Raw genomic sequence first — 57,111 nt, forward strand, 5'->3', positions numbered from 1 at the left:
CTGGTCCCCGCGGCCGCCCGGACCATCGCCACGGTCGCCGACATGTTCGCTGAGCACTGGCCGACGTCGGCGGCCACGTACCTGACGGGCGGCCGCGTCCCCGAGGCAGGGGCACGGTTCCGCAACCCGCAGCTCGCCGACACGTTCGACCGGCTGCTGGCCGCCGGCGGGCGCCGACCGCGCGAGGAGCAGATCGAGGCCGCCCGGCGCGCCTTCTACGAGGGCTTCGTCGCCGAGGCGGTGGACGCCTTCCAGTCCGGCGTCGCGGTCCAGGACTCCTCGGGACGGCCGCACACCGGGCTCCTGCGCGGCGACGACCTCGCGGCCTGGCGGGCGACCGAGGAGCCGACGACGGCCCTGCGGTTCGCCGGCCGGACGGTGCACAAGACCGGTGCCTGGGGGCAGGGACCCGTGCTCCTGCAGCAGCTGGCGGTGCTCGAGTCGCTCGGCGTCGAGGCCCTCCTCGACGACCCCGTCGAGCTCGTGCACACCGTGGTCGAGGTCGCCAGGCTCGCATTCGCCGACCGGGAGGCCTGGTACGGCGACGTGCCCGACGTCCCGCTGGACACCCTGCTGTCGGCCGATTACGCCGCGTCGCGCGCCCGGCTGGTCGGGCCCGACGCCGCCGAAGGGCTTCGGCCGGGCTCCCCGGACGGTCGGGTGCCGCGGCTCGCTTCGGCGCTGCGGGAGGCGCGGGGATCGACCGCCCTCGACGAGCAGACGGGCGTCGGGGAACCGACCGTCTCGCCGATCGGGCTCAGCCCCGGGGACACCTGCCACGTCGACGTCGTCGACCGCTGGGGCAACCGCGTCTCGGCGACGCCGTCGGGGGGCTGGCTGCAGTCCAGCCCCGTGGTGCCGGGCCTCGGGTTCGCCCTGCCGACGCGCGCCCAGATGTTCTGGCTCGAGCCGGGGCTGCCCAACAGCCTCGCGCCGGGCAAGCGACCGCGCACGACCCTGAGCCCCGCCATGGTGCTCGACGACGACGGCTCGGGCATCGCGTTCGGCACGCCGGGCGGGGACCAGCAGGACCAGTGGACCGTGCCGTTCCTGCTGCGGCACCTGGTGGGCGGGGCCGGCCTGCAGGCGGCGATCGACGCCCCGATGTGGCACTCGACGGACGTGCCCGGCTCGTTCTACCCCCGCACCCGCACCCCCCGCGGACTCGTTGCGGAGTCGCGCCTGGGGCCCGACGTCCTCGCCGCCCTCGCGGCCCGCGGGCACCGGGTGGAGACCGTCGGTCCGTGGGAGCTCGGGCGGCTGAGCGCGGCCGGCCAGCGGTCCGACGGGCTGCTGGTCGCGGCCGCCAACGCACGCGGGATGCAGGGCTACGCAGTCGGCCGCTGACGGCAAGTCCTCCGATGACTTTCCGGCCGGATGAGGGTTCGATGAGGATGAACCGCCTCGCACGCCCCACTCATCGGACCACTGCTAGCGTCGAAGAATGCCCAATGTCGTGGACGCCCACCTTCAGGTGTGGAACCCGGAGGCGGTGCACTACCCCTGGATGACGCCGCAGAACGCGGCCCTGCACCGTCCGTTCCGGCTGGCCGACATCCGGGAACAGCTCGTCGACGAGGGCGTCGACTGGGTGGTCCTGGTGCAGGCCGCCGACAACCGTGCGGACACCGAGCTCATGCTGTTCCAGGCGCTCTCCTCGCCCCGGGTCGCCGGCGTGGTGGCGTGGGTCCCCCTCGACGCACCGGACGACGCCGCGGCGCTGCTCGACCGGTGGCGGCGTGAGCCCATCGTCGGGATCGGCCACGACGGACGCAACGGGAGCGGCGAGCCGGACACGTCGTGGCTCCTGGACACCGCCGTCGACGACGGCCTGGCGCTCCTGACCGAGCGCCGGCTCACCCTCGACGTCACGGCGCACACCCCGGCGGCGCTCGCGCACGTCGCGACGCTCGCCGAGCGCCACCCGAAGCTGACCATCGTCCTCGACCACCTCGGCGGTCCCCCGCTCGCGGCACTGCGCTCGGGCGACCGGGACGGCTGGGGCCGGTGGTCGGGGCTGCTCGGTGCGGCCGCCGAGCAGCCCAACGTCGTCGCCAAGCTGTCCGGGCTGACCACCGCGGCCGGGCCGGGCTGGCGGCCCGACGACCTGCGTCCCGCCGTCGACCGTGCGCTCGAGGTGTTCGGACCCGGCCGGCTCATGATGGGCAGCGACTGGCCCTCCGCGCTGCTCGAGGGCGACTCGTACGCCCAGGTGTGGCACGGGCTGCGCTCGACCGTGGACGGGCTGCCCGAGGACGCGCGCGCGGCGCTGCTCGGGGGGACGGCGACGCAGGTGTACCGGCTCCCGTTCGACTCGTTCTGAGCAGCTTCTGAGCAGCTTCTGAGCAGTACCGGTCCACGCAGGCACTAGGTTCGCACCGTGTCACGATCCGACGACGTGGTCGACGGGGTCAAGCAGATGATCCTCGACGGCCGCCTGCACGCAGGCCAGCGCCTCCCCGCGGAGAAGGAGCTCGCCGCGACGCTCGGCGTCTCCCGCGGCTCGCTGCGTGAGGGGGTGCACGCGCTGAGCACGCTCGGCATCCTCGAGTCACGGCACGGCGACGGCACCTACGTCACGACCCTCGACGCCGCGTCGCTGCTCGCGCCGGTCGCCTTCGTCGCCGACCTCCAGGACGACGCCTCGGGCTGCCACGGGGTCCGTCGGCTGCTGGAGACCGAGGCCGCCGGTCTCGCCGCGCTGCACATCGACGACGCCTCGCTCGCCCGCCTGCGCGCCGCACTCGACGAGACCGCGCGCGCCCTGGTGGAGGTCCCCCGCGACCACGAGCGGCTCGTCGACGCCGACCTGGCCTTCCACGAGGAGGTCGCCCGCGCGTCGGGCAACCCCGTCCTGGCAGCCCTGGTGGTGGGGCTCGCCGGCCGGGCGTCCCGGACGCGGATCTGGCGCGGGCTCCAGGACGAGCCGTCGGAGCGCCGCGCGTTCGTCGAGCACGAGGCGATCCTCGCGGCCGTGGCCGCCGGGGACCCGGACCGCGCCCGGCTGCGGATGGCGACGCACCTGCTGGCGCTGGAGGACGCGGCGACGGGCGCCTGGGCGGCCGCGCCGGCCTAGCGGACCGGCGTCGAGTCGCGAAGGACGACCTGCGTCGGCACGTGCGTCAGGCGCGGCTCGTCGGACGGGTCGGCCAGCGCGAGCTCGGTCGCGGCGATGCCCACCTCGACCAGCGGCACCCGCACCGTGGTCAGCGCGGGGACGACGTCGCGCAGCGTCGAGATGTCGTCGAACCCCGCGAGCGCGATGTCGTCCGGCACCCGGACCCCGCTCTCCCGGCAGGCCGCGAGCGCGCCGAGCGCCATGACGTCGTTGACCGCGAACACGAGCTCGGGCAGGTCCCCGCGGCGCAGCAGGTGGTGCATGGCGTCCTCACCACCCGCGTGCGTGAAGGCGCTGGGGACCACCGCGTCGTCCGGGACGGGGTCGCCCAGCTCGGCGAGCGCCCCGCGGAACGCGTCGCTGCGCTCGCGCGCCGTCAGGTGGTGCGCCGGGCCCGCCAGGATCGCGAACCGGCGGTACCCGCGCCCGTGCAGCGCGCGGGCCAGGTCCGCGGCGCCCTGGGCGTTGGCGACGACCACGGCGTCGACGCCGAGGATCGGCTGGCCGATCAGCGCAACCGACCCGCCCCCCGCGCGGTAGTCGGCCAGCGCCGCGCGCAGCTCGTCGTTGATCGACTCGTCGTCGAGCCGGCCGCCCGCGATGACGATGGCGCGGGCCCGCTGCCGCTTGAGCAGGTCGACCAGCACGCTCTCGCGGGCCGGGTCGTGCTGCGTGCTGGTGAGCGTCACCTGCAGGCCCTCCCGGTCCGCCGCGCGGGTGACTCCCGCGGCGATCGAGGAGAAGTAGGGGTCGGCGATGTCGTGCACGACGAGGCCGACGGAGGTCGTGCGGCCACGGGCCATCGCCTGCGCGTTGGCGTCCGGCGTGTACCGCAGCCGGGCCGCGGCCTCCAGCACGCGCTCGCGCAGGTCGGCGCGGACGGTGCGGTTGGCGCTGCCGTTGATGGCGCGGGAGGCGGTGGCGAGCGAGACGCCGGCCTCGCGGGCGACGTCGCTGAGCGTCACGGAAGCAGGCATGTTCAGGAGGGTAGGCGCTGGTCCGCGGTCGATGGGGAGTTCGGCGCGATCACGCGGGTCCGCGCGGCGGGAAAGCGGTATCCTGGCGCCGTGACGCTGAGCCTCGCCGACTGCGTTCTCGTGCTGCGCCCCGACGACGACGTCGGGGTGGCCACCCGCGACCTGCAGTCCGGGACGGTGCTCGACGCGCTCCTGGTGAGCCAGAGCGTGCCCCGGGGGCACAAGCTCGCGGTGCGCGCGGTCCCCGCGGGGGCGCCCGTGCGCAAGTACGGGCAGTCCATCGGCCGAGCCACCCGGGACATCGCCGTGGGTGAGCACGTGCACTCCCACAACCTCGGCATGGACGACGACGAGCGCGCGTACGAGTTCGGCACCGCGCGCGTCAGCCTGCCGGTGCCGGACGGCCCGGCCCGGACCTTCGACGGGTACGCCCGCGGCGACGGTCGGTGGGGCACCCGCAACTACGTCGGGATCGTCACGTCGGTGAACTGCTCGGCGTCGACCGCCCGGCTCATCGCCGACCAGTTCCGCGGCTCCGTGCTGGACGCGTACCCGAACGTCGACGGCGTCGTCGCGCTCACGCACGACACCGGCTGCGGGCTCGTCCCCACGAGCGAGGGTGCGCAGATCACGCTGCGGACGCTGCGCGGCTACGCGCGCCACCCCAACATCGCCGGGCTGCTGGTGCTCGGTCTGGGGTGCGAGATGCTGCCCGCGCAGTCGCTGCTGGACGGTCTGGACCTGCCGGCCGACAAGCCCGTCAGCACCCTGGTCATCCAGGAGACCGGCGGCATCCGCGCCACCGTGCGCGCCGGGGTGTCCGCGGTCCAGGCGATGCTGCCGGCCATCGACGCGCTCCGGCGCTCGCCCGCGCCCGTCTCCGAGCTGGTGCTCGGGCTGAACTGCGGCGGTTCCGACGGGTACTCCGGCATCACCGCCAACCCCGCGCTCGGCCACGCGTCCGACCTGCTGGTCGCCCGCGGCGGCACCTCGGTGCTCGCGGAGACGCCCGAGGTGTTCGGGGCCGAGCACCTGCTGCTGCGCCGCGCCGTGACGCGCGAGGTCGGGCAGAAGCTGCTCGACCGCCTCGACTGGTGGAAGGGCTACACCGCCGCCGGCGGCGGCACCCTGGACAACAACCCGTCCCCCGGCAACAAGGCCGGCGGGCTGACGACGATCCTCGAGAAGTCGCTCGGCGCCGTCGCCAAGGGCGGCACCGCGGAGCTCGTCGACGTCTACGAGTACGCCGAGCCCGTGACCGCCCGCGGCTTCACGTTCATGGACACCCCCGGGTACGACCCCGTCTCGGTCACCGGCCTCGTCGCCGGCGGCGCGACGGTGGTGGTGTTCACCACGGGGCGCGGCTCGGTGCTCGGCAGCAAGCCCGCGCCGTCGATCAAGGTCGCGACGAACACGGCCACCTACCTGCGGATGACCGAGGACATGGATCTCAACGCGGGGCGGATCGTCGACGGCACCGCGACCGTGACGTCCGTGGGCGAGGAGCTGTTCGAGCTCATCGTCGCGGTCGCGTCCGGGAGGCAGACCGTGTCCGAGGAGCTCGACCTGGGGGCCGACGAGTTCGTGCCCTGGCAGCTCGGTGCGGTGACCTGACGGTCGCCCGTCAGTCGTCGAGCCAGCGCAGCACGGTCCGGCCGAACGCACCCACGACGGCGAGCCGCGACGTGACCCCGCACGAGCGGCACGCGAGGGCGTGGTTGACCCAGGGCATGCCCTCGACCTGGTCCGTCGAGACGATGTCGAGCGTGAGCGCCTTGCAGGCCGGGCAGTGCAGCTGACCTTCGGGGTCGAGCTCGAGGGATGCGCCGGGCATCGTTGTCGACGACGTCGAGTGGCTCACTGCAGGGACCTCCGGGTGGTGCTGACTGTGCGGGTGCCCGCTCAGTGCACCACGTCAGGGGCCCTCAGCGCCCATCGAGCCCACCGGTCAGAGGCTGCGCGGGACCGCGTAGGCCTGCTTCGGGATGCGGTAGGCCAGGTCCTGCGCGGTCTCGATCGCCTCGTCCAGGTCGAGCCGGTGCTCGGCGACCAGCCGCGCGAGGAAGCCGGCGTCGACCCGGCGGGCCAGGTCGTGCCGGGCCGGTATCGAGCAGAACGCGCGGGTGTCGTCGACGAAGCCGGTCATGTTGGCGAAGCCGGCGGTGTCCGTGACGGCCTCCCGGAAGCGGCGCATGCCGTCGGGCGTGTCCAGGAACCACCACGGCGCCCCGAGCCGCACGGCGGGGTAGACGCCCGCCAGGGGCGCCAGCTCGCGGCTGAACGTGTCCTCGTCGACGGTGAACAGGACGAGGCGCAGGTTCGGGTGGTGGCCGAACGCCTCGAGCAGCGGGCGCAGCGCGCGCACGTACTCCGTCACCACCGGGATGTCGTAGCCGACGTCCGGCCCGCGCAGCTGCGCCACGGCGCGGTCGTGGTCGCGCAGGACCCCGGGGTGCAGCTGCATGACCAGGCCGTCCTGCGCCGACATGCGCGCCATCTCGAAGAGCATGTGCCCGGAGAACGCCTGGGCGGCGGCCGCCGTGACGTCGCCCCGCAGCGCCGCCGCGACGATGCGCTCCGCCTCCGCGTCGGTCAGCGGCGTCGTGTCGGCGGACAGGTGCCCGTGGTCGGTGGCGCGCGCACCGGCGGCGACGAACGTGCGGCGGCGCTCCTCGAGCGCGTGCACCAGGTCGCGGTACCCGTGGATCGCGATGCCGGAGCGCTCCGCCAGCAGGGCGACGTCGTCGCGCCACCCCGGACGGTCGACGTGCAGGACGGCGTCCGGGCGGAACGTCGGCACGATCCGCGACCCCCAGCCGCGCCCGGCCAGGTCGGCGTGGTCGTCCAGGGTGGCGGTCGCCGCGTCGGTGGTCGCGAGGACCTCGATGCCGAACCGGTCGAAGAGCGCGAGCGGCCGGAAGTCCGGCTTGTCCAGGCGCTCGGACAGCAGGTCGAAGAGGCGGTCGGCCGACTGCGCCGAGGGCTTCTCGTCCAGCCCGAAGACCTCCACCAGGACGTGCTCCATCCAGTACCGCGTGGGCGTGCCGCGGAACAGGGGCCAGTGGGTGGCGAACGTGCGCCAGACCTCGCGCGGCGCCGCAACCACGCCCGGGCGGTCGTGACGCGGGACGCCGAGCGCGTCGTGGGGCACGCCCTGCGAGACGAGCATGCGCACCAGGTAGTGGTCCGGCGTGACCAGCAGGGACGCGGGATCCGCGAAGGGCTCGTCGCGCGCCAGGACCTCGGCCTCGACGTGACCGTGCATGGAGACGATCGGCAGCGTGGCGGTGGCGGCGAGGATCTCCCGGGCGATCGGCCGCACGACCGGGTCGCTGGGCAGCGCCCGGTCGGGGTGCAACGTCCAGCCGGTCTCGCTCACCATCAGGTCCTCCTCGACCAGCGGGCCACCGCGCGATGACGGCGGGTGCAAACGCATTCATGGCAGCAAACCAGGTGCCGCGTGAGATGACAAGGGATTGTCGCGGCGCCGTGCCGCATGCCGGGACGACGGTTGCGGTTGCACCGGTCCGCGTGCTGCAATCGCATTCATCGGCATCGTCCGGGCGAGGAGGCACTGTGGGGGTCACCCTGCGCGACGTGGCGCGAGCCGCCGGCGTCTCGCCCGCCACGGCCTCGCGCGCCCTGAGCGCTCCGGACCTCGTGGCCCCGGCCCGGCGCGAGCACGTCCAGCAGGTCGCCCGCGAGCTCGGCTACCGACCCAACCGCGCGGCGCGTGAGCTGATCACCGGCCGCACCGGCAACCTCTGCCTCGTCGTGCCCGACCTGGAGAACCCGTTCTTCGCGGCGGTCGCCAAGGGCGTGCAGGCACGCGCCCGTGCGCTCGGGCTCGCGCTGCTCGTGGCGGACTCCGAGGAGGACCCCCGCCTCGAGGCGGAGCTCGTCGCGCACCTGGGCGCCCAGGTGGACGGCGTGATCCTGTGCTCCCCGCGGATGCCGGACCTCGACCTCGAGCGGCTCGGCCGGGAGGTCCTCGAGGACGACGTCCCGCTGCTGCTCGTCAACCGCCCGCACGAGGGTCTGCCGTCGGTCGTCATCGACAACACCGACGGCGTGCGGCAGGCCGTGGCGCACCTGTACGCGCTCGGCCACCGCCGGATCGGGTACGCGGGGGGACCGGTGGGCTCGTGGTCCGACTCCCAGCGGCGGCGCGGGCTCGAGCACGCCTCGCACGGCCTGCGCGACATCGAGGTGGTCGACCTGGGCCACTTCCCTCCCGTGTTCGGCGGGGGCGTCGCCGCGGGCGACCTGGTGGCGGCCGGCGGCGTGACCGCCGTCCTCGCCCACAACGACCTGCTCGCGCTCGGGATCCTGAGCCGGCTGCGCGCGCGGGGGGTCGCGGTGCCGGAGCAGGTCTCGGTCGTGGGGTACGACGACATCCCCGCCGCGACGCTGGTCTCCCCCGCGCTGACCACCGTGACGGTGCCGCTGGCCCGGCTCGGCCGGACGGCCGTCGACCTGCTGATCGAGGCGGGCTCGGCGCGCACGACCGCACCCCCGAGCGCCGACCCGCCCGGCTCCGTGCTGATCGGGGTCGAGCTGGTGGTCCGCGCGTCGACCGGCGTGGCGCCCGCGCGCTCGTCGGAGGCCAGCGGATGAGCGCCGGTACACCCCGGTTGTCGCGCACGACGCTGGCCGCATCCCGTCCGCGGGGCGTGCAGCTGCCCGCGGTCGACCCCGCGGACCTGCGCGTCGGCCTGGTCCACCTGGGGCTCGGCGCGTTCCACCGGGCCCACCAGGCCGTCTACACCGAGGACGCGGCCGCCGCTGCGGGCGAGACCCGCTGGGGGATCCTCGGCGTGACGCAGCGCAGCGCCCGCGTGGTCGACCAGCTCGCACCGCAGGACGGGCTCTACGGCGTGCTCACCAAGGGCACGGACCAGACGTCGCTGCGGCTGGTCGGCTCGCTGCGCGACGTGGCCTTCCCGGGCACCGACACGCCGCGGGTCGTCGCGACGATCGCCGCGCCGGGCACGCACGTGGTGACCCTGACGGTGACGGAGAAGGGCTACCGGCGGGCGGCCGACGGCGGCCCGGACCTGCAGGACCCGGACCTGGCGGCCGACCTGGCCGCGCTGGCCGGCGAGCTGCGCGGCGCTCATCCGGACTCCCCCGCCCGCTCCCCGCTCGGCCTGCTGCTGCGCGGGCTGGCGCTGCGCCGCCGCCGCGACGCGGGGCCCCTGACCGTGGTGTGCTGCGACAACCTGGCCGACAACGGGGCCGTCCTGGCGGCACTCGTCGCCGCGACCCTCGACGCCGTCCCCGGCGGCGACCGGCTGCGCGACTGGGTCGAGGCGTCCGTGCGGTTCCCGGGCACGATGGTCGACCGGATCGTGCCGGCCACCACCGAGGCGCACCGGGCCGAGGCGCGGGCTCTCCTCGGCCTGGACGACGCCGGTCTGGTCGTCGGCGAGCCGTTCTCGCAGTGGGTCGTCGAAGACCGGTTCGCCGGGCCTCGACCGGCGTGGGAGCGGGCGGGCGCCACCCTGACGGAGGAGGTCGCCCCCTTCGAGCGCGCCAAGCTGCGGGTGCTGAACGCGAGCCACTCGACGCTCGCCTACCTCGGCGCGCTGCGGGGGCACGTGACCATCGCGCAGGCCGTGGCGGACCCGGACCTGGTGGCCGCGGCACGGGCGCTGATCGACGACGACGTGCTGCCGACGCTGGTGGCCCCGGACGGCCTGGACCTGGCGGGGTACCGGGACGACGTGCTGGCGAGGTTCGCCAACCCGAACACCGGGCACACCACGGTTCAGGTGGCGATGGACGGCTCCGTCAAGCTCCCGCAGCGCCTGCTGGGCACCGTGCGGGACCGGCTCGACGCCGGCGCGGTGCCGACCGCCGCCGCGGGCGCGGTCGCCGCCTGGATCGCGTACGTCCGCGCCACCACGCAGGGCGAGCTCGAGGTCGACGGCTGGCGGGTCCCGCTCGACGACCCGATGGCCCCCGCGCTCGCTGCGGCTGCCGAGGGCCCGCTGGGCTCGCTGGCGGACCGGATGCTCGACGTGCGGGCCGTCTTCGGGGACGACGTGGCCGGCTCGGCGCCGTTCCGCACCGCCGTGCGCGCCGCCGTGGCCGAGCTGGTGACCGTCCGGGCGTGACCCTTGACGGTGCAAGTTGGTGGTGCGCTAGGCTGGAAAGCGCATTCCAGCCCTGCGGACCTCGGAGCATCATGACCACCCTGCGCATCGCGATGAACGGCGTCACCGGCCGGATGGGTTACCGCCAGCACCTCGTGCGGTCCATCCTGGCCATCCGCGACCAGGGTGGCGTCACGCTCGAGGACGGGACCCGCGTCCAGGTCGAGCCGATCCTGGTGGGCCGCAACGCCGACAAGCTGCGCGAGCTCGCCCGGCTGCACGACGTCAAGCACTGGACCACCGACGCGGACGCCGTGATCGCGGACCCCACGGTCGACGTCTACTTCGACGCCCAGGTGACCAGCCGCCGCTACGAGGCGCTCACCGCGGCCATGAAGGCCGGCAAGCACATCTTCACGGAGAAGCCGACCGCCGAGACGCTGGCCGACGCCGTCGACCTCGCGCGGCTGCGCGAGAGCACGGGCGTCACGGCCGGCGTCGTGCACGACAAGCTCTACCTGCCGGGCCTGGTCAAGCTCCGCCGCCTCGTGGACGAGGGCTTCTTCGGCCGGATCCTGTCGCTGCGCGGCGAGTTCGGGTACTGGGTGTTCGAGGGCGACGGCCAGGAGGCCCAGCGGCCCAGCTGGAACTACCGCAAGGAGGACGGCGGCGGCATCGTCGTCGACATGTTCTGCCACTGGAACTACGTGCTCGAGGGCGTCCTCGGCACGGTCAAGACGGTCAACGCGCAGGCCGTGACGCACATCCCGACACGCTGGGACGAGCAGGGCAGGCCGTACCAGGCCACGGCCGACGACGCCGCGTACGGGATCTTCGAGATCGAGACGCCGGGCGGTGACCCCGTGGTGGCGCAGATCAACTCGTCCTGGGCGGTGCGCGTCCACCGCGACGAGCTGGTCGAGTTCCAGGTCGACGGCACCCTCGGCTCGGCCGTCGCCGGGCTGAACCGGTGCGTCGCCCAGCAGCGCGCCCACACCCCGAAGCCGGTGTGGAACCCCGACCTGCCGGTCACCGAACCGTTCCGCGACCAGTGGCTCGACGTGCCCGCCAACGGCGACCTCGCCAACGGGTTCAAGCAGCAGTGGGAGGAGTTCCTGCGCGACGCCGTCGCCGGGCGCCCGCACCGCTTCGACCTGCTCTCCGCGGCGCGCGGCGTGCAGCTGGCCGAGCTCGGCCTGCGGTCGTCGGCCGAGGGTCGCCGCCTCGACGTCCCCACCATCACGCTGTGAGCGCCGATCTCAGCAGGCTGTCGCTGAACACGGCGACCACCAAGGCCTGGACGCTGCGTGAGGCCGTCGACGGCGCCGTGCGTGCCGGCCTGCCGGCGATCGGCCTGTGGCGCGACCGGGTCCAGGAGGCCGGGCTGGCCGAGGCCGCGAAGATCGTCGCCGACGCCGGCCTGCGCGTCTCGTCGCTGTGCCGCGGCGGGTTCCTCACGGCGGACGACGACGCTGCCGCCCGGGCCGCGCTCGACGACAACCGTCGCGCGATCGCCGAGGCGGCGACCCTGGGCACCCGCGAGCTGATCATGGTCGTCGGCGGGCTGCCGGGCGGGGTGGACCTCGTCGGCGCCCGCCGTCGCGTGGCCGACCGCATCGGGGAGCTGGCGCCGTCCGCCGCCGAGCACGGGGTCCGGCTCGTCCTGGAGCCCCTGCACCCGATGTTCGTCGCCGACCGGGCCGTCATCTCGACGCTCGGCCAGGCGCTCGACATCGCCGAGCCGTTCCCCGCCGACGTGGTCGGCGTCGTGGTGGACACGTACCACGTGTGGTGGGACCCGGACCTGCAGCACCAGATCGCACGCGCAGGGGTGGCCGGACGGATCGCGGGCTACCAGGTGTGCGACTGGGTCCTGCCGCTGGCCGCCGACGCGCTGCTGTCCCGCGGCCACGTGGGTGACGGGTACATCGACGTCCCGACGATCACCGGCTGGGTGGCACAGGCCGGCTACACCGGCGACGTCGAGGTGGAGATCTTCAACCAGGCGATCTGGGACACCCCGGGCGACGAGACCCTCGCGACGCTGACCGAGCGCTACGTGGGCCATGTCCTGCCGCACCTGTAGCTCCTCTACCGTGAGGCCATGACGACGTCGGAGGTGGGGTCGCCGGTCGAGGCGGTCGACCGTGCGCTGCTCACCCTCCAGGCGCTCGCGCGGGCGGGCGCACGCGGGCTGACCCTCGCGGACCTCGCCTCGTCGCTCGACCTGAACAAGACCACCGTGCACCGCGCGCTCGGGGCGCTGCGCTTCCGCGGGTTCGTGACGCAGGACCCCGCGACCGGCGCGTACGTGCTCGGCCCGGCGTCGACGCAGCTCGCCGACGACTTCCTGAGCGACGAGAACCTCCCCGCGCTGCTGCACCCCGCGCTCGTCGCGCTGTGCGCCGCGGTCGACGAGCTCGTGCACCTGGGCGTGCTCAGCGGGTCGGAGGTCGTGTACCTGGACAAGGTGGAGCCGGAGCGACCGCTGCGGGTGTGGTCGGCGATCGGCCGACGCAGCCCGGCCGTGACGACCGCGCTCGGCCGCGCCCTGCTGGCCTACGGCGGCGCCGATGGTCCGGTGCTCGAGGCCTACGTGCGCGCCGCGGGTGACCGGTCCCCCCGCGACGCCCGGGCCACCGCCGCGCTCCTCGCCCGCGTCCGGGAACGCGGGTTCGCGACCGAGGAGCAGGAGAACGAGACGGGGATCAGCTGCGTCGCGGTCCCGCTGCTGCGCGCAGGCACGCCGATCGCCGCCGTGAGCATCACCGCGCCCGCCGAGCGCATGACCCCCGAGCGCATCGACGCCCTGCAGGAGCAGCTGCGCGGCACCCTGCCGGCCCTGCTGCCCGCGGGGATCACGCTGCCGTAGCCGCAGCGATCCTCGGCACCGCCCCCATGTTCCGCTCCAGGGCGGGATCAACGTCGACGGCGGCTGGCTCGCCCGCTAGAGTCGTTCCGAACAACGGCACGGTCATTTCGCTACGCGGAACGGAAGTCTTATGGACACCCTGTCAGCCCTTGCCGAGGCCCGCCTCGTCCCCGTCGTCGTGCTGGACGACGCCGCCGACGCCGGCGCGCTCGGCGACGCCCTCGTCGCCGGGGGACTGCCCGTCGCGGAGGTCACGTTCCGCACCGCCGCGGCGCCCGACGCGATCCGGCTCCTCGCCGACCGCGGGGACATCCTGGTCGGCGCAGGCACGGTCCTCACGGCCGCGCAGGTCGACCAGGCCGTCGCGGCCGGCGCGAGCTACGTCGTCTCCCCCGGCACCAGCCGCGCCGTCGTCGAGCGCTGCCACGAGCACGGGATCCTCGCCCTGCCCGGTGCCGTGACGGCGACCGAGATCCAGGCGGCGCTCGAGCTGGGCCTCACCACGGTGAAGTTCTTCCCGGCGGGCACCTCGGGCGGCGCCCCGGCGATCGCGGCGCTCGCCGCCCCGTTCGTCGGCGTGCAGTTCGTGCCGACCGGCGGCGTGGGCCCGACGAACCTGCACGAGTACCTGGCCCTGCCCTCCGTCGCGGCCGTCGGCGGGTCCTGGATGGTGCCCCGGGACCGGATCCGCGCGCGCGACGTCGCCGGCATCACCGAGCTCACCGCAGCGGCCGTCGCGCTCGCCGCCCGCCCCGCCTGACCACCCGACCGACCTCACCGACGAGGAAGCCCCGATGACCGAGCTCCAGATCCGCCCCGCCGCCGAGTGCCGCTACGACATCGTCTCGCTCGGCGAGGTCATGCTGCGCCTCGACCCCGGCGAGGGGCGCATCCGCACCGCCCGACAGTTCCGCGCCTGGGAGGGCGGCGGCGAGTACAACGTGGCCCGCGGGCTGCGCCGCGCGTTCGGCCTGCGCGGCGCCATCGTCACGGCGCTGGCGGACAACGAGGTCGGGCGGCTGGTGGAGGACCTGATCCTCACGGGCGGGCTCGACACGTCGTTCGTCCGGTGGGTGCCCTACGACGGCATCGGACGCGCCGTGCGCAACGGCCTGAACTTCACAGAGCGCGGGTTCGGGGTGCGCGGCGCGGTCGGCGTGAGCGACCGCGGGCACACCGCCGCGAGCCAGCTCACGCCCGGTGACGTGGACTGGGACCACCTGTTCGGGGAGCTCGGGGTGCGCTGGCTGCACACGGGCGGCATCTTCGCGGCGCTCAGCGAGTCGGCCGCGGACACGGTGATCGAGGCGGTCACGGCGGCGAAGCGCCACGGCACCGTCGTGTCCTACGACCTCAACTACCGCCCCAGCCTGTGGAAGGCGATCGGCGGCCAGGCCAAGGCGCAGGAGGTCAACCGGGCCATCGCGCCGCACATCGACGTGATGATCGGCAACGAGGAGGACTTCACCGCCTCGCTCGGCTTCGAGGTCGAGGGCGTCGACGAGAACCTCTCGGAGATCGCGCTCGACTCGTTCGCCGCGATGATCCAGAAGGCCGCGGCGACGTACCCGAACTTCTCGGTGATCGGCACGACGCTGCGCACGGTGCACTCGGCGAGCAGCAACGACTGGGGCGCCATCGCCTGGTCGCAGGAGACCGGCGTCGTCCAGGCCACGCACCGCGAGCGCCTCGAGATCCTCGACCGCGTGGGCGGGGGCGACTCGTTCGCGTCGGGCCTGATCTACGGCCTGCTGGACGGTCAGCCGCTGCAGACCGCCGTCGAGTACGGCGCAGCGCACGGGGCGCTCGCCATGACGACCCCCGGCGACACGACCATGGTCACCAAGGCCGAGGTGCTCAAGCTCGCCGGTGGCGGGAGCGCGCGCGTCGACCGCTGAGCACCGGGACGTCGAGGTCGTCGAGCACCGCGGCGAACCGGGTCCCGATCAGCCGGTGCGCCGGGGCGTCGGGGTGCATGAGGTCCCGCATGGGCAGGCGGTCCGCGTCGGACGGGCCGTACAGGGCCGTGCCGTCGACGTAGTGCAGGGCGGCGTCCTGGCGCGCGGTGACGACCGCCCGGAGCGCGGACCGGATGACCGTGAGCGAGAGGGCACCCTCGGACGGCTCCCCGGTGGTGCGGAAGACCGTCGGGTCGGCGGGGTCGAGCGACGTCGGCCCCGGGGTGGTCTCCACGAGCGGACAGAGCAGCGGCGAGACGACGAGCAGCGGCGTGGTCGGGTGGCCCTCGCGGACGGTGTCGAGGAACCCGTGCACCGCGGGGACGAAGGCGCGCAGCCGCATGGCGTCGTGGTTCACCACGTTGATGCCGAGCTTGAGCGAGATGACGTCCGCGGGCTGGTCGCGGATCGCCCGCGCGATGAACGGGTCGAGCACGGCGTTGCCGGACAGGCCGAGGTTGACCAGGTCCAGTCCGGCGGACCGGGCGGCCACCACCGGCCAGCTGCCGAGGGCCGAGCCCGCTCCCGCGCCGTGGCTGATGGACGAGCCGTGGTGCACCCAGCGCGGCGCATCGACGGGTCGCGGCGCGACGACGGGCGCGTCCGCGGTGAGCGCGAGCAGCCGCGTGGTCTCCCCCGGTGGGAGCCACACCTCGACGTCCCGCTCGGCCGTGCCGTCGGCGCCGAGCACGAGGTCGACGACGCCCGGTGGGCCGGGACGCTCCCGGGTGGTGCCGGCGACCGGCTCCAGGGCGATGACACCGGACTGCGAGCAGACTGCGGCGGCCTGCGGTACGGGCCGGTCGTCGACGAGCACGTCATAGGGCTGCGCGGCGCCGGGCGGCTGGGGGTCGACGGCCACGCGGAGCACCCGTACGTCCAGGCGGATCGTGCGCGCGGCCGTGCGGAACCGGAGCCGCACGCCCGAGGGCTGCGCCTCGACCATCGCCATGAAGGCGTCCGGGAACTGCGCACGGGTCCACGCCGGGAGCCGGTGCGGGAGCAGACCGTCGGGCGTCTCCTCGAGCCACGCCGCCCCGCGGACCTCGACCCGCGGGTCCGGCAGGTCGATGCGCATCAGTGGATGTTCCCGTGCTCGCGGAACTCCCGCCAGACGTTCTCGAAGAAGTCGTCGTCCTCCGGGATGGGCCGGCGCGGGCGCCAGCGGAACGTCATCCGACCGGCGGGGTCGTCGGCGGTCGGCTCCCAGGAGGTCTCCTGCACCTCGTCGTCCAGCGCGCCGCCGTCCAGGGTGAACCGGAACACGTCGGGCAGCTCGGTCAGCCCGTGCGGGATGGCGCCCTCGGGGTCGGTGTAGAGCACGGACCCCCGCGAGCGGCCACCGTGCGCCACGTAGTCGTCCATCGCGGAGAGGTAGACGTACGCGCTGGTGAGGATGTCGCGGACCAGGAAGGTGCGGTTGATCGAGCGGCGCGACGAGGCATCGGCCGACACCGTCGACTCGTACGCCGACAGCCACGCGTGCACCTGGTCCAGCGCCTCCTTGATCGACTCCGCGGAGCGCACCGGGCCGGCCTTGGCGCTCATCAACGCCTGGACCTCGTTCAGCAGGTCGCCGGTGTTGTCCGGGACGCCGGAGGCGGCGCGCGCGGAGGCGTCACCGACCAGGTCGACGGCAGCCTGCAGGATCGGCGCGGCGGCCTCGTCGAAGGGCGCAGGGTCCTGTGTACGTCGCGCGGCGATGAACTGCGCCGCCCGCGTCGCGCCCACCTGGCCGCTGTTCAGCGCCGCGCCCCCGGGCCGGTAGACCCCGTGCGCACCGCCCGCCTCACCGACCGGGAAGAAGCCGTCGACGTTCGACTGCCACCAGGCGTCGACCACCAGCCCGCCGTTGTTGTGCTGCGCGCACACGTCCACCTCGAGCATCGTCGTCTCGAGATCCACGTACGGGTTCTTGCCCAGGTAGAACTGGTACGCGGGCTCGTTCATCCGCCGCAGCCGCTCGATCGGCGTGCCGAACAGCACACCCGCGCGGTCGAGGTAGTCGTGGGCCTCGGGGCTGAGCGCGGACGGGTCGAAGTCCGCCTGGACCGGGTTGCGACGGAAGTCGAGGAACACCCGTCGCCCGCGCAGCACGGTCTCGCGGTAGACCAGCAGGTCGATCAGCGAGGACCCGTCGAGCGCCTTGCGGATGTCGAACGGCCACTGGTAGCCCTTGAGGAACACCAGGGACATGAGCTGTCCGTAGTCGCCGATCGCCTCGGTGAGGAACTCGCGCTCGTCGCCGCCGTCGGCGTCCGTCGACACGAACGCCGGGATGACCTGCATGTACGTACCCGACACGTTCCAGCGCGGGTGCGTCGAGGCCAGCCCGAACTGCCACTCGGTGAGGTTCTTGCCGTGCACGCCCGCGCGGTAGGCCGCGCCGGAGGCACCCCACTGGCCGTGGGGGAAGACGCGCGTCGCGTACATGCCGGCGGGACCGCCCGTCGCGTAGACGAGGTTGGTGCACCGGAACAGCAGGAACGGGCTCTGGACGCCGTCGTGCGGCACGTCGGTGCGCAGGACCAGCAGCCCCGCGACCGCGCCGTCCTGCACGATCACGTCGACCACGCGGCACTCGTCGTAGACGGCGGTGCCGTTGCGGTGGACCTTCTTCTCCAGCTGCTCGACCATCGACCGGCTCGTGTACGGACCCACCGACGTGGCGCGACGACGCGGGTCGTGGTCGGTCTTGTAGCCGATGAACTCGCCGTACCGGTTCTGCGGGAACGGCACGCCCAGGTCGCACAGGCGCAGGAAGCCGCGGGCGCTCAGCGCGGCCTCGGCGAGCGCGTTGTCGCCGTCCATCGCCCCGCCCGCGTACAGCGTCTCGGCCATCTCCCGCACGGAGTCGCCGTCGCCGCCCGAGAGCGTGAGCTTGTAGTACGTCTGCTTGTCGGAGCCCGCGTTGCGCGACGAACCCGCGTTGACCTTGTCGGCGACCATGACGAGTTCGGTCTGGCCGAGCTCCCACAGGCGGTCGGCGGCGCAGAACCCCGCGGAGCCCGTGCCGACGACCACGGTGTTGACGGTGACGACGGGGACGCCGTGCAGCTGCTCGGACATCACAGCACCGGGATGTGCAGGCCGCCGTCGACGTGGAACACCTCGCCGGTCGAGTACGGCGTCTGGCCCGAGGCCAGGATCGACACAGCGCCGGCGACGTCGGACGGGCGGCCCCACCGGTTGATCGGCGCGAGGCCGGTCTCGATCAGGGCGTCGTACTTCTCGGTGACGCCCGCGGTCATGTCCGTGGCGACCACGCCGGGCCGGACCTCGTAGACGACGATCCCCTCGGGTGCCAGGCGGACGGCGAACAGCTGGGTCGCCATCGCGACGCCCGCCTTGGAGACGCAGTACTCGCCGCGGTTGGTGGAGACCGTGACCGCGGAGATGCTCGACACGTTGACGACGGTGGCGCGCGGTCGGCCGTCCGTCTCGCGGTTCAGCGAGATCACGCGGTTGGCGAACGTCTGCGTCAGGAAGTACGGGCCGCGCAGGTTGATTCCGAGCACGCGGTCGAAGCTCTCGGGGCCGGCCTCGAGGAGGTCCGCCCGCACGGCGGGAGCGACCCCGGCGTTGTTCACCAGCAGGTCGAGGCGACCCCAGGCCTTGACCGCGTCGTCGACGAACCGGACGTGGTCCTCGAGGTCGGCCACCGAGCCGCGCACGTAGCGGACCCGGCCGGGCGCGTCGAGCGACTCGAGCAGCTCGGTCGGCTCCTCGCGGGTGGCCAGGATCGAGACCGCGAACCCGTCGGCGAGCAGCCGCCGCGTGATCCCCAGGCCGATCCCCCGGTTGCCCCCGGTGACCAGTGCGACTGCCGGCATCGTTGCCTTCCTCCGTGTGCGGGACGCGCTCGTGACCTGCACGTCGGGTTCCGATCGTGTCATAGGAGCGATCGCTGGGCAAGCGCTTTCCACCGCCTTGCGATGACGGCCCTGCGAGGATCCCCCCGTGACCCCGCGACGACACCCGGCCCGCTGATGGGCGCCGTCGTCACCGCGCTCGGCACCATGGGCGCCGTCGTCGCGCTCGGCTGGCTGCTCGGTCGCCGCGGCGTGCTGGGCGAGCGCGCCGCCCCCGTGCTCGCCCGGGTCGTGTTCGCGGTCGCGACCCCCGCGCTGCTGCTGACCACCGTCGCGCACGCCGACCTGCACCTGCTGCTGTCCCGCACCGCGGTCGTCACCTGGGCGTCGACGGTCGCCGTCGCGCTCGTCGCGGCCCTGGTGCTGAGGTTCGGGCTGCGCCGGTCGGCGGCCGACGTCACGGTCGGCACGCTGGCGTCGTCGTACGTGAACGCCGGCAACATCGGCCTCCCGCTGGCCGTGTACCTGCTCGCCGACCCCGTGGCCGTGGTGCCGACCCTCTTGTTCCAGCTGCTCGTCCTGGCACCGGTCGCGTTCACGGTGCTCGATGCCCGGACGGGGCCGCTGCGGCCCGGCCCGGTGGTCCGGCGCACCCTCAGCAACCCGATCATCGTCGGGACGCTGGTCGGCCTGCTCCTGGCGACGCTGCCGTGGAACCTGCCCGAGGTCGTCTACGAGCCGTTCCGCCTGGTCGGCGCCGCGGCCGCGCCGCTCGCGCTGCTGACGTTCGGCATGGCGCTCGCGGTCCCGCGCACGGTCGACACCACGGCGCCCCGCGCGGACCTCGCGCTGGCCGTCGTGCTGCGCGCCGTCGTGCACCCGGTGCTGGCCTGGGGCCTCGGCACCGCGCTGGGGCTGCCGGCGCACGCCCTGCTCGCGGTGGTCGCGATGGCGGCGCTGCCGACCGCGCAGAACGTGCTCGTGTACGCGATGCAGTACCGGCGCGGCGAGGCCCTCGCGCGGGACGCCGGGCTGGTGACGACCGTGCTGTGCGTCCCGGTGCTGCTGGTCGTCGCGGCCGCGCTCGGCTGACCGCTCAGGGCAGGCGCGCGCCGGCGGGGATGTCGATGCGGGCGTAGTCGAGGATGCTCGGCACTCCGGCCAGCCCCGCGTGGTGCAGGACCTCGGCGTTCTCCTCGACCGCGACGGCCACCTTGAAGGCGAGCTTGAGAGAGACGCCGACCGCGAGCAGCCCGTGGTTGGCCCACACCACCGCGTTGACGTCGTCGCCCATGAGCTCGGCGCTGCGGCGGCCGAAGTCCGCGTTGGTGGAGAACTCGAACGGCATCACCGGGATCGGCCCCTTGGCGTAGAGCACCATGTTGAGGAGGACCGGGTCGATCCGCCGGCCCAGCACGCCGAGCACGTTCACGAAGGTGGACTCGGTGTGCACGATCGCCTGCACGTCCGGGCGCCGGCGGTAGTGGGCGAGGTGCACGGGCAGCTCGGTGGAGGGCAGCAGGTCGCCCTCGAGCACGGTGCCGTCCATGGCGACGACGACCATGTCGTCCGGCGTCATCGCGTCGTAGCGCACGTCGGACGGGGTGATGAGGATCGCCTCGGAGCCGTCGTCGGCGGCCAGGCGGACGCTGATGTTGCCCTGCGTGTTGAAGTTCAGTCCGCAGCGCACCGACTCGCGGCAGTAGTAGAGGATCTCCTCGCGCACCTGGGCGGTGGCCCGGATCGGGGTCCTGGTGGGCATCTCCGGCGGCCTCTCGCTAGCGGCTGAATCCTTTCAAGAAGGATGCCGTGAGTCCTTCCCGGCTTCGAGGGACCTTGGTCCCCGTGCGCGCCGGACCGGCTGCCGGACGATTGCTCGACCGGCGCGCGGACCCGCCGCAGCGGCCCCGCGCGTCGGTCCTCTCAGAGACCGACCCGGGCGGCGGCGGCGGCCCACTGACGCTCGGTCGGGCCACCGGTCGCGCCGGGCTCGTAGCGCCGCAGCTCCAGGCCGCGCGCCCCGACCGCGCGCAGGTCCGCCAGGCCGCCGGAGAGCGCGCCCGCCGCACGCGCCTGGACCAGCACGTTGCCCAGCGCGGCGCCCTCGACCGGCCCGGCGACGACCGGCAGACCGGTCGCGTCGGCGGTGAGCTGGCAGAGCAGCTCGTTGCGCACGCCCCCGCCGACCACGTGCACCACGGTCACGTCCCGGTCAGCGAGCGCCGACGCCGCCCGGACGGCCCGTCGGTAGGCCAGCGCGAGCGAGTCGAGGATGCAGCGGACCGTCTCCGCCTGCGTCTGCGGTGGCCGCTGCCCGGTCCGCACGGCCTCGGCCGCGAGGCGCGCCGGCATGTCGCCGGGCGGGAGGAACGCGGGACCGTCGATGTCGACCACCGTGGTCAGCGCCGGCACCCGCGCGGCGGCGGCCAGCAGGTCCGGCAGGTCGGCGGGCAGGCCGGCCTCGGTCCACGTGCGGATCGACTCCTGGAGCACCCACAGGCCCATGACGTTGCGCAGGTAACGGACGGTGCCGTCCACGCCGGCCTCGTTGGTGAAGTTCGCCGCGCGGCTCGCCTCGGTGAGCACCGGTCGGTCCAGCTCGAGGCCGACCAGCGACCACGTGCCGCAGGAGATGTACGCGAAGTCGTCGGACACCGCGGGCACCGCCACAACCGCCGATGCCGTGTCGTGCGAGCCGACCGTCCACACCGGCACCGACCCGTGGTGCCCCAGCAGCTCTCCCGCGTCGCGCAGGGTCGGGAGCAGGCCGGTGTCGATGCCGAGCCGCTGCGCGAGGTCCGTCGCCCAGGTGCGCGTCGTGGCGTCCAGCAGGCCCGTGGTCGACGCGTTGGTCACCTCCGCCACCCGCTCACCGGTCAGCCAGTAGCCGAACAGGTCGGGCATCAGCAGCAGCCCGCGCGCGCCGTCCAGGTGCTCGGTGGCCAGCTGGAACACCGTGTTGAACGGCTGCACCTGCAGCCCCGTGCGCGCGTAGAGCTCCGGTGCGGGGATCGTCGCGAAGACCCGCTCCGGCACGCCGTCGGTCCGCGCGTCCCGGTAGTGGAACGGGTCGCCGAGCAGCTCACCGTCGGCGTCGAGCAGGCCGTAGTCGACCGCCCAGGAGTCGATGCCCACGCCGCCCAGCGTCCCGACGGCGTCGGTGGCCGCGCGCAGCCCGTCGAGCACGCCCCGGTACAGCCCACGTGCGTCCCAGTGCAGCGACCCGTCCACGCGCACGGGCCCGTTGGGGAACCGGTGGACCTCGCGCAGCACGACCCGCCCGTCGCGCACGTCCCCGACGATCACCCGCCCGGACGACGCCCCGAGGTCGACCGCGGCGAACGCGCTCATCGGTCGCCCGCCGCGAGATCGTGGGTTCCGCACGAGATCGTGCGTGCGCACCCACGATCCGGTGCCGAACCCACGATCTCGTCGCCGGGCACGCGCTCGCTCATCGCAGGAAGGCCGCTGCCACGCCGGAGTCGACCGGGATGTGCAGGCCGGTGGTCTGCACCAGGTCCGGACCGGTCAGCGCGAACACCGCCGCGGCCACGTGCTCCGGCAGCACCTCGCGCTTGAGCAGCGTGCGCTGGGCGTAGTAGGCACCCAGCTCCTCCTCCGGCACGCCGTAGGTGGCCGCCCGCTGCGCCCCCCAGCCGCCGGCGAAGATGCCCGAGCCCCGCACGACGCCGTCGGGGTTGACCCCGTTGACCCGGATGCCGTGGGCGCCCAGCTCGGCGGCGAGCAGCCGGACCTGGTGCGCCTGGTCGGCCTTGGTCGCCGAGTACGCGATGTTGTTCGGCCCGGCGAACAGGGAGTTCTTCGAGGCGATGTAGACGATGTCGCCGCCCATCTCCTGGGCGATCATCGCGCGGGCCGCCTCGCGCGCCACCAGGAACGAGCCGCGCGCCATCACGTCGTGCTGCACGTCCCAGTCCTGGACGGTGGTGTCCAGCAGCGGCTTGGAGATGGAGAGCCCGGCGTTGTTGACCACGAGGTCGATGCCGCCGAACGCGAGGGCCGTGGCCGCGATCAGCTCGGCGACGTCGGACTCGGAGGTCACGTCCGCGCGCACCGCGATCGCCACGTCCGGACCGCCCAGGGACTGGGCGACCTCGGACGCCCCGTCCAGGTTGAGGTCCGCGACGACGACGCACGCGCCCTCGGCGGCGAGCCGCTCGGCGATCGCCTTGCCGATGCCCGACCCCGCGCCGGTCACCAGCGCGACCCGGGTGGCCAGCGGCTTGGGCTTCGGCATCCGCGCGAGCTTGGCCTCCTCCAGCGCCCAGTACTCGATGCGGAACTTCTCGGCCTCGTCGATGGGCGCGTAGGTGCTGATCGCCTCGGCGCCGCGCATCACGTTGATCGCGTTGACGTAGAACTCGCCGGCCACGCGGGCGGTCTGCTTGTCCTTGCCGAACGAGAACATGCCGACGCCGGGGACCAGCACGATCGCCGGGTCGGCGCCCCGGATCGCCGGGCTGTCGGGCGTCGCGTGGCGGTCGTAGTAGGCCTGGTAGTCGGCGCGGTACAGCGCGTGCAGCTCCTTGAGCCGGCCGACGACGTCCTCGACCGGTGCGTCCGACGGCAGGTCCACCACCAGCGGCTTGACCTTGGTGCGCAGGAAGTGGTCCGGGCAGGAGGTGCCGAGCTCCGCCAGGCGGTCCAGCGCCTCGCGCGACACGAAGTCCAGCACCACCTCCGAGTCGGTGTAGTGGCCGACCTGCGGCCTGTCCGTCGACGCCAGCCCGCGGATCACCGGCGCGAGCGCGGCGGCACGGACGCGGCGCTCGTCGTCGGGAAGCGGCGGCTGCACGACGTCACCGAACGGGTGCGGTCCCTCGGCCAGCCTGGCCGCGATGAACTCCTCGGCCGTCCGGATGATCTGCAGCGACCGCTGCTCGGCCTCGTCGGACGTGTCCCCCCAGGCGGTGATGCCGTGCCCGCCCAGGATGCAGCCGACGGCCTGCGGGTTCTTCGCCTTGATCTCGGCAATGTCCAGCCCGAGCTGGAACCCGGGCCTGCGCCAGGGGACCCAGACCACCGTGTCGCCGAACACCTCGGCCGTGAGCTTCTCCCCGTCGGCCGCCGTCGCGAACGCGATGCCGGCGTCCGGGTGCAGGTGGTCCACGTGCGCCGCGTCGACCAGCGCGTGCATCGCCGTGTCGATCGACGGCGCCGCCCCGCCCAAGCCATGCAGGCAGTAGTCGAACGCCGCCACCATCTCGTCCTCGCGCTCGACGCCCGGGTAGACGTCGACCAGCGCGCGCAGCCGGTCCAGGCGGAGCACCGCGAGGTTCTTCTCCGTCAGCGTGCCCAGGTCGCCGCCCGAGCCCTTGACCCAGAGCAGCTCGACCTCCGAGCCCGTGACCGGGTCGGTCGCCGCACCCTTGGCCGACGTGTTCCCGCCGGCGTAGTTCGTGGTCCGGGGGTCCGCCCCCAGCCGGTTGGACCGTGCGACCAGCTCGTCCGCGACGCTCATGCTCCCCATCCCGCCTGTGCGCCGCCGACCCGCTCGGCGACGATCTTCTCCGCGTATCCCGACGCCTTGTAGGCCGCGATCGGGTCGGGGTCGAGCCCCTGGGACTCCCGCAGCTGCGCGAGCAGCGGCCGGACGTCCGTGTTGTACGCGTCCATCACCACCCCGTGGGCGCCCAGCACGTCACCGGCGGTCTGCGCCTCGACCAGCGCGTCGGCGTCAACCAGCAGCGCCTTGGCGGTGGCCTCCTGCACGTTCATGACCGAGCGGATCTGCCCGGGGATCTTGGGCTCGATGTTGTGGCACTGGTCGAGCATGAAGTTCACGCCGCTGGTCGGCGCGAGGGCACCCGACTGGACGATCTCGTGCATGATCCGGAACAGCTGGAACGGGTCCGCCGCGCCGACCATGAGGTCGTCGTCGGCGTAGAACCGGGAGTTGAAGTCGAACGCGCCGAGCCGGCCGGCGCGCAGCAGCTGCGCCACGATGAACTCGATGTTGGTGCCCGGCGCGTGGTGCCCGGTGTCCAGCACGACCATCGCGCGGTCCCCCAGCGCGAGGCAGTGCAGCAGCGCCGTGCCCCAGTCCGGGATGTCCATGGAGTAGAACGCGGGCTCGAAGAACTTGTACTCGAGGATGAGCCGGTGCTGCGGGTCGAGCGCCGCGTAGATCTCCTGCAGCGAGTCGGCGAGCCGGTCCTGCCGGGCCCGGATCGAGTCCTGGCCGGGGTAGTTCAGGCCGTCCGGCAGCCAGAGCTTGAGGTCGGTGGAGCCCGTGGCGCGCATGACGTCGATGCACTGCAGGTGGTGCGCGACCGCCTTCTTGCGCACGTCTGCCGACGGGTGCGTCAGCGAGCCGAGCATGTAGTCGTCGTCCTGGAAGACGTTGGAGTTGATCGCCCCGATGGACACGCCGAGCCCCGCGGCGTGTGCCGCCAGGTCGTCGTAGTCGTCGACCAGGTCCCAGGGGATGTGCAGGCTGACCCGCGGGGCGACGCCCGTGTACCTGTGCACCTGCGCGGCGTCGGCGATCTTCTCGTACGGGTTGCGCGGGACGCCCTGCTGGGCGAACACCTTGAACCGGGTGCCCGAGTTCCCGAACGCCCAGGAGGGCAGCTCGATCGTCTGCCGGGCGAGCTCGTCGAAGTGGGTCATGCGTGAAGCTCCTGTGGGTCGGTGGCGAGGCCCGCCGCGCGCAGCTGGTCCTCCAGGTGGAACACCTCGTCGAGGACCTGGAAGCCCTCGTCGGGGTTGCCGGGATCGACGAAGAACTCGCTCATCTCGGCCTGCCAGCGCGGGTTGACCGCGGTGCGGGCCATCGCCGCCCGGGCCGCCGCGTAGTCGTCGGTCTCGAGGTAGCCGACGAGCAGCCCGTCCGGGGCGAGGAAGAGCGAGTAGTCGCGCCAGCCGGTGTCGCGCAGCGCCTCCAGCATCTCGGGCCAGACGGCGGCGTGCCGGGACCGGTACTCGTCCAGCCGGTCGGGCCGGACGCGGGACAGGAAGCACACGCGCGTCATGCGACTGCCTTTCTCGGATCGTCTTTGAAACGATTCATACAGATTAGGGAAGCGCATACCGACCTGTCAAGCGCCGAGCGCAGTCTCCCGCGCCCGGCCGCCCGATCAGAGTCGATGTCGCGTCGAACACGTACGGTCGCCGATCGGCCGTCCTCGCCGACCGGCGCGTGGATCGGCCCGGGGCAGACCTCGAGCTCCGCGCGCGCCAGGCGATCACGGGTCCGACGTGGTCGACCAGGCCGCCCACCGCGAGCGTGGGCCGCTGGCCGTCGAGCGATTCGGTCACTCCTCTCCCTTGAGGACTGTGAATCGATTCACTACGGTGGACGGTACGCGCCGCACCCGACGCCCACAAGAGCCGCGCGGCGCGGCCACTAGCATCAGGGCCGCACACTCGGGCTCGAGGGAGAGGAACGTCGATGTCGACGACGACAGGGGGGCGCGCGGACCGCCGCCCGTCCATCACGGACGTCGCCAAGCGGGCCGGGGTATCCGTCGGCACCGTCTCCAACGTGCTCAACAGGCCGGACCAGGTCAGCGAGCCCACGCGCGACCGCGTCCTGGTGGCGATCGAGGAGCTGCAGTTCGTCCGCAACGCCTCGGCACGCCAGCTGCGGGCGGGAACCATCCAGACCGTCGGCGCGATCGTCCTCGACATCGCCAACCCGTTCTTCACCGAGGTCGCGCGCGGGATCGAGGACCGGCTCGCCGCCGACGAGTACACGCTGATGCTGTCGTCCTCCGACGAGGACCCCGAGCGCGAGGCCCGGTACCTGCGCCTGTTCGAGGAGCACGGGGTGCAGGGCGTCATGGTGACGCCGTCGGCCGGCTCGCTGGACAACCTGCTGGCGCTGCGCGACCGGGGCATCGACGTCGTCCTGCTCGACACGACGTCGCCGCTCGAGGACGTCTCGTCGGTCGCGGTCGACGACGTGCGCGGCGGCGCGCTGGCGGTCGAGCACCTGGTCCGTCTCGGGCACACCCGCATCGCGTTCATCAACGGACCGCCGACCATCAAGCAGTGCGTCGACCGACGCGAGGGAGTGCTCGCCGCGCTGGCCGCGGCGGGGCTCGACCCCGCGGACGCGCTCGTCGAGGTCACGATCGGCTCCCTGAACGCCGACGGCGGCGAGGACGGGATCAACCGGCTGTTCGCGTCCGACGGCGACCGGCCGACCGCGGTGTTCTGCGTCAACGACCTGACCGCCCTGGGTGCCCTGCGCGCGCTGCGCTCCCACGGCGTGCAGATCCCCGCCGAGATGGCCGTGGTGGGGTACGACGACGTCATCTTCGCGTCGATGCTGACCGTGCCGCTGACGTCCGTGCGGCAGCCGACCCACCAGCTGGGCTGGACCGCCGCCGACCTGCTGCTGCGGCAGCGCTCGGAGGGCGCGACGTTCCAGCACCAGCGCATCCTGTTCCAGCCGGAGCTGGTGGTCCGGGGCTCGTCGGACCCGGACGCCTGACGCCCCTGCCCGCGCCGGATGCTGTGTGTCGGGCATCCCGCGTCCGCGAGATCGTGGGTTCGGCACGAGATCGTGGGTTCAGACACACGATCTGGTGCGGAACCCACGATCTCGTCGCGGCGGCGGGCGGCGGGCAGGCGGCGGCAGGCGGCGGCGGGCAGGCGGCGGCGGGCGGCGGGGTGCCGGGTGGTGGTTGGACCGATCGACAGGCAAGCGCTTACCGTTGCCGACGAGCACAGCACGCAGACGCGAGGGAGCGGACGTGACGGAGTTGTCCCGGGTGGCCATCGTCGGAACCGGAGCCATCGCGCACGCGCACGCCTCGGTGCTCGCGGCGGACCCGCTGGCGTCCCTCGTGGCCGTCGCGGACCCGAACCCGGGGGTGCGGGACGCGTTCGCCGACGAGTTCGGCGTGGCCGGTCGGTACGACAGCCTCGACGACCTGCTCGCGGCGGGACCGGTCGACGTCGTCCACCTGTGCACCCCGCCAGGCCTGCACCGGGACCAGGCGATCACCGCCCTGCGCAGCGGCGCGCACGTGGTCTGCGAGAAGCCGCCGGTCCTCTCGCTGGCCGACCTGGACGCGGTGCTCGAGGTGGCCCGTGAGGTCGGTCGCGAGTACGCCGTCGTCTTCCAGCAGCGCACCGGCACGGCCGTGGGCCACGTCCAGCGGCTGCTGGCGGACGGCACGCTCGGCCGACCACTCGTCGGCGTCTGCCACACCCTCTGGTACCGCAAGCAGGAGGACTACTACGCGGTGCCGTGGCGGGGGAAGTGGGCGACCGAGGGCGGCGGGCCGCTGCTCGGTCTGGGCATCCACCAGCTCGACCTGCTGGCGTTCCTGCTCGGCGAGTGGGCGGAGGTGGACGCCCGGGCGTTCCGTCTGGACCGCGACCTGGAGACCGAGGACACGTCGACCGCGGTCGTGCGGTTCGCCAACGGCGCCATCGTGTCCGTGCTGACCACTGCCCTGTCGCCGCGCCAGACCAGCTACGTCCGGGTCGACACCACGCTCGGCACGGTCGAGGTGGAGCACCTGTACGGGCACGACGCCCGCTCCTGGCGGCTGACGCCCGCACCGGCCCGCACCGGCGGCACCCCGGACCCGGCGCCGTCGTCATGGGCGCTGCCGCAGGACGACGAGCCCTCCGGCCACACCCCGCTGCTCCGCGCGGTCTACGGAGCCCTGCGGTCCGGGCAGCCGCTGCCGGCGGTGGCCGCCGACCCGCACCGCTCGCTCGAGCTGGTCACCGCCATCTACGCCTCGGCCGCGCTGGGTCGCCCGGTCACCAAGGCCGACCTCGCCCCCGGCAGCCCCCTGCGCGACGGCTTCCTGCACGGCATCGAAGACCTCCGCCCCACCTGACCCCGGACACGCGGACCGTTCAGCCAGCCCCACCACCAGCGACGAGGACCACATGATCCAGTACGGCGGCGACTACAACCCCGAGCAGTGGCCCCTGGCCACCCGTATCGAGGACGTCGAGCTCATGCAACAGGCCGGCGTCACGCTGGTCAGCGTCGGCATCTTCAGCTGGGCGCAGCTCGAGCCGCGCGAGGGTGAGCACGACTTCGGCTGGCTGGACGACGTCCTCGACCGGTTGGCCGCGGCGGGCATCAAGGTCGCGCTGGCGACCGCGACCGCGAGCCCTCCCCCGTGGCTCACCCGCAAGCACCCGGAGTTCCTGCCCGTGCTGGCGGACGGCACGGTGCTGCACCCGGGTGGTCGGCAGGCGTACCGGGTGTCGTCGCCCGCGTACCGCCAGTACGCCCTGCGGATGACGCGCACGATGGCCGAGCGCTACCAGGACCACCCCGCGCTGGCGCTCTGGCACGTGGACAACGAGCTGGGCTGCCACGTCCCGCACGACTACTCCGACGACGCCGCCGCCGCGTTCCGCCGCTGGCTCGAGGCGCGGTACGGCACGGTGGAAGCACTCAACGCCGCCTGGGGCACGGCCTTCTGGTCGCAGCGGTACGACGACTTCGACGAGGTGCTGCCCCCGCGCAGCGCCCCGACGTACCCGAACCCGACGCAGCAGCTCGACTTCGCGCGGTTCAGCTCCGACGAGCTGCTGACCCACTACCGCGCGATGCGCGACGTGCTTCGCGAGGTCACGCCGAACATCCCGATCACCACCAACCTCATGCTCTCCACCGGCACCAAGTGGATGGACTACTTCTCCTGGGCCGACGACCTCGACGTCATCGCCAACGACCACTACACGCGCGCGAGCGACCCCGAGGCGCACGTCGAGCTCGCGTTCAGCGCGGACCTGACGCGCGGGGTGGCAGGCGGCGACCCGTGGATGCTCATGGAGCACTCGACCAGCGCGGTCAACTGGCAGCCGCGCAACCGCAGCAAGCGACCGGGCGAGATGCTCCGCCACTCGCTGACGCACGTGGCCCGCGGCGCCGACGCGGTGATGTTCTTCCAGTGGCGCCAGTCCGCCGCGGGGGCGGAGAAGTTCCACTCGGCGATGCTCCCGCACGCCGGCACGGACACCGACGTCTGGCGGAACACGGTGGAGCTCGGGGCGGCGCTCCGGGCGCTCTCCGAGGTCGAGGGCAGCCGGGTCCGCGCCCGCGCCGCGATCGTCTTCGACTACCCCGCCTGGTGGGGCACCGAGCTGGACAGCCACCCGTCCGCGGCCGTCACCTACCCGGATCGGGTGCTCGCGCACTACCGCGCGCTGTGGCAGCGCAACGTCACGGTGGACATCGTGCCGCCGTCCGCGGACCTGTCGGGCTACGCCCTGGTGGTCGTGCCGACGCTCTACCTGGTGTCCGACGCCGACGCGGCCAACATCGCTGCGGCGGCGGCCGAGGGCGCCTCGGTGCTGGTCACGTACTTCTCGGGGATCGCCGACGAGCACGACCACATCCGCCTCGGCGGCTACCCCGGTGCCTTCCGCGACCTGCTGGGCGTGCGCAGCGAGGAGCTGTGGGCGCTGCAGGAGGGGGAGACCGTGACGCTCGACGACGGCACCGCCGCCGACGTGTGGTCGGAGCAGATGCACCTCGCGCCCGGCACGGAGGCGGTCCGGACGTTCACCGACGGCGACCTCGCGGGCTGGCCCGCCCTGACCCGGCGACCCGTCGGCGAGGGAGCGGCCTGGTACCTGGCCACGCGCCTCGACGCCGACGGGCTCCAGCGCGTCACCGACGACCTGATCGCCGAGGCGGGCCTGACGCCCGGCCCCGAGGGCGTCGAGGCGGTCCGCCGGTCCGCCGACGACGGCCGCTCGTGGCTGTTCCTCGTCAACCACACGGACGCGGCGGCGACGGTGCCCGTGACCGGGCACGAGCTGCTGCGCGACGCGCCTGCCCGGGGCCGGGTCGTCGTCCCGGCCGGCGCCGTGGCGGTGGTGCGGGAGGGCTAGCGCGGCCGCACGAGGTCGAGCTCCAGCCACCGCGCGAGGTCGTCCAGCTCGCGGTCGACGGCTACCCGCACCGCCGGGTCCCATGGCTCGTCCTCGTGCACCGCGTGGACCCGCAGCACGCCTGCCCTGACGTCCGAGGTGGCGTCGAGCTTGCCCACCAGCCGGTCGCCCACCAGGACCGGGAGGGCGTAGTAGCCCCAGCGCCGCTTCGCAGCGGGCTTGTACATCTCGATGATGTAGTCGAACTCGAAGATGTCCGCCATGCGCTTGCGGTCGTGCAGCAGCAGGTCGAACGGCGAGAGCAGCGCTGCACGCCCCTCGAACGGGGCGTCGAGCAGCGCGGGATCGACGCGCCACTCGCCCCGCACCCCGTCGACGACCGCGGGTTCGCCGGCGGGCCCGACGTCGACGGGCTCGACCGGCTGCTCGGGTCCGCGCGGCCGCGCGATGCCCAGGGCCGCCAGCCGTCGCGCGTCGCGAACCCGGTAGGCCTCCGCCAACGGGACGGGCGGGCCGGGCGGGTAGACCCGCTCCGCCAGGTCCCAGAGCCGCGCGCGACCCGTGCCACCGGCCGCCGCGACGTCACCCATCTGCACCATCAGGCTCAGCAGCATGGTGACGTTGCGGTTGTTGTTCCACCCGGTCGACCTCCACGGCCGCACGCAGGTGTCGGGGAGCTCGCTGAGGGGCAGCGGGCCGTCGGAGCGCAGCAGCTCGAGGATGTCCTGGCGGCAGCCCTCGTTGTCGGTGACCCACTGGCGGTGGGCCCGCTGCCAGTCCTTCAACCGGTCATCGGGGCCCGGCCAGACGGCCATCTCCGCCCGGTAGAGCGCCAGGTCCGCGGCCACCCGCAGCGTCCCGCGGTACTCGAGGATGCTCTGCTCGTCGAGCGCGTCCGCGAGGTCGCGTGGCTCGTACGCGGACCCGAGCCGGCTCCAGAGCACCAGGTCCGCGCTGGGCGCCACCGCCGCGGTCGGATCGAGCAGCAGCAGCCAGAGGTCGTGCACCGTCTCGTGCAGGTCGGTCGGCCGGTCCGCGGTCAGACGCTGCGCGCGCACGGCCACCCGACGGGCGTCGGCACGGGACAGCTCGTGGACCTTCATGATGCGGAGCGTAGGGCGGGTCACTGACAAACCTCCTCGGCGCCGACAGGATGGGCGCCATGAGCGCGCTGACCCTCGACTCCCTGAACAAGAGCTACGGCGACCTGCGGGCGCTGCGGGACCTGTCGATGGAGGTCCCCGCCGGGGAGATCGTCGGCTTCGTCGGGTCCAACGGCGCCGGGAAGTCGACGGCGATGCGGATCGTGCTCGGGGTGCTCGAGGCGGACTCGGGGCAGGTGCGCTGGGGCGGTGCGCCCGTCGACCTGGCCGTGCGCCGCCGGATCGGCTACATGCCCGAGGAGCGCGGCCTCTACCCGCGCATGAAGGTGAGCGACCAGCTGGTCTACCTGGCGCGGCTGCACGGGCTCGACACCGCGTCGGCCAGGGCCGCGATGGAGCAGTGGACCGAGGCCCTCGGCATCGCCGACCGCCGCGGCGACGAGATCCTCAAGCTGTCGCTGGGCAACCAGCAGCGCGTCCAGCTCGCCGCGGCGCTCGTGCACTCCCCCGAGATCCTGGTGCTCGACGAGCCGTTCTCGGGCCTGGACCCGGTGGCCGTCGACGTCATGAGCGGGGTGCTGCGGGCCCAGGCCGACGCCGGCGTCCCCGTCCTGTTCTCGTCGCACCAGCTCGAGCTCGTGGAGTCGCTGTGCGACCGGGTCGGGATCATCAAGAGCGGGGCGATGGTGAAGTTCGGCCGGATCGAGGAACTGCGCCGGACCGACGACCGACGATGGGTGGTCGACGGCCCGCCGCCGCAGTCGTGGGTCTCCGCGGTCCCGTCGGCGCACGTGGTGTCCACGGACGGGCGACGGTCCGTCGTCGAGGTGCGCGGCGCGTCCGCCGACACGGTCGACCAGGACCTGCTGCGCTCGGCGATGGCCGCAGGCCCGGTGCACGAGTTCAGCCTGCTGCGGCCGTCGCTGACCGAGCTCTACCGGCACGTCGTGACCACCGACTCCGTCGCGACCGCGCGAGAGACGGTGTCCGCATGAGCCCCCGGCCGACCCTCGTCGAGATCTCCAGCGGCGCTGCCGTGCGCCTGGTCGCGGGGCGCGAGATCAGCACGCGCATCCGGTCCAAGGCGTTCGTCTGGACCACGGTCGCGCTCGTCGCCGCCGTGGTGCTGGGCGGGCTCCTGCTCAACGTCATCGGGTCGCAGGCCGACACCGCGCAGCAGGTCGGGGTCACGCCCGACGCGTCGGGGATCTCCGAGCAGCTGGTCACCCTCGGGTCGGTCACCGGCACGACGATCGAGACGCGCGAGGTGTCCCCCGAGGAGGCCGAGGAGCTGCTGGTGGACGGCACGCTCGGCGCCGTCGTCACGGGAACCGACCCCCTGACGGTCACGGTGCACACCGCGCTGCCCGAGTCCCTCACGCCCGTGCTGGCCACGCTCGCGCAGCAGGAGGCGCTCGCGTCGGCGGTGACGGAGCTCGGCGGCGACCCGGGCGACGTCGGCCGGGAGATCGCGCAGGCGTCGGCTGACGTCACCGCGCTGGAGCCCGAGCCGGAGCGCGACTCCGGTCAGATCGCCGCCGGCACCGTCGCGGGGATCCTGCTGTTCATCTCCCTGATGACCGCGGGCCAGCTGGTCGCGCAGGGCGTCGTCGAGGAGAAGTCGAGCCGCGTGGTCGAGCTGCTGCTGGCGACCGTGCGGCCGTGGCAGCTCATGGCCGGCAAGGTCCTGGGCATCGGCGTCATCGGTCTGGCGCAGGTGGTGCTCGTGGTGGGCTCGGGGGCGGCGACCGCGGCCGCGTTCGGACTCGTCGACGCCAGCTCGATCGACCTCGGCGCCACCGCACTGTGGGTGGTCGTGTGGTTCGTCGTCGGCTTCACGATGTACGCGCTCGCGCTGGCCGCACTGGCCGCGCTGGTGTCCCGGCAGGAGGACGTCGGCTCGGTGACCGCGCCGATCATCACCGTGATGATGATCCCGTACATCGTGGGCATCAGCATCGCGCCCTGGGACCCGACGAACCCCCTCGTGGTGTGGCTGAGCTACCTCCCGTTCTGCGCGCCGCTGCTGATGCCGATGCGGATCGCGCTCGGCGAGGTCCTGCCCTGGGAGATCGCTCTGTCCCTCGGGCTGTCGGTCGCCCTCATCCCGGTCCTGGTCTGGCTGGCCGGTCGCATCTACTCCAACGCGGTGCTGCGCAGCGGTGGCCGGATCAAGCTGAAGGACGCGTTCGTCGGGGCCTAGACCGGTGCCCCGGTCACACGGTTCGTGACGGCCGTCAGTCAGGGGTTGCATCTGGACGCATGTCCCGGAGAGGATGCGCCCCGTGCCCGCGCCCTCGTTGCCCGACCTCGTCCAGCCGCTGCGCCCCTCGGGGATCCCCGCGGCCGCCGCAGTGCTGGCCGCGGCGCTCGCGGACGACCCCGGCTTCGTGCACCTCTTCCCCGTCCGCGCGCGGCGCGAGCGTGAGCTGCGCGCCATTTACCGGATGACCCTGTCCGACGCGGTCCGGTACGGGCACGTGTTCGTCACGCGGTTGCGCGGCGAGACCACCGGCGTGATCGCGCTGTACCCGCCCGGCGCGTACCCGATGACCCCCGTGCGCTGGTGGCGGCAGGGGTTGCGGATCGCACGCATCGCCGTGCGCACCCGGGAGCACAGCCTCGGCCTCATCAAGTTCGGCGACATGACGTCCGCCGGGGTGCCGTGCTCCGCCTGGTACATCGAGGCGCTCGGGGTGCGGCCCGACCTGCAGCGCGCGGGCCGCGGCAAGAAGCTGATGGCGACGGTGTTCTCCGTGATCGACGAGGTCGGCGGGCCGTCGTACCTCGAGACCACCAAGCCCGACAACGTCGTGTACTACGCGGCGCTCGGCTACGAGTCGGTCCGCGTCCCCGTGCCGATGGCCGGTGCGTCGGCGGACGGTCCCTGGATCTTCCCGATGGGGCGGGAGCCTGTCAGCCCCTCGCTCTAGCGTGGGTCGGTATGGAGAACGTCGACTACACGTCCACCTTCATCACCGTCGCACCGGACTTCGCCGGCACGACCGCGAGGGAGCCGGTCGGGGCCACCGTCGCCGCGTCGACCTACGCCCTCATCGCCGCGTCGCCGTACGCGCTGCGGTCGTCCGACGTGATCTTCCGGGTCTGGGCCGACCGGCACGGCGTCCCGGCCGACTCGTCCGACGAGTGGTCGTCGTTCTACGCCACCTCGCGCGCGTGCCTGCGCTCCAGCGACCTGGGGAAGCGGTACGGCTGGGGGATCCATGCCGATGCCGACGGGCGCCTGGCGCTGTACCCGGTCGGGTCGCCCGACTACGACGCGCTGGCCGCCGGGACCGCGCCGGACGGGTCCGCCGTGACCGTGAAGGCGGCCATGCGCAGCTCGCGCCGCTAGTGCGGTGATCCGGTGTCGGACGCGGCTGCGATCATGAGCCGTGTCCCTGCTGCTCCTCGTCGACGACCCGGCGCGCCCTGACGTCGTCGGGCTGCGGTCGCTGTCCGACGACGGCACGCTGCTGGACTCGTCGGAGGTCCCGACCGACGCGCTGCCGGCCGTCGCGCGCGAGCGGGCCGACCGACCGCGCTGGGTCTGGGACGACACCGCCCGCCGGTACCCGCCGCTGCTGGCCGCGGGGGTGCGCGTCGAGCGGTGCCACGACCTGCGCCTGTGCCACGCGATCCTGCGCCGCAGCGTCTACACGCAGTCGTCGGCGCTCGCACAGGCGCCGCCCGGCCCGTGGGACGGTCCCCGCGACCCGGCCCCGGTCGAGGGCAGCCTGTTCGACGACGTGGGCCCCGCGGCGGTCGCCGACCCGCTCGAGGAGCTGCAGCTCCAGCTCGCGGCCGTGGCCGGTTCCGACGAGCCCGGCCGCCTGCGCCTGCTCCTCGCCGCGGAGTCGACGGGTGCCCTCATCGCCGCCGAGATGCACCACGGCGGGATGCCGTGGAGCGTCGAGACCCACGACGCGTTGCTCACCGACCTGCTGGGTCCGCGGCGGAAGGGCGGCCGGCCGGCCAAGCTCGAAGCGCTCGCCGACGAGGTCCGCACCGCGCTCGGTCAGCCGGCGCTGAACCTCGACTCCCAGCCCGATCTGCTGCGCGGCCTGCGCTCGGCGGGCTGCGACGTGGAGTCGACGCGCACGTGGGAGATCAAGGCGCTCGAGCATCCCGTCCGCGACCCGCTGCTCGCGTACAAGAAGCTCTCCCGCCTGCTCAGCGCCAACGGGTGGGCGTGGATGGAGGCGTGGGTCCACGACGGCCGGTTCCGGCCCGAGTACGTGCCCGGAGGCGTGGTCACCGGGCGCTGGGCCACCAGCGGCGGCGGGGCGCTGCAGCTGCCCGCGAGCATCCGCGGCGCGGTCCGTGCGGACCCCGGCTGGAAGCTGGTCGTCGCCGACGCCGCGCAGCTGGAGCCGCGGGTGCTGGCCGCGATGTCCGGCGACGGCGCCATGGCCGCGGCCGGACGGCAGGCGGACCTGTACCAGGGCGTGGTCGACGCGGGGATCGTCGAGACGCGGTCGGAGGCCAAGTACGCGATGCTCGGCGCCATCTACGGCGCGACCACGGGCCCGTCGGCGGTCCTCATGCCGCGCCTGACCACGGCGTACCCGCGCGCGGTGGCCCTGGTCGAGGCCGCCGCGCGCGCGGGTGAGCGCGGCGACGTCGTCTCCACCTGGCTCGGCCGCACGTCCCCGCGCCCCGACGCGGCCTGGCAGGCCGAGCTCGCCGCCGCCTCGGCCGAGGGCGCGGGTGCCGACGACGTCCGGGCAGCCCGTCGGCGCGGACGCGACTGGGGCCGGTTCACGCGCAACTTCGTCGTCCAGGGCACCGCCGCCGAGTGGGCGCTGTGCTGGATGGCCGCACTTCGGCGCCGACTGCTCGCGGTCGACGGCCGGCCGCACCTGGTGTTCTTCCTGCACGACGAGGTCATGGTGCACTCGCCGGCCGCCGTGGCGGAGTCCGTCGCGGTCGCCGTGCACGAGTCCGCGGTCGAGGCGGGGCGGCTGCTGTTCGGGGAGACGCCCGTGGACTTCGCCCTCGACGTCGTCGTGGCCGACAGCTACGACCAGGCGAAGTAGCTGCCCGCATCGTGTGGCTCAGCGCGGCGGGCGGCCGCCGACGGCCTCGGGCAGGGACTCAGCGAGCTGCTGCGTGTCCGGGTGCTGCGGGTCGCGCAGGAGGTCGCGGAGCGGACCCGACTCGACGATCCGCCCCTCGGCGAGGACGAGCACGCGGTCGGTCAGCCGGTCCAGCAGCCACACGTCGTGCGAGGCGACGAGCAGGCCGATGCCGTCGGCGCGCACGAGCGCGCGGATGTCGTCCGCGATCTCCTCACGCATCGACTGGTCGACGGCCGTCAGGGGCTCGTCGAGCAGCAGCAGGTCCGGCCGCGTCGCCAGGGCGAGCGCGATCGCGATGCGCTGGCGCTCGCCGCCGGACAGCGTGCCGACCCGGCGGGTCACGAAGCCGATCGGCAGACCGACGACGGCCAGCGCCGCCTCGACGTCGTTGTTCGTCGTGCGTCCGGCCCTCCGGGCCTCCTTGAACGCGTCGAGGATCGTCTGCTCGACGGTGCGCTGGCTGTCGACACCCGCGATGCCGTTCTGGTGCACGGTGCGCAGCCGGGCCTTGACCTCCTTGCGCCGGTGCCGGGGCGTCTTGCCGACGGGCACACCGTCGAGCGTCACGTGCCCCTGGTGCGCGCGCATGGCGCCGCCGAGGATCTCGACGAGCGTGGACTTGCCGACGCCCGACCGTCCGAGCAGGCCGATCGCGTCTCCGGAGCGCAGGGTCAGGTTGACACCCGCGAGGACGGGGGGGCCGCCATAGCCGGCGTGAAGGTCGGTGGCCTGCAGGACTGCGGGGGTAGCGCTCATGCCTGGTGCTCGTCTCTTCTGTTCAGGGACGCCGTCGCGACGCCGCTGATTCTCTTTAACGTGCGACCCCGCGGGATTGATCCTGCGGCCGTGCGATGTCGCGGTCCGAGTCAGTGGCTGAGGAGGTACTTCAGCACGATGACCAGCAGGCCGAAGCCTGCCGCGAGGAGGCTCTCGCCCACGAGCGCCGCACCGCGCACCCCGGCGCGGTGGGCCGCGAGGGCAGCGACGGCGGCGAGCAGCGCGACCGTGAACCAGAGCGCCAGGAACGCCGCGTCGACGACCCCCAGGCCGAGGAGCCGACCGAGGGAGAAGACCGCGAGGACCGGCAGGCTGCCGAGCAGGACGCCGGTGTTGTTCCGCAGCGCGTGCTTCAGCCGGCTGCCCGAGCTGTGCTCGACGTCCTCGAACCGGCCGCCGATCGCGTCCGCGTACACGTGCGCGAGCCAGTAGGTGACCGACACCAGCGCGGTGGCCAGCACCACGATGTCGCCGCTCTCCGCGCCCGCACTGGTGGCGGCGAGCACCACGCTCGAGACCAACGCTCCGTACAGGATCTCCGCAGGCCCCTTGTTCCGGACGAACCGGTCGACCCGCGAGAACCGCTGCCGCTCGAGGTTCATCAGTCCTCCGTGGTCCGGCGCCGACTCCCATGGTGGCGCACGCCGGCCCGGGCGCACACCGCCGGGCTCAGGGCGAGGTCGGCCAGGTCTGCAGCCGCCCGCACATCCCGTACCGCCGGGGAGGAGCGGCAGCCGCGGTCGCCGTGACCGATCCGCCGGCCAGGTGCGGTGCGACCCCGCGGATCAGACCCTCCAGCGCGGACGCCGTCGCCTGGGTCTGCGCGTAGACCGACCGCGTCCAGACGTCCTGCCAGTGCGGCACGAGCATCCGGACGAGCCGGGCCGCCGCGTCGTGCCACGGCCGGAGGGCCGCCGGGCCGAGCCGGTCGACCGCGGCGCCGAGCTCGGCGTACCCCTCGAGCGCCAGATCGCGCCGGCGCCGGGCGGCGGCGGCGATCTCGTCGTCGGACGCGCCGGACGCCGGGGTCGGCAGAGTGGCGGCCTCGCGGTAGGCGGCCGGGTCGGCGAGCACCGCCGAGGGGAAGGTGAGGACGGCGTCGCCGGCCTCGGGCAGGCCGGCGTTCGACATGAGGACGAGCACCTCGAGGTCACCGTCGTTGACGGCGCGGTGCACGACGCCCGGCCCGAAGGACACGATCGTCCCGGGCGTCAGGGGGTGCACCGAGAACCCCGCGGGCCCGATGGTGTGCACCGAGCCGGACCCGCCCAGGACGACGTAGGCCTCCGACGACGCGACGTGCAGGTGCGGCGACCCGCTGCCCGCGCGGCCCACGCCGTCGGGCGCCGGCCAGTCGTACACGCGCAGGTGGCTGACCGAGACGCCGCCGGGGAGTGCGCTCATCCGACAAGCATCGCCTCGGAGCCCAGCGCCGCCAACCGGGCGGCCGACGTGGGGTCGCTGGGCCCGTCGGCGACGACGACGGCGTACCGGAACCGGAGGCTGTCTCCGGGCGCGAACGGGACCTCCGTCGAGAAGAACGGGGCCGGGTTGAGGCAGCCGAACAGCTCGGAGCGGGCGAACCACTGCGGAGGGTGCCCGGGGTTGTCACCGGCGTCCACCATGACCACCGTCGACGCTCCCCCCGTCTCGTCGTGCTGCCCGACGAAGCCCATCCAGGGACCGCGCGTGCCACGGATCTCCTCGCCGCCGCGGAAGTCCGGCGCCAGGAGCGTCCCCCCGGTGAACGAGCGGGGACCGCGCCAGAACAGCCCGCCGTACCCGGCGTTCTCGCGGCCGCGCGTGGTGGGCGACCCGATCGTGAGGTCGACGGAGGACACGTTCGTCATCGTGGTGTCGAACGTGAGCACCCAGGCGTCGTCGCGACCGGCCGGGACGAGGAACCCGAGCGCCCGCTGCTCGTCGACCACGTGCGAGCCCGCCTGTGTGTGCCAGGCCAGGGCGTGGGCGACGTCGACGCGGTCGGACCCCACCGTCAGCGCGGTCAGCGCCACGTGGTCCATCGACCCGTCGTTCTCCAGCTGCACGTAGCCCTGACCGTGCACGTACGTGGGCCCGCCCCAGAAGTTGTGCTCGCCGACCACCGGGAGCGACCAGGCGATGCCCTTGTGCCACACGTGGTCGTGCGGCCGGAAGGCCGTGACGACGTCGCCCCCGCGCGTGCGGACCGGGTGCAGGTACGGGCGCGGGCTCTCCAGCTGCGCGTCGCCCGGCACGTAGACGTACCGGGCGAGGGTGGTGCCGTCGGCGACGACGTCGATCGCGCGCCCGACGTCGTGCAGCGCGGACAGCGTCATCGGGCGGGCTCCAGCGAGAGGTCGGCACCGAGGTCCAGGTCCGCGACCGTGACCGGCAGCCCGGTGACCATCGACTGGTTGCCCGCGATCCCCACGGCCACCGCCCGCAGCCCGTCGAGGTACCCCGCCGGGCGGCCGAGGGCGTCCTCGCCCAGGCGCAGGTGCCGTCGGAACACGTCCTTGAGCAGGATCGCGTCCCCGCCGCCGTGACCGCCGATGCCGTCGGGGATCGGGTAGGCGGTGGCCCGCTCCCAGTGCTTCTGCACGAGCAGCCGCTCCCCCTCGGGACGCAGGGCGTCGCCGACGGACGACGGCGTGGCCGACGGGTCGAGCACGGCGTTCCCGTGCTCGTCGAGCTCGATCGCCCCCCGCTCGACCACTTCGAGCTCCGCGCGTCCGGCGGTCCCGTTGACCGTGGCCCGGTACCCCTCCCACGGGCTGTGGGCGTTCAGGGAGTACGTCAGCGTGGCGCCGCGCTGGTAGTCCACGAGCAGCGCCAGGTTGTCCTCGATCGTGATGCCCGGCCCGAACACGTCCTGGTCGCGCAGGTAGCCGTCGTGCACCTCGGCGTCGAGGTACAGCGACCTCAGGCGCGGGTCGTCGTTGAGGTCGAGCGTGAACGGGTCGCCGACGACGCCGGTGCCGCGGGCGGGCCGGGGACCGAGCCCTCGGTCGGCCGCGTTGTGGTCGCCGTAGAACCTCAGGCCGCCGCGCGCGTAGACGCGGGCCGGCACGTCACCGAGCCACCAGTTGACCAGGTCGAAGTGGTGGCTCGACTTGTGCACCAGCAGACCGCCGGAGTTCCTCTTCTCGCGGTGCCAGCGGCGGAAGTAGTCGGCGCCGTGCACGGTGTCGAGCGCCCACTCGAAGTGCACGGACGTGACCTCGCCGATCTCGCCGGACGCGATGACCTGACGCAGCGAGGAGTTCCGCGGGGCGTAGCGGTAGTTGAAGGTCATGACGACGTCGCGCCCGGTCTCGGCGACCGCGCCCGTGATCCGCCGGCAGCCGGCGCGGTCGACGGTCAGCGGCTTCTCCACGACGACGTCGGCTCCCGCCGCGAGCGCCCGCGCCACCAGCTCGGCGTGCGCATGGTCGGGAGCGGTCACGATCACCACGTCCACCGACTGCTCGGCGATCATCTTCTCGAGCCCGTCCGGCGCGTACTGCGCCAGCCGGGCGGGCCGGCCGAGCGCTTGGGAGACGAGCTGCTCGTAGTGCGCCATGCGCCCGGGGTTGGTGTCGAGCAGCGCGACGAGCGTGGCCACGTCGGCGTGCTCCCCCGTGATCGCGTCGATGTACATGCCGGCGCGGTGCCCGGTACCTGCCACCGCGTACCGGCGGCGGTCGCCGTCGGGTGGCGGGGCGAACTCCGGGACGACGCCGGGGCCGGCGGTCGTGCTGCTGCTGGATGCGGGACGCGGAGCGGTCGGGTTCTGGTCGGTCACGGGAGTCCTCGGTGGTGTCGTCGCCTCGGTGCGATGGGTGCCGTGGAAAGCGTTGTCCGTCGGTTCTGTAGCCTAGGCGGAGATCCCGTTCCCGGACAGGCTCTGCGTCCGTTGACCCCGGCGGGTCCTGGGCCCGGGCGGGATCACCGCACCACAGACCGCACCCGGGCGACGTCGCCCGATCGTCAGGAGAGCATCGATGCCCCAGCGCGCCACCGTCCTGCTGCACCCCGACTTCCGCGTCGGCCAGATCGACCGCCGCCTGTTCGGCTCGTTCGTCGAGCACCTCGGCCGGGCGGTGTACACCGGCATCTACGAGCCGGGCCACGAGACCGCCGACGAGCACGGCTTCCGTCGCGACGTCGCGGACCTGACCCGCGAGCTGGGCGCGACCATCGTGCGCTACCCCGGCGGCAACTTCGTCTCGAACTACGTGTGGGAGGACGGCGTCGGGCCTGTCGAGGACCGCAGGCCGTTCATCGACCTCGCGTGGCGCACCATCGAGCCCAACACGATCGGCACCGACGAGTTCCTCCAGTGGGCGGAGCGCGAGGGCATCGAGCCGATGATGGCCGTCAACCTGGGCACCCGCGGCGTCGCGGCCGCCGCAGCGCTGGTCGAGTACTGCAACGGCGAGGCGGGGTCGCGCTGGGCGGACCTGCGCATCGCCAACGGTCGCGAGAAGCCCTACGGCGTGAAGCTGTGGTGCCTGGGCAACGAGATGGACGGCCCGTGGCAGATCGGGCACAAGGACGCCGACGAGTACGGCAAGCTCGCCGCCGAGGCCGGCAAGGCGATGCGCCTGGTGGACCAGTCGATCGAGCTCGTCGTGTGCGGGTCGTCGTCGATGGCGATGGACACCTTCGGAGCCTGGGAGCAGACCGTCCTGGAGCACACGTGGGACGTCGTCGACCATGTCTCGATGCACGCCTACTACGAGGAGATGGACGGGGACCGCGCGTCCTTCCTCGGGTCCGGCACCTCGATGGACCGCTTCATCCGCCGGGTCGTCGCGTCGGCCGACGCCGTCGCCGCACGCCGCCGCTCGGACAAGGTGGTGACCCTCTCCTTCGACGAGTGGAACGTCTGGTACCTGCAGTCGCGCTTCCCCGGCGAGAAGAACCTCCCCCTGCAGCGCGACGCGCCGCGCATCATCGAGGACGTGTACTCGGCGCTCGACGCCGTCGTCGTCGGCGACCTGCTCGTGACCCTGCTCAACCACGCCGACCGCATCCCCGTGGCGTGCCTGGCTCAGCTGGTCAACGTCATCGCGCCGATCATGACCGAGCCCGGCGGCCCGGCCTGGCGTCAGCCGACGTTCCACCCCTTCGCGACGACCGCCCGGCTCGCGCGGGGGACCGCGCTCGACCTGCGGGTGTCGGCGCCGACGATGTCCACGACGGCCCACGGCGACGTCCCGCTGGTCACCGCCGCCGCGACGCTCGACGGCGACGACGTCGCGGTGTTCCTGGTCAACCGGTCCGCCGAGCCCGCCGAGGTCGAGCTCTCGCACCCCGGTGTCACGCTCACCCTCGGGCGCGGCGTCCAGGTGACCGCCGACCACGAGCCCGCCGTCGCCGGGCCGGAGCACGCGGCCGCGGTGGCCGACCGGCACGTGTCGGAGGTCGACGGCCCGGCGTCCGCGACCGGCAGCACCGTCCTCACGCTGGCGCCCGAGTCCTGGACCGCTCTCCCGGGCACCCTGACCCGCGCCTGACCGGACGCTCCCGGGGCCGGCGTCGAAGCCGGCCCCGGGGGCGCCGTGGCCCCGCTCGCGCCGATCCGCCACGGTGAGACGATCGAGCGATGAGGCGGCTCGGGCTGACGGTCGGTTGGCTGCTCGGCCTGGTCGCGGTCGGGCTCATGGGAGTCGGGATCGCAGCGCGGCTCAGCCCTCGGCCGGCGTCGGTGGTGATCCGTCGGCGGTTCGACCGGAACGGCACCGAGCGGCTCGCGGCGACGGCGCGCTTCGTCCCCCCGCACGTCGCCTCGGTGCTCGACGTCCCCTACCGGCAGGGCGACCGCGACGCGCGCCTCGACGTGCACCGGTCCACCACCCCGGGGCCGGCCCGACCGACGATCGTCTGGGTGCACGGTGGCGCGTGGCTGTCGGGGAGCAAGGACCTCATCGCCAACTACCTGCGGGTGCTCGCCGGCGACGGGAGCGCCGTGGTCGGCATCGGCTACTCGATCGCCCCGCGCGCCACCTACCCCACCCAGGCCCTGCAGGTGCTCGACGCGCTCGCCTTCCTGACGGAGCACGCCGACGAGCTCGGCATCGACGCGCGGCGCCTCGTGCTCGCCGGCGACTCGGCGGGCGCGCAGATCGCCGCCCAGGTGGTCGGGATGGTGACCAACCCGGCCTACGCGGCGATGATCGGCGCCCGCCCGCGCATCACCCCGGACCAGATCGTGGGCACGGTGCTGTTCTGCGGCGTCTTCGACATGTCGCTCGCGCGCGGGCTGCGCGGCCGCGACCGGTGGTTCGTCGACTCCGTCATGCGCTCGTTCACCGGCACCACGGCCTACCTCGACGACCCGCGCTTCGACGGCATCTCCGTGGTCGGCCACGTCACCGCCGACTTCCCGCGGACCCTCGTCTCGTGCGGCAGCGCCGACATCGCCCTGGGGCACTCGCTGTCCCTGGTCGCCGAGCTGGAGCGGCTCGGCGTCCCGCACGAGACGCTGTTCTTCGCCGACGACCACGAGCCGCCCGTGGGCCACGAGTTCCAGCTGCTGCTGGGCACGGACGCCGGCCAGGAGGCACTGTCGACGATCCATCGGTTCGTCGCCGACCTGCCCGGGAGCTAGCCCCGGCGCACGGCCGCGCGGTGCTCGATCGCCACGACCGCCAGGCACAGCAACCCCGGGACGACGACCGCCAGCGGCGCCAGCATCCACACCATGACCGCGCACAGCCCGAGGGCGACCAGCAGCAGGAAGGTGCCGGTCACGTCGTCCCCGGTGCGCCTCGCGGCGGCCTGCACGACCGTCCACCAGGAGGCCCCCGGCGACCAGCCGGCGGCGGCGCGGAGCACCACCACCAGGACGACGGCGACCAGGAACACGGTCACGACGCGGAAGCCGGTCCCGCCCGGCATGCCCTCGACCCCCGTGAGCTGCACGTTGACCAGCAGCAGGAGCAGCAGGAGCGGGGCGCCGACCGCCACCGGCCAGACGCCGCGGCAGGCGGCACGGAAGTCGTCCCACAGCGCCGCCAGCGTGTCCGGCCGACCGTCGAGGTGCCGACGGACGTGCGACACCCCGGCGGCGAGCGCCGGGACCGCGGTGACGACGGGCAGGCTCAGCACGGAGACGCCCAGGCCGACCATCAGCGCCTCGCTGAACAGCCCGAACCGGCCACCCCCGAGCAGGCGCTTCTCGTCCGGACGGGGGGCGTCGTCGCGTTCGTCGCCACGGTCGTCAGGCAGCGGGGTGCTCATGGCCCCCAGCCTCACACGCACGTCAGCCCTTGAGGCCCTGCGTGGCGACGCCCTCGACGAGGTAGCGCTGGAACACGAGGAAGAAGAGCATGACCGGCACGAGCGCCAGCACCGCCATGGCCATCTGCGCCCCGTAGTCGGACGTCGTGGTCTGGTCGACGAAGAGGCGCAGCGCGATGGGCAGCGAGTACAGGTCGGGCCGCTTGAGGTAGAGCAGCGGCCCGAAGAAGTCGTTCCAGGACCAGATGAACGCGAAGATCGAGCTGGTCACCAGGGCGGGCTTCATGAGCGGCAGCATGATCGACCGGAAGATCCGCACGTGCCCGGCGCCGTCGATCCGCGCGGCCTCGTCGAGCTCCCGCGGCAGGTTGCGCATGAACTGGACCATGAGGAACACGAAGAACGCCTCGGCCGCCAGGAACTTGCCGATGAGCAGCGGGACGAACGTGTCCACCAGCCCCATCCGGTTGAACACGATGTACTGCGGGATGATCACCACGTGGAACGGCAGCAGGAGCGTGCCGATCATGAGCGCGAAGAAGACGTTCCGTCCGGGGAAGTCGATCCGGGCGAACGCGTAGGCGCTGACCGAGCAGGACAGCGTGATGCCCACGACGGAGCCGACCGCGAGGATCAGCGAGTTGGTGAAGAAGGTCCAGAACGAGACGCCGCCGATGCCCTCGATCGCCTTCTGGAAGTTCGCGAGCGTCGCGTCGGTGGGGATGATGCTGACGTTGCCGACGATCTCGCTGCTCGGCTTGAACGACGACATGAGCATCCACACCGCGGGGTAGAGGACGATCACCACCAGCGCGAGCGAGCAGAGGTGGAACACCAGCGAGCGGACGCGCTTGCGGTTCCTGGTCGACCTGCGCAGCTGCGCGCTGTCGTGCGAGCTGACGAGGTTGTCGGCGGTCGCGGAGACGACGCTCATCACTTCCCCTCCCCGGAGTAGTGGACCCAGAACTTCGAGCTGCGGAAGAAGACGAGCGTGATGGCCCCGACGACGAGCACGAGCACCCACGCCATCGCGGACGCGTAACCCATCTGGAAGTCCTGGAACCCGCGGAAGTACAGGTACAGCGTGTAGAAGAGCGTCGACCGCGCGGGCCCGCCGGTGCCGTTCGAGATGATGAACGCCGACGCGAAGATCTGGAACGCGTGGATCGTCTCGAGCAGCAGGTTGAAGAAGATCACCGGCGAGAGCATCGGCAGCGTGATCTGCCGGAACTTGCGCCACGGTCCGGCGCCGTCGACGGCCGCCGCCTCGTACAGCTCGGTCGGGACCTGCTTGAGCCCGGCCAGGAAGATCACCATCGGTGCCCCGAACTGCCAGACGGTCAGCAGGATGAGCATCGGCATGGTGCGCGACGGGTCACCCACCCAACCGCCGGCCTCGAAGCCGAAGACCTGCTGGAGCCGGTCGACGATGCCGTTGTCGATGAACATCGCCTTCCACACGATCGCGATCGAGACCGAGGCCCCGATGAGCGAGGGTGCGTAGAACGACGACCGGTAGAACCCCTTGCCGCTGAACGCGTTGTTGAGCAGCATCGCCACCGCGAGCGCGGAGATCAGCTTGATGGGCGTCCCGAGCAGCACGTAGGTGCCCGTGACCTTCCACGCCTGCAGGTAGTTCGGGTCGTCGAACAGGCGCTGGAAGTTCTCCAGGCCGACCCACTGGGGCGGGGCGAACAGGTTGTAGTTGGTGAACGCCAGGTACAACGAGGCGAGCATCGGGCCGGCCGTGAGCAGCACGAACCCGAGGAGCCAGGGACTGAGGAAGGCGAAACCGGCCAGGGCCTCGGCACGCTTCCGGCGCTTGCGGGCGGCGGAGTGCGGGGCGGTCGAGGAGCCCGTCGTCGGAGCCTCGGCGGTGAGGGTCACGAGGGTGATCCGTTCTTCGGTGGCGAGGTGCGTGCGCTCCGCGCTGCGGACCGCGGTGGGTGGTGGGCCGCCCGGGGATCACCGGGCGGCCCACCGCCGTGTCACTGGGTGGAGAGCTCGGCCTCCGCGAACCACTGCTCGGCGAACTCGTCGGGCGTGAGCGAACCGTAGGCGAGCTCCTCGGCGAGGGTGCGCCACTTGGCCTCGATCGTGCCGAAGCCCTTGACCGGGATCGGCGTCGACTCGGTCACCTGCTCGGCGACGGCCTCCTCGTACGCGATCACCTGGGCGTCGACGCTGCCCTCGGTGGTGTCGACGGCGGCGCGCTGGTCGGCGTCCGCCGGGACCCCCTTCGACGTGCCGAAGATCGTGCCGACCTCCGGGTCCGTGAGCAGGAAGTTGATCAGCGTCGCCGCCTGCTCCGGGTACTTGGTGTTGGCACCCGCCGACAGCAGCATCGACGGCTTGAAGAACAGGGCCTTCTCGCCGGCCTCGATCGAGGGGATCTGCGTCATGGCCAGGTTCTGCGTGCCCGAGTCGGCGACGTAGCCGGCCAGGAAGTTGTCCCAGCTCATCTCGGTCGCGGTCTCGTTGACGGTGAAGCCGCCCTTCGGCGCGAGGGAGACGTTGCGGTCGACCGGGTAGACCTGCTTGTCGGTCCGCAGGTCGCCGGTGAGCTCCAGGAACTCGACCACGTCGGCCTCGTCGAACCCGAACGAGCCGTCGTCCTCGAACGGCGTGACGCCCTTCTGCAGCAGCCACTGGATGAAGAACCAGAAGGTCCCGGTGTAGTCGACCGCGCCGTACAGCGCGTAGCCGTCAGCGGTCTGCTCGCCGGAGGAGGAGACCTCGGCGATGAAGTCGTTGTACTCCTCCCACGTGTAGCTGGCCTCGTCGGGGAAGGTGGCGCCGGTCTGCTCGATCACGTTCGGGTTCTGGAACATGGCGAACGTGTTGGTGGACGTCGGGATGCCGATCATCTTGTCCTCGAGGACGCCGGCCGTGGTCAGCGTCTCGTCGAAGCCCTCGAGGTCGATCGTCCCGTTGTCCACCCACTCCTGCAGGTCGAGCAGCTGGCCGTTCTGGTTGAACTCGCGCAGGTAGGACAGGTCGAACTGCATCACGTCCGGCAGCGCACGTCCGGCCGCCTCGGTGGACCGCGCCGTCCAGTAGTCGGGGAACGCCGCGAAGCTGGTCTGGACCGTGATGTGCGGGTACTTCTCCTTGAAGAGCGCCAGCGCCTCGTTGTAGCGGGCGGCCCGGTCGTCGTTGCCCCACCAGGTGAAGTTGAGCGTGACGGGAGAGGTGTCGGGGCCGGTCGAGCTCGCCGTGGGGTCGGCGGCGTCGCCGGAGCCGCCCGAGGAGCAGGCGGTCAAGGCGAGGGCGGCGACGGCCGCGACAGCTGCCGTCTTCCAGGGGGTTCGCTTCATCGTCGTTGAGCCTCCTTGCTCGGGGTGTGAAAGCGCATTCCGGACGGTAGGCGAGCGCGCGCGGGCCTGTCAACGAATCCCGATGAATCGTTACAAAGGCGTTGTGACCCGCATCCCGGACCCGCGCGAACATCGGTCCTGTATCGTTTCAAGAGCTGTGCTGCCCGACGATGCGCCACACACCCAGGAGTACGCGGTGACCGACCGTCAGATCCCCTCGTGGACCGAGCTCAAGCCCCTGCTGCGGCCCAAGCCGATCGAGCTGAACGCGACCCGGCGCAGGCTCGCGGACGCGCTGACCATCGCCGACCTGCGCACGGTCGCCCGCAAGCGGACCCCCCGGTCGGTGTTCGACTACACCGACGGCGCCGCCGAGGCCGAGATCAGCCTGCGCCGCGCCCGGTCCCTGTTCCGCCAGCTCGAGTTCCAGCCGTCGATCCTGCACGACGTCTCCCACGTCGATCCCACGACCGACATGATCGGCACGCGGTCGGCGCTCCCGTTCGCGTTCGCCCCGACGGGGTTCACGCGGATGATGAACCACGAGGGCGAGCGCGCGGTGGTGCGCGTCGCCGAGCGCCGGGGCATCCCCTACGCGCTGTCGACGATGGGCACGACCTCGATCGAGGAGGTGGCCAAGGCCGGCCCCGACGCGCACAAGTGGTTCCAGCTGTACGTGTGGAAGGACCGCTCGGCAGGCGAGGACCTCATGGCCCGCGCCAAGGCCGCCGGCTACGAGGCCCTCATGCTCACGGTGGACGTGCCGGTGGCTGGGGCCCGCCTGCGCGACTCGCGCAACGGCTTCTCGATCCCCCCTGCCCTGACGGCCAAGACCGTTCTCGACGCTGCGACGCACCCCGCGTGGTGGATGAACCTGCTGACCACCGAGCCGCTGACCTTCGCGTCGCTGTCCAGCTGGTCCGGCACCGTCGCGGACCTGCTGGACACGCTGTTCGACCCGACGATGACGTTCGCGGACCTCGAGTGGATCCGCGAGTCCTGGGACGGCCCGCTCATCATCAAGGGCATCCAGACGGTCGAGGACGCGCGCCGCGTCACCGACGCCGGCGCCGACGCACTGGTGCTGTCCAACCACGGCGGCCGCCAGCTGGACCGCGCGCCGGTGCCGCTGCGCCTGCTGCCGGACGTCACGGAGGCCGTGGGCGACCGCACCCAGGTCTGGGTGGACACCGGGATCATGTCCGGTGCCGACATCGTGGCCGCGCTCGCCCTGGGCGCCGACGCGACCCTGGTCGGCCGCGCCTACCTGTACGGCCTCATGGCCGGCGGTGAGCGCGGCGTCGAGCGGGCCGTCGACATCCTCGAGCGCGAGATCCGCCGCACCATGGCGCTGCTCGGCGTCTCGACCGTGACGGAGCTCGGCCCGCAGCACGTGCGGCTGCCGTAGCGGCGGGCTGCTTACCGACGCGCGTCCTTGAGCGCCGGATGAACGACAGCCCCCAGTACTCCGACCCCGCGACGGGGTAGGAGCCGGCGACCTCGACCTGCGCTCGCCAGCGCGTGCGGATCAGCGGCACGTCGCTCTCGTGCTGCTCCCACACGGCATCGAGCCTAGGCCGTCACCGCCTGACCGTGACCGTCACCTGCGGGCTGCTGCTCGACCCCTGCGGGTTCGACAGCTCCGCGCGGTAGACGTGCCTCCCGACCGACCGGCCCGACACCTCGGTCACCGCCTGCTGGGCGTTGAACCCGTTGGCGACGAGCGACTGCGTGTCGATCAGCACCCCGTCCTCGTACAGCCGGTACTCGGTGGCGTTGGTGCCCCACCACAGGTTGGTGGTCAGCGTGTAGGTGCCGTCGCCGTCCCAGTTGTCGTGGCTGAGCACCGGGGTCGCCGGGTTCGCCCTGACCACCGTCACGACGAGCGGCAACGTCGTCGTCGACCCCCGGGCGTTGGTGAGCACGGCGGTGTACACGTGGGTGCCGTTCGGGCGGCCGGCCACCTGGAGGGTGGCGGACTGCGCGGCGGGCGTCGCGTCGACCAGATCCTGCGTCGCCAGCTCGACGCCGTTCTCGTAGAACGTCACCGACTGGGCGTTCTGACCCCACCACAGGTTCATCGAGACCCTGTAGGTGCCGTCGCCGTCCCAGTTGTCGCTCGAGAGCACCCCGCGAGTGGGCTTGCCCGTAGCGGGACCGGGCACGCGGTCGCCTACCGGCAGCGGCTGCGTGTAGGCGATGCTCGGCGCCGGCGGCGTCGTCATCCCCTCGCCCAGGTAGTACGACGTGTGCGGTGGCTGGTTGTAGGCGGTGTTCTGCCACGCGACGCCGAGTCGGTACACCGGGTCGGACTGCAGGGTGCGCAGCCGGTGGTCGGTGAGGTCCACCGTGGTGGCGATCCGCAGGGCCGAGGAGTCGTCCAGAGGCGTGACGAGCTCCTCGCGCCAGTCGCCGAACAGGTCGGCCTGCAGCGCCGGGTTGCCCTTGGTGCCGTTGACGGTGAGCGTCCCGTCGGCCCGGTAGATCTCCTCGGAGGTCGACGTCTCCCACTCCCACTTCGAGATGGTCGGCACGCCGAGGCCCGTCGCCAGGTCGTAGTCGTGGTCGGTGACCTCCCGCAGCAGGTCGCCGTCCCACCAGGTCAGGAAGTTGGCCCGCGGGATCGACGTCGACAGCAGCTCGCCCTTGGCGGTCCGCAGCTGCCCCACCGGCGAGTTCCACGCGGCGTCGCCGCCGACCGCCCAGCCCTCCGCGCCGAGGTGACGCGGGTCGATGTCCCCCGCGGCCGCGCGGCCGGTGTCGCGGGTGGCCGGGATCGACCACAGGACGGCGCCGGTGTCCGCGTCCCGGAACGTGGCGCCGCGGTTGCGCGAGGACGCCATGTCCTCGTGCGCGGCGAACACCTCCAGCCCGGGGTGCGACGGGTCCAGGTCCGACACGTGCAGCGCGTCCCCGTGCCCGAGCCCGGTCGTGTAGAGCGCCTCGCCGTCGTCGTCGATCGTCATGGACCCGAAGACGATCTCGTCCTTCTGGTCACCGTCGACGTCCGCGACGGACAGGTTGTGGTTGCCCTGGCCGCGGTACTGGCTGCCGTCGACGTCGGAGTCGAAGGTCCAGCGGGACGTCAGGGAAGTGCCGTCGAAGTCGTACGCGACGATCACGGCCCGGGTGTAGTAGCCCCGGCTCACGACGAGGCTCGGGTGCTGACCGTCCAGGTACGCGACGCCGGCCAGGAAACGGTCGACGCGGTTGCCGTACGTGTCGCCCCACGCGCCGACGTTCCCCCGCGGCGGGGTGTAGTCGATCGTGTCGAGCGCCGCCCCGGTCGCACCGTCGAACACCGTGAGGAACTCGGGACCCGCCAGGACGTAGCCGGCCGAGTTCCGGTGGTCCGCCGCGGCGTCGCCCAGGACGGTGCCGGCGCCGTCGACCGTGGCGTCGGCCGTCTTCATGGCGATCTCGGCCGACCCGTCGCCGTCCAGGTCGAACACCTGCACCTGCGTGTAGTGCGCCCCGGCGCGGATGTTGCGCCCCAGGTCGATCCGCCACAGCTGCGTGCCGTCCAGCTCGTAGGCGTCGACGTAGACGTTGCCCGTGTAGCCCGCCTGAGAGTTGTCCTTGGCGTTGGTCGGGTCCCACTTCAGGACGATCTCGTACTGCCCGTCGCCGTCCACGTCCCCGATCGAGGCGTCGTTGGCGCGGTACGTGTACGCCTCGCCGGCGGGCGTGGTGCCGCCCGGGGGTGCGCTGATCGGCACGTCGAGCGTCTGCTGGTCCCACACGTCGAACTCGGTGGTGGCCCAGCGCTCGATCCCGGCCACGACCGTGCTGATCCGGTACCGGGAGGCGGCCGTGCCGGCGGGGTCGAGCACGTTGGTGCTGTGGGTGACGGGCGTGGTGGTGACGCGCGTCCCGTCGCGGTACACGTGGAAGGCGAGGTCCTGCTCGTCCAGGCCCAGCAGGCGCCAGCCGACGTACACGCCGCCGTCCGCCGCGACGGCGACGGGCGCGCGGTCCAGCCGCTCGGCCTCGCGCACGAACTGCACGGACCGCTCGATCCGGACGCTCGACGAGCGGTCGGACCGGCCCCCGGGGCCGACGGCCGCGACCAGGTAGTCGTAGTCGACGGTCGGCTGCGCGGTCGTGTCGGTCCAGGTCACCTCGCTGGTGCGCGCGACGACCACGGGGTCGAACCCGGACCGGGCGCGGTACACGTCGTAGGCCACCGCGCCGGGCACGGGGGACCACGTCAGGGCGACACCGTCGTCGGCCCACGCACCGGCGACGCCCGTGGGAACCGCGGGCCGTGCGAGCGCCGGGTCGACGACCGTGGCCGACACCTCGGCGGAGCGGGCGCTCTCGCGGCCCGTCGCGCCGATCGTGCTCACCGCGTAGGTGTACTGGCCGGCGAGCTGCACGTCCGTGTCGGTCCAGGTGGGTGCGTCGGTGGTGCCGACGACGACCGCCGTGCCGCCCGCCTCGGACCGGTGCACCCGGTAGCCCGCGGCGCCGTCCACGGCCGACCAGCTCAGCTGCACCGACGCCTCCGTCGCGGTCGCGGTGACCGTGGCGCCGACCCCGGCCGGGGGCTGGACCGGCTGGAGGACCTGGATGGCGTTGAGGCGCGCCGAGGAGCCGTTCACGACGATGTTCAGCTGCCCGCCCGTGACCTGGACGTCGTCGACCACCCGCTCGTCGACGACGCCGGACTCGGCCCGCCGGGCGGGTACCGCGATGCCGGCGACGGTCGCCCCGGTGTTGCTGGTGGCGATCGGGTCCCCGGTGCGCAGGATCACCGTGTAGGTGCCGTCCGGCACGTCGGCGACGAACGTCGAACCCGTCGTCGGCGGCAGGACGAGGTCGCGCAGGGCCAGGTCGTCACCGCCCCGGTCGCGACACGCGTTCGCAGCTAGCGGGGTCAGGAAGCCGAACCCCGCGGACGCGGTGTAGGCGGCGTCCGGCGTGACCGCGGTGTAGCCCGGTGCGGTGGGGTTGCCCGCGCACTGGAAGTCGAAGAGGTAGTCCTGGCCGGCGGCCGACGCGGGGGCGGCCGCGAACGGCAGGACCGCGAGGGCGAGCGCCGCGGACGTGGCCAGCGCGGACGTGCGGGGCAGACGCATGGGTGGCCTTTCTCGTCGTTGAGGAGCCAGCCCGACCGAACGCTGTAACGATTCATCCCGCCGGGCACGACATTCCTACCGACGGCTCCCCGGGCGCGCAAGGGTTTGGGGGAAACTGGGGAAAGCGCTCGCCGACGTCGCCGTCTCACGTCCGCAGCGCGCGCCGCATCACGAAGTTCGTCATCGTGACCCCGCGCAGCACCGGCCGCTGCTCGACGACGACCACGAACCCGTGCCGCTCGAAGACCGGGCGGGCGGTCAGGCTCGCGTGGGTGCTCAGCTCGGTGGCGCCGAGCTCACGGGCCGTGGCCGCCGCCCAGTCGAGCAGCGCCGACCCGACGCCCCGGCGGGCGACGTCCGGGTCGACGAACAGCATGTCGACGTAGCCGCTCTCGTCGACGTCGGTGAATCCGACCACCCGGCCGTCGACCTGAGCGACCTGCGTCCGGGCGGCGGCGCGCCGCGCCTCCCACTGCTCGGGATCGATGTCGTCGCTCGCCCACGCGGCCACCTGCTCCGGCGTGTAGTCGCGGCGGGCGGTCAGCCGGATCGCGCGCAGGAACACGTCGAGCGTCGCCGATCCGTCGGACTCGCGGTACGGGCGGAGGATCACGACGCGAGCCTAGGCCGAGCCCCCGTGCTCAGGGCCGGACGAAGGGCGCGCCGAGCTCCGTGAACGTCGCGCCCTCGTCCGCCACGCGCGCGCACCAGTGCTCGATGTCGGCGACGACCGGGTGCCGGTCGCCGCCCTCCCCGGCCCACTCCACCGACGCCTCCCGCACGGGCGTCGCGTCCGGCCCGGTCCGCACCGCCTCGAGCACCCGCAGGAACGCGCCGGTGTCCGCGACGGAGCACCGCAGGGCGACCGGGGCGTGCGCGCGCGCGGTGAGCAGCTGGGTCAGCAGGTCGACGCGCCCGCAGCGGATCCTGCGGGTGCCCCGCGCGGAGACGACCTCGATCTCGTCCGACTCGTAGAACAGGGTGGCGCTGCCCTGCGTGCCGCGCAGCGTGACGCGCGCGGGCGACCGGCGCGGGGCGCACAGGGTCAGACCGGCCGAGACGCGGATCCCCCCGCCGGTCTCGATCACCACGGCCGACGTGTCGTCCGCCTCGATGGGGTGCGCCCGGTGCAGGTCGAGGCGTACGTCGGTCACGTCCTGCACGGTGCGCGCACCGGCCAGCAGCAGCGCCGTCGCCACCGCGTGGGCGAGCGGGTTGGTGACCACCCCGTCCACCACCTCGACACCGTCGAGGGTGCGCCGGCCCGCCCAGCGAGCCCGGTCGAAGTAGGCCGCCGTCCGCACCCACGTACCGACGGCGCCGACGCCGGTGAGCTCTCCCAGCTCACCGGTCGCGACGATCCGTGCGACCTCGTCGACCGCCCCGGAGCCGAACGTCTGGAAGCCGACCTGGCACAGCCGGCCGGTCTGCTCGACCACGTCCAGCAGCTCGGCGTGCTCGGCCAAGGATGCCGTCGTCGGCTTCTCCAGGAGCACGTCGCAGCCCGCACGCAGCGCGGCCGAGGCGAGCGGGAGGTGGGTGTGGATCGGCGTCGAGATGACGACGACGTCCGGGCGCGCCCGGGTCAGCAGGGAGTCGAGGTCCGGGTACCACGGGACGTCGCCGTCGGCGGGGCGCGGGTCGACGAGGGCCGTGAGCGTCGCCAGTCCCCGCTCCTGCAGGTCGAGCGCCCTGCGCACGTGCGACGCGCCGTGACCGTGGACACCGACCACCGCGACCGTCGGCGGCAGCACGGTCAGCCCCACGCCTGTGCGGCGAGCCTGCCCGCCTCGTCGGCGCCGAGCGCGCGGTCCACCACGACCGCCGCCAGCCCGACGTCGAGGCGGCCGCCCTCGGGCACGTCCACCACCCGGTCCCAGGCCAGCGCCGGCCCCGCGCCGACGTACTCCGCGACGCGCGCGAACCAGGGGCGCAGCTGGGCGGGCGGCTGGACGAGCAGGACCGTGGTCGTCGCGACCTCCCGGCGCTGCACGAACGCGAGCCACGGTGACCGGCTGCCGTGCACGGCCTCCTCGCCGACCAGCCCCTCGCCCAGCACGGTCGTCACGTCGGCCGACGGGAGTCGCCAGAAGATGCCGCCGTACCCGGCGCTCGGCCGGCCGTTGGTGCCGGGGCTCTCGATCCGCAGGGGGCCGTGGGCGGCGTGCAGCACGCTGGACCACCGCAGCGTCCACCCGCGCCCGTCCGGCAGCGGTGCGGCGTGCAGCCGGCGGTCCTCGGTCAGCAGCGGCCGGTCGCGCTCGTCGCGCCAGACGATCTCGTCGACGAGCGTCGCCCCGTCCTCCACCCGTCCGCCCTCGCTGATCTGCCGGCCGTGGTTGGGCAGCAGGGTCGGGCCCTCGTCGCGCAGGAACGTGCGGCCGCCCCAGTAGCTGGTGCCGTTGACCACCGGCACCGCCATGGAGACGCCGTAGTGGTGGCGGTGGTCCACGGGACTGGTCTCGGTCAGCGCGGTGCCCGCCGCCGAGTGCACCGGGTGCAGGTACGGCCGCGGCGCGTGCACCCGGGGCAGTCGCTCACCGGACTCGTACCGCGCGAGGGGCACGGGCTGGGAGTCCGTGGCGCCGCTCAGCAGGAAGGTCCCGTGGTCGTCGGCCCAGGTGGCGGAGGTGAGCGTGGGCACCGGCTCGACGGGGTCCGACGCCGCCCGGCGCCCCAGCCTCGCCGCGGGGGGCACCGGCCCGGTGCTGGCCCGCACGGCCAGGACGGGCGTGATCCGCGCGGGCGTCGGGTCCAGGGCCTCGCCGCCGACCAGCGAGCGCAGGTGCGACCACGCCTGCCGGCCGAGCTCGGCCTGCGGCACGGTGGCGGTCGTGAGCGACGGCGTCGCGAACCGCGCCAGCTCGATGTCGTCGAACCCCGTGATCGACACGTCGCCGGGCACCGCGACGCCGAGCTCGTTGAGGCGCGCGAGCAGCCCGAACGCCACCAGGTCGTTGTAGGCCACGACGGCGGTCGCCCGGGAGGCGAGCACGTCCTGGGCGGCGGCGTAGCCGGACTCGACCGAGGACCCGCCGGGCCGCTCGCTGAGCCGGACGTCCTCGCGCCGGGCGGCCGCGACGCGCAGCGCCTCGAGCCGGGCGCCGTGCGAGGCGCTGTCCGGCGGGCCGGCCAGGTACAGCAGGTGCCGGTGGCCCAGGCCCGTGAGGTGCTCGACGATCTGGTCGATGCCCGCGGCGTAGTCGATGGCGAGCGTCGGCGTGCTGCCGTCGGCGACCCGGTTGATGACGACCACGGGGCGGATCTCGGGCAGCAGGGCGCGCAGGGTCGCCTCCGGCATGCGCGGCGAGACCAGGACGAGCGCGTCGCAGCGCAGCCGGGCGTCGAGGGCGATGCGCTCCTCGTCGTCGGCGGTCTCCGCGGTGTCGGCGACCAGCACGCGGTAGCCCTCCTGCGCGGCGGCGGACGCGACGCCCCGCAGCACCTGCTGGAACATCGGGTTGGCCAGGTCGGGGACGACCACGGCGACCGTGTTGGTGCGCCCGAGCGACAGGCTCCGCGCGGTGTTGCTGGGCCGGTAGTGCAGCTGCTCGGCGACGTCCCGCACGCGGGCCGCGAGGTCGGGGTCCACCGTGGCGCGGCCGTTCATGACCCGGGACACCGTGGCCCGGGACACGCCCGCGGCGGTCGCGACCTCGGCGATGGTCGACGCGCTGCGCGTCCACCCGTTCTGCGTCACTGCAGCCTCCCGCGCTCACCCTCGAGCCGCCGACAGGGGTCGGCTCCGCGCCGAACATACACCACCGGAAACCGGTTCCCAACCTCTGTGCCGGGTGCTACGGTACCGACCGAGGAACCGGTTTCTCATCGGATCTCCACGGCGAACACAGTGAGGTGATCGAC

The 57,111-nt window shown here is 73.2% G+C and carries 48 protein-coding genes (1 of these 48 cut by a window edge); 23 read left to right on the forward strand and 25 right to left on the reverse strand.

The genetic code is table 11. The annotated features are described in order from the left end of the window. The 3 genes from KG102_RS15100 to KG102_RS15110 all read left to right on the forward strand — a co-directional run. Positions 1-1,347, forward strand: partial view of a gamma-glutamyltransferase family protein gene (locus KG102_RS15100; protein ID WP_208288221.1) — the 3' portion only. The gene continues 432 nt to the left of window position 1, outside the view; only the last 1,347 of its 1,779 coding nucleotides appear in the window; its start codon lies off the left edge, out of view; it ends in the stop codon at positions 1,345-1,347. Between the two features lie 97 nt (positions 1,348-1,444). After that, positions 1,445-2,323, forward strand: coding sequence for an amidohydrolase family protein (locus KG102_RS15105; protein ID WP_208288220.1), 879 nt, complete (start codon positions 1,445-1,447; stop codon positions 2,321-2,323). 57 nt (positions 2,324-2,380) lie between these two features. Beyond that, the gene (locus KG102_RS15110; RefSeq protein ID WP_208212750.1) at positions 2,381-3,076 is read left to right on the forward strand and encodes a FadR/GntR family transcriptional regulator; all 696 of its coding nucleotides are present in this window, start codon (positions 2,381-2,383) and stop codon (positions 3,074-3,076) included. On the opposite strand, the gene KG102_RS15115 is transcribed toward KG102_RS15110, so the two are convergent. After that, positions 3,073-4,095 (reverse strand): LacI family DNA-binding transcriptional regulator, encoded by a 1,023-nt coding sequence (locus KG102_RS15115; RefSeq protein ID WP_208212751.1) that lies wholly within the window; start codon positions 4,093-4,095, stop codon positions 3,073-3,075. The two genes, KG102_RS15110 and KG102_RS15115, sit on opposite strands and share 4 nt — an antisense overlap. Positions 4,096-4,185: 90 nt before the next feature. On the opposite strand from KG102_RS15115, the gene KG102_RS15120 reads away from it, so the two are divergent. Beyond that, complete coding sequence (locus KG102_RS15120) at positions 4,186-5,709, forward strand: UxaA family hydrolase (protein WP_208288219.1); 1,524 nt, start codon at positions 4,186-4,188, stop codon at positions 5,707-5,709. A 10-nt stretch (positions 5,710-5,719) separates the two neighbouring features. On the opposite strand, the gene KG102_RS15125 is transcribed toward KG102_RS15120, so the two are convergent. Together KG102_RS15125 and uxaC are read right to left on the reverse strand one after the other, a co-directional pair. Then, positions 5,720-5,956: a hypothetical protein gene (locus tag KG102_RS15125; RefSeq protein ID WP_208288218.1), complete on the reverse strand. Its 237-nt coding sequence runs from the start codon at positions 5,954-5,956 to the stop codon at positions 5,720-5,722. An 87-nt stretch (positions 5,957-6,043) separates the two neighbouring features. Beyond that, positions 6,044-7,477 carry a glucuronate isomerase gene (uxaC, locus tag KG102_RS15130; protein WP_208288217.1) on the reverse strand — a complete coding sequence of 478 codons (1,434 nt, stop codon included), beginning with the start codon at positions 7,475-7,477 and terminating at the stop codon, positions 6,044-6,046. Positions 7,478-7,671: 194 nt separating this feature from the next. Between uxaC and KG102_RS15135 the strand changes: the two genes are divergently transcribed. The 7 genes from KG102_RS15135 (at position 7,672) to KG102_RS15165 (ending at position 14,963) form a co-directional block, all read left to right on the forward strand. Beyond that, positions 7,672-8,712, forward strand: a complete 1,041-nt coding sequence (locus KG102_RS15135) for a LacI family DNA-binding transcriptional regulator (protein ID WP_249667350.1) — start codon at positions 7,672-7,674, stop codon at positions 8,710-8,712. Continuing rightward, positions 8,709-10,214, forward strand: a complete 1,506-nt coding sequence (locus KG102_RS15140) for a mannitol dehydrogenase family protein (RefSeq protein ID WP_208288215.1) — start codon at positions 8,709-8,711, stop codon at positions 10,212-10,214. Before KG102_RS15135 ends, KG102_RS15140 begins: the two co-directional genes overlap by 4 nt. 71 nt (positions 10,215-10,285) lie before the next feature. Further along, positions 10,286-11,443 carry a Gfo/Idh/MocA family protein gene (locus tag KG102_RS15145; RefSeq protein WP_208288214.1) on the forward strand — a complete coding sequence of 386 codons (1,158 nt, stop codon included), beginning with the start codon at positions 10,286-10,288 and terminating at the stop codon, positions 11,441-11,443. Then, complete coding sequence (locus KG102_RS15150) at positions 11,440-12,279, forward strand: sugar phosphate isomerase/epimerase family protein (RefSeq protein ID WP_208288213.1); 840 nt, start codon at positions 11,440-11,442, stop codon at positions 12,277-12,279. Before KG102_RS15145 ends, KG102_RS15150 begins: the two co-directional genes overlap by 4 nt. Positions 12,280-12,297: 18 nt before the next feature. Next, complete coding sequence (locus KG102_RS15155; protein ID WP_208288212.1) at positions 12,298-13,065, forward strand: IclR family transcriptional regulator; 768 nt, start codon at positions 12,298-12,300, stop codon at positions 13,063-13,065. A 130-nt stretch (positions 13,066-13,195) separates the two neighbouring features. Beyond that, complete coding sequence (eda, locus tag KG102_RS15160) at positions 13,196-13,825, forward strand: bifunctional 4-hydroxy-2-oxoglutarate aldolase/2-dehydro-3-deoxy-phosphogluconate aldolase (RefSeq protein WP_208288211.1); 630 nt, start codon at positions 13,196-13,198, stop codon at positions 13,823-13,825. Between the two features lie 34 nt (positions 13,826-13,859). Further along, positions 13,860-14,963 (forward strand): sugar kinase, encoded by a 1,104-nt coding sequence (locus tag KG102_RS15165; protein WP_208212761.1) that lies wholly within the window; start codon positions 13,860-13,862, stop codon positions 14,961-14,963. On the opposite strand, the gene KG102_RS15170 is transcribed toward KG102_RS15165, so the two are convergent. Genes KG102_RS15170 through KG102_RS15180 form a run of 3 tightly spaced genes read right to left on the reverse strand, consistent with a single transcriptional unit; the run spans position 14,923 to position 18,856 of the window. Then, on the reverse strand, positions 14,923-16,101 hold the full coding sequence (locus KG102_RS15170; protein WP_208288210.1) for a GDSL-type esterase/lipase family protein: 1,179 nt from the start codon (positions 16,099-16,101) through the stop codon (positions 14,923-14,925). The genes KG102_RS15165 and KG102_RS15170 overlap by 41 nt on opposite strands. Then, positions 16,101-18,092, reverse strand: coding sequence for an FAD-binding protein (locus tag KG102_RS15175; protein WP_208288209.1), 1,992 nt, complete (start codon positions 18,090-18,092; stop codon positions 16,101-16,103). Before KG102_RS15175 ends, KG102_RS15170 begins: the two co-directional genes overlap by 1 nt. After that, entirely contained in the window at positions 18,092-18,856 is a 765-nt protein-coding gene (locus KG102_RS15180) for a 3-ketoacyl-ACP reductase (protein ID WP_208288208.1), read from the reverse strand. Before KG102_RS15180 ends, KG102_RS15175 begins: the two co-directional genes overlap by 1 nt. A 102-nt stretch (positions 18,857-18,958) precedes the next feature. Between KG102_RS15180 and KG102_RS15185 the strand changes: the two genes are divergently transcribed. Continuing rightward, a complete protein-coding gene (locus KG102_RS15185; protein WP_208288207.1) occupies positions 18,959-19,927 on the forward strand; it encodes an AEC family transporter in 969 nt (322 codons plus the stop codon). Between the two features lie 4 nt (positions 19,928-19,931). Here KG102_RS15185 and KG102_RS15190 read toward each other — a convergent pair whose 3' ends face one another. From KG102_RS15190 to KG102_RS15210, 5 genes are all read right to left on the reverse strand, one after another. After that, complete coding sequence (locus tag KG102_RS15190) at positions 19,932-20,597, reverse strand: class II aldolase/adducin family protein (protein WP_208288206.1); 666 nt, start codon at positions 20,595-20,597, stop codon at positions 19,932-19,934. A gap of 161 nt (positions 20,598-20,758) precedes the next feature. Continuing rightward, entirely contained in the window at positions 20,759-22,186 is a 1,428-nt protein-coding gene (locus KG102_RS15195; RefSeq protein WP_208288205.1) for a rhamnulokinase, read from the reverse strand. Between the two features lie 100 nt (positions 22,187-22,286). Beyond that, positions 22,287-24,326, reverse strand: a complete 2,040-nt coding sequence (locus tag KG102_RS15200) for a bifunctional aldolase/short-chain dehydrogenase (RefSeq protein ID WP_208288204.1) — start codon at positions 24,324-24,326, stop codon at positions 22,287-22,289. Beyond that, positions 24,314-25,468, reverse strand: a complete 1,155-nt coding sequence (gene rhaI / locus KG102_RS15205) for an L-rhamnose isomerase (protein WP_208288203.1) — start codon at positions 25,466-25,468, stop codon at positions 24,314-24,316. The genes KG102_RS15200 and rhaI overlap by 13 nt, the downstream gene beginning before the upstream one ends. Further along, the gene (locus KG102_RS15210; protein ID WP_208212770.1) at positions 25,465-25,830 is read right to left on the reverse strand and encodes an L-rhamnose mutarotase; all 366 of its coding nucleotides are present in this window, start codon (positions 25,828-25,830) and stop codon (positions 25,465-25,467) included. The genes rhaI and KG102_RS15210 overlap by 4 nt, the downstream gene beginning before the upstream one ends. Before the next feature lie 419 nt (positions 25,831-26,249). On the opposite strand from KG102_RS15210, the gene KG102_RS15215 reads away from it, so the two are divergent. From KG102_RS15215 to KG102_RS15225, 3 genes are all read left to right on the forward strand, one after another. Beyond that, positions 26,250-27,296: a LacI family DNA-binding transcriptional regulator gene (locus tag KG102_RS15215; RefSeq protein WP_208212771.1), complete on the forward strand. Its 1,047-nt coding sequence runs from the start codon at positions 26,250-26,252 to the stop codon at positions 27,294-27,296. A gap of 262 nt (positions 27,297-27,558) precedes the next feature. Beyond that, on the forward strand, positions 27,559-28,662 hold the full coding sequence (locus KG102_RS15220) for a Gfo/Idh/MocA family protein (protein WP_208288202.1): 1,104 nt from the start codon (positions 27,559-27,561) through the stop codon (positions 28,660-28,662). A 52-nt stretch (positions 28,663-28,714) separates the two neighbouring features. Beyond that, positions 28,715-30,679: a beta-galactosidase gene (locus KG102_RS15225; RefSeq protein ID WP_208288201.1), complete on the forward strand. Its 1,965-nt coding sequence runs from the start codon at positions 28,715-28,717 to the stop codon at positions 30,677-30,679. Here the strand turns inward: KG102_RS15225 and KG102_RS15230 are convergent. Continuing rightward, complete coding sequence (locus KG102_RS15230) at positions 30,676-31,782, reverse strand: DNA glycosylase AlkZ-like family protein (RefSeq protein ID WP_208212774.1); 1,107 nt, start codon at positions 31,780-31,782, stop codon at positions 30,676-30,678. The genes KG102_RS15225 and KG102_RS15230 overlap by 4 nt on opposite strands. A 59-nt stretch (positions 31,783-31,841) precedes the next feature. Between KG102_RS15230 and KG102_RS15235 the strand changes: the two genes are divergently transcribed. From KG102_RS15235 to KG102_RS15255, 5 genes are all read left to right on the forward strand, one after another. Next, a complete protein-coding gene (locus KG102_RS15235; RefSeq protein WP_208288200.1) occupies positions 31,842-32,777 on the forward strand; it encodes an ABC transporter ATP-binding protein in 936 nt (311 codons plus the stop codon). Further along, positions 32,774-33,985, forward strand: coding sequence for an ABC transporter permease (locus tag KG102_RS15240; protein WP_208288199.1), 1,212 nt, complete (start codon positions 32,774-32,776; stop codon positions 33,983-33,985). Before KG102_RS15235 ends, KG102_RS15240 begins: the two co-directional genes overlap by 4 nt. Before the next feature lie 73 nt (positions 33,986-34,058). Next, positions 34,059-34,715, forward strand: a complete 657-nt coding sequence (locus tag KG102_RS15245; RefSeq protein WP_208288198.1) for a GNAT family N-acetyltransferase — start codon at positions 34,059-34,061, stop codon at positions 34,713-34,715. A gap of 11 nt (positions 34,716-34,726) precedes the next feature. Continuing rightward, on the forward strand, positions 34,727-35,137 hold the full coding sequence (locus tag KG102_RS15250; RefSeq protein ID WP_208288197.1) for a DUF6157 family protein: 411 nt from the start codon (positions 34,727-34,729) through the stop codon (positions 35,135-35,137). A gap of 40 nt (positions 35,138-35,177) precedes the next feature. After that, positions 35,178-36,821, forward strand: coding sequence for a bifunctional 3'-5' exonuclease/DNA polymerase (locus KG102_RS15255; protein WP_208288196.1), 1,644 nt, complete (start codon positions 35,178-35,180; stop codon positions 36,819-36,821). 18 nt (positions 36,822-36,839) lie between these two features. On the opposite strand, the gene KG102_RS15260 is transcribed toward KG102_RS15255, so the two are convergent. From KG102_RS15260 to KG102_RS15280, 5 genes are all read right to left on the reverse strand, one after another. After that, positions 36,840-37,619: an ATP-binding cassette domain-containing protein gene (locus KG102_RS15260; protein WP_208288195.1), complete on the reverse strand. Its 780-nt coding sequence runs from the start codon at positions 37,617-37,619 to the stop codon at positions 36,840-36,842. Positions 37,620-37,729: 110 nt separating this feature from the next. After that, on the reverse strand, positions 37,730-38,242 hold the full coding sequence (locus KG102_RS15265; protein ID WP_208288194.1) for a hypothetical protein: 513 nt from the start codon (positions 38,240-38,242) through the stop codon (positions 37,730-37,732). A gap of 67 nt (positions 38,243-38,309) precedes the next feature. Next, positions 38,310-39,044 carry a cupin domain-containing protein gene (locus KG102_RS15270; RefSeq protein WP_208288193.1) on the reverse strand — a complete coding sequence of 245 codons (735 nt, stop codon included), beginning with the start codon at positions 39,042-39,044 and terminating at the stop codon, positions 38,310-38,312. Continuing rightward, positions 39,041-39,958, reverse strand: a complete 918-nt coding sequence (locus KG102_RS15275; protein WP_208288192.1) for a DUF6807 domain-containing protein — start codon at positions 39,956-39,958, stop codon at positions 39,041-39,043. Before KG102_RS15275 ends, KG102_RS15270 begins: the two co-directional genes overlap by 4 nt. Further along, positions 39,955-41,406 (reverse strand): Gfo/Idh/MocA family protein, encoded by a 1,452-nt coding sequence (locus KG102_RS15280; protein WP_208212784.1) that lies wholly within the window; start codon positions 41,404-41,406, stop codon positions 39,955-39,957. Before KG102_RS15280 ends, KG102_RS15275 begins: the two co-directional genes overlap by 4 nt. A gap of 199 nt (positions 41,407-41,605) precedes the next feature. Here KG102_RS15280 and arfA point away from each other — a divergent pair, with 199 nt between their 5' ends. Continuing rightward, the gene (arfA, locus tag KG102_RS15285; RefSeq protein WP_208288191.1) at positions 41,606-43,123 is read left to right on the forward strand and encodes an arabinosylfuranosidase ArfA; all 1,518 of its coding nucleotides are present in this window, start codon (positions 41,606-41,608) and stop codon (positions 43,121-43,123) included. Between the two features lie 89 nt (positions 43,124-43,212). Further along, complete coding sequence (locus KG102_RS15290; protein ID WP_208212786.1) at positions 43,213-44,217, forward strand: alpha/beta hydrolase; 1,005 nt, start codon at positions 43,213-43,215, stop codon at positions 44,215-44,217. Here KG102_RS15290 and KG102_RS15295 read toward each other — a convergent pair. From KG102_RS15295 to KG102_RS15310, 4 genes are all read right to left on the reverse strand, one after another. Further along, complete coding sequence (locus tag KG102_RS15295; RefSeq protein ID WP_243883886.1) at positions 44,214-44,849, reverse strand: hypothetical protein; 636 nt, start codon at positions 44,847-44,849, stop codon at positions 44,214-44,216. The genes KG102_RS15290 and KG102_RS15295 overlap by 4 nt on opposite strands. A 22-nt stretch (positions 44,850-44,871) precedes the next feature. Further along, positions 44,872-45,783, reverse strand: coding sequence for a carbohydrate ABC transporter permease (locus tag KG102_RS15300; protein WP_208288190.1), 912 nt, complete (start codon positions 45,781-45,783; stop codon positions 44,872-44,874). Then, positions 45,783-46,649, reverse strand: a complete 867-nt coding sequence (locus tag KG102_RS15305; RefSeq protein WP_243883967.1) for a carbohydrate ABC transporter permease — start codon at positions 46,647-46,649, stop codon at positions 45,783-45,785. The genes KG102_RS15300 and KG102_RS15305 overlap by 1 nt, the downstream gene beginning before the upstream one ends. A 188-nt stretch (positions 46,650-46,837) precedes the next feature. After that, positions 46,838-48,166, reverse strand: a complete 1,329-nt coding sequence (locus KG102_RS15310) for an ABC transporter substrate-binding protein (RefSeq protein ID WP_208212789.1) — start codon at positions 48,164-48,166, stop codon at positions 46,838-46,840. Between the two features lie 196 nt (positions 48,167-48,362). Between KG102_RS15310 and KG102_RS15315 the strand changes: the two genes are divergently transcribed. Beyond that, on the forward strand, positions 48,363-49,574 hold the full coding sequence (locus KG102_RS15315) for an alpha-hydroxy acid oxidase (RefSeq protein ID WP_208212790.1): 1,212 nt from the start codon (positions 48,363-48,365) through the stop codon (positions 49,572-49,574). Between the two features lie 172 nt (positions 49,575-49,746). On the opposite strand, the gene KG102_RS18995 is transcribed toward KG102_RS15315, so the two are convergent. The 4 genes from KG102_RS18995 to KG102_RS15335 form a co-directional block, all read right to left on the reverse strand. Next, the gene (locus tag KG102_RS18995; RefSeq protein ID WP_208288188.1) at positions 49,747-53,247 is read right to left on the reverse strand and encodes a rhamnogalacturonan lyase family protein; all 3,501 of its coding nucleotides are present in this window, start codon (positions 53,245-53,247) and stop codon (positions 49,747-49,749) included. 145 nt (positions 53,248-53,392) lie between these two features. Further along, on the reverse strand, positions 53,393-53,860 hold the full coding sequence (locus KG102_RS15325) for a GNAT family N-acetyltransferase (RefSeq protein ID WP_208288187.1): 468 nt from the start codon (positions 53,858-53,860) through the stop codon (positions 53,393-53,395). A 28-nt stretch (positions 53,861-53,888) separates the two neighbouring features. Then, entirely contained in the window at positions 53,889-55,013 is a 1,125-nt protein-coding gene (locus KG102_RS15330; RefSeq protein ID WP_249667352.1) for a Gfo/Idh/MocA family protein, read from the reverse strand. After that, complete coding sequence (locus KG102_RS15335) at positions 55,004-56,947, reverse strand: DUF6807 family protein (RefSeq protein WP_208288186.1); 1,944 nt, start codon at positions 56,945-56,947, stop codon at positions 55,004-55,006. Before KG102_RS15335 ends, KG102_RS15330 begins: the two co-directional genes overlap by 10 nt. Positions 56,948-57,111 lie beyond the last annotated feature (164 nt).

Source organism: Cellulomonas fengjieae, assembly GCF_018388465.1.
GTDB lineage: Bacteria > Actinomycetota > Actinomycetes > Actinomycetales > Cellulomonadaceae > Cellulomonas > Cellulomonas fengjieae.

Excerpts from the sequence above, each read along its gene's own strand:
- KG102_RS15105 (WP_208288220.1), top strand. The coding sequence starts at position 1,445 with ATGCCCAATGTCGTGGACGCCCACCTTCAGGTGTGGAACCCGGAGGCG.
- KG102_RS15115 (WP_208212751.1), bottom strand. The coding sequence starts at position 4,095 with ATGCCTGCTTCCGTGACGCTCAGCGACGTCGCCCGCGAGGCCGGCGTC.
- uxaC (WP_208288217.1), bottom strand. The coding sequence starts at position 7,477 with ATGGTGAGCGAGACCGGCTGGACGTTGCACCCCGACCGGGCGCTGCCC.
- KG102_RS15140 (WP_208288215.1), top strand. The coding sequence starts at position 8,709 with ATGAGCGCCGGTACACCCCGGTTGTCGCGCACGACGCTGGCCGCATCC.
- KG102_RS15145 (WP_208288214.1), top strand. The coding sequence starts at position 10,286 with ATGACCACCCTGCGCATCGCGATGAACGGCGTCACCGGCCGGATGGGT.
- KG102_RS15155 (WP_208288212.1), top strand. The coding sequence starts at position 12,298 with ATGACGACGTCGGAGGTGGGGTCGCCGGTCGAGGCGGTCGACCGTGCG.
- eda (WP_208288211.1), top strand. The coding sequence starts at position 13,196 with ATGGACACCCTGTCAGCCCTTGCCGAGGCCCGCCTCGTCCCCGTCGTC.
- KG102_RS15165 (WP_208212761.1), top strand. The coding sequence starts at position 13,860 with ATGACCGAGCTCCAGATCCGCCCCGCCGCCGAGTGCCGCTACGACATC.
- KG102_RS15170 (WP_208288210.1), bottom strand. The coding sequence starts at position 16,101 with ATGCGCATCGACCTGCCGGACCCGCGGGTCGAGGTCCGCGGGGCGGCG.
- KG102_RS15175 (WP_208288209.1), bottom strand. The coding sequence starts at position 18,092 with ATGTCCGAGCAGCTGCACGGCGTCCCCGTCGTCACCGTCAACACCGTG.
- KG102_RS15180 (WP_208288208.1), bottom strand. The coding sequence starts at position 18,856 with ATGCCGGCAGTCGCACTGGTCACCGGGGGCAACCGGGGGATCGGCCTG.
- KG102_RS15185 (WP_208288207.1), top strand. The coding sequence starts at position 18,959 with ATGACGGCCCTGCGAGGATCCCCCCGTGACCCCGCGACGACACCCGGC.
- KG102_RS15190 (WP_208288206.1), bottom strand. The coding sequence starts at position 20,597 with ATGCCCACCAGGACCCCGATCCGGGCCACCGCCCAGGTGCGCGAGGAG.
- KG102_RS15195 (WP_208288205.1), bottom strand. The coding sequence starts at position 22,186 with ATGAGCGCGTTCGCCGCGGTCGACCTCGGGGCGTCGTCCGGGCGGGTG.
- KG102_RS15200 (WP_208288204.1), bottom strand. The coding sequence starts at position 24,326 with ATGGGGAGCATGAGCGTCGCGGACGAGCTGGTCGCACGGTCCAACCGG.
- rhaI (WP_208288203.1), bottom strand. The coding sequence starts at position 25,468 with ATGACCCACTTCGACGAGCTCGCCCGGCAGACGATCGAGCTGCCCTCC.
- KG102_RS15210 (WP_208212770.1), bottom strand. The coding sequence starts at position 25,830 with ATGACGCGCGTGTGCTTCCTGTCCCGCGTCCGGCCCGACCGGCTGGAC.
- KG102_RS15215 (WP_208212771.1), top strand. The coding sequence starts at position 26,250 with ATGTCGACGACGACAGGGGGGCGCGCGGACCGCCGCCCGTCCATCACG.
- KG102_RS15225 (WP_208288201.1), top strand. The coding sequence starts at position 28,715 with ATGATCCAGTACGGCGGCGACTACAACCCCGAGCAGTGGCCCCTGGCC.
- KG102_RS15230 (WP_208212774.1), bottom strand. The coding sequence starts at position 31,782 with ATGAAGGTCCACGAGCTGTCCCGTGCCGACGCCCGTCGGGTGGCCGTG.
- KG102_RS15235 (WP_208288200.1), top strand. The coding sequence starts at position 31,842 with ATGAGCGCGCTGACCCTCGACTCCCTGAACAAGAGCTACGGCGACCTG.
- KG102_RS15240 (WP_208288199.1), top strand. The coding sequence starts at position 32,774 with ATGAGCCCCCGGCCGACCCTCGTCGAGATCTCCAGCGGCGCTGCCGTG.
- KG102_RS15245 (WP_208288198.1), top strand. The coding sequence starts at position 34,059 with ATGCGCCCCGTGCCCGCGCCCTCGTTGCCCGACCTCGTCCAGCCGCTG.
- KG102_RS15250 (WP_208288197.1), top strand. The coding sequence starts at position 34,727 with ATGGAGAACGTCGACTACACGTCCACCTTCATCACCGTCGCACCGGAC.
- KG102_RS15260 (WP_208288195.1), bottom strand. The coding sequence starts at position 37,619 with ATGAGCGCTACCCCCGCAGTCCTGCAGGCCACCGACCTTCACGCCGGC.
- KG102_RS15265 (WP_208288194.1), bottom strand. The coding sequence starts at position 38,242 with ATGAACCTCGAGCGGCAGCGGTTCTCGCGGGTCGACCGGTTCGTCCGG.
- KG102_RS15270 (WP_208288193.1), bottom strand. The coding sequence starts at position 39,044 with ATGAGCGCACTCCCCGGCGGCGTCTCGGTCAGCCACCTGCGCGTGTAC.
- KG102_RS15275 (WP_208288192.1), bottom strand. The coding sequence starts at position 39,958 with ATGACGCTGTCCGCGCTGCACGACGTCGGGCGCGCGATCGACGTCGTC.
- arfA (WP_208288191.1), top strand. The coding sequence starts at position 41,606 with ATGCCCCAGCGCGCCACCGTCCTGCTGCACCCCGACTTCCGCGTCGGC.
- KG102_RS15290 (WP_208212786.1), top strand. The coding sequence starts at position 43,213 with ATGAGGCGGCTCGGGCTGACGGTCGGTTGGCTGCTCGGCCTGGTCGCG.
- KG102_RS15295 (WP_243883886.1), bottom strand. The coding sequence starts at position 44,849 with ATGAGCACCCCGCTGCCTGACGACCGTGGCGACGAACGCGACGACGCC.
- KG102_RS15300 (WP_208288190.1), bottom strand. The coding sequence starts at position 45,783 with ATGAGCGTCGTCTCCGCGACCGCCGACAACCTCGTCAGCTCGCACGAC.
- KG102_RS15310 (WP_208212789.1), bottom strand. The coding sequence starts at position 48,166 with ATGAAGCGAACCCCCTGGAAGACGGCAGCTGTCGCGGCCGTCGCCGCC.
- KG102_RS18995 (WP_208288188.1), bottom strand. The coding sequence starts at position 53,247 with ATGCGTCTGCCCCGCACGTCCGCGCTGGCCACGTCCGCGGCGCTCGCC.